56 protein-coding genes (1 of these 56 cut by a window edge) are annotated in these 57223 nt (G+C 70.2%); 36 read left to right on the top strand and 20 right to left on the bottom strand.

Annotation, left to right across the window (positions count from 1 at the left end; genetic code table 11):
• From ACWDUD_RS17820 to tpiA, 10 genes are all read left to right on the top strand, one after another.
• Nucleotides 1-297, top strand: partial view of a bifunctional 3,4-dihydroxy-2-butanone-4-phosphate synthase/GTP cyclohydrolase II gene (locus ACWDUD_RS17820; protein ID WP_197253120.1) — the 3' portion only. The gene continues 954 nt to the left of window position 1, outside the view; 297 of the gene's 1251 nt are visible here — the last part of the coding sequence; its start codon lies beyond the left edge, outside the window; it ends in the stop codon at nucleotides 295-297.
• Nucleotides 297-779 (top strand): 6,7-dimethyl-8-ribityllumazine synthase, encoded by a 483-nt coding sequence (gene ribH, locus ACWDUD_RS17815; RefSeq protein WP_197253121.1) that lies wholly within the window; start codon nucleotides 297-299, stop codon nucleotides 777-779. The genes ACWDUD_RS17820 and ribH overlap by 1 nt, the downstream gene beginning before the upstream one ends.
• On the top strand, nucleotides 776-1255 hold the full coding sequence (locus tag ACWDUD_RS17810) for a PH domain-containing protein (protein ID WP_197253122.1): 480 nt from the start codon (nucleotides 776-778) through the stop codon (nucleotides 1253-1255). Before ribH ends, ACWDUD_RS17810 begins: the two co-directional genes overlap by 4 nt.
• 9 nt (nucleotides 1256-1264) lie before the next feature.
• Nucleotides 1265-3424 (top strand): excinuclease ABC subunit UvrC, encoded by a 2160-nt coding sequence (uvrC, locus tag ACWDUD_RS17805; protein WP_450110140.1) that lies wholly within the window; start codon nucleotides 1265-1267, stop codon nucleotides 3422-3424.
• A gap of 14 nt (nucleotides 3425-3438) precedes the next feature.
• Nucleotides 3439-4353: an RNase adapter RapZ gene (gene rapZ / locus ACWDUD_RS17800; protein WP_420753628.1), complete on the top strand. Its 915-nt coding sequence runs from the start codon at nucleotides 3439-3441 to the stop codon at nucleotides 4351-4353.
• On the top strand, nucleotides 4350-5351 hold the full coding sequence (locus tag ACWDUD_RS17795; RefSeq protein WP_248673908.1) for a gluconeogenesis factor YvcK family protein: 1002 nt from the start codon (nucleotides 4350-4352) through the stop codon (nucleotides 5349-5351). Before rapZ ends, ACWDUD_RS17795 begins: the two co-directional genes overlap by 4 nt.
• Entirely contained in the window at nucleotides 5348-6325 is a 978-nt protein-coding gene (whiA, locus tag ACWDUD_RS17790; protein ID WP_197253185.1) for a DNA-binding protein WhiA, read from the top strand. Before ACWDUD_RS17795 ends, whiA begins: the two co-directional genes overlap by 4 nt.
• Before the next feature lie 132 nt (nucleotides 6326-6457).
• Entirely contained in the window at nucleotides 6458-7474 is a 1017-nt protein-coding gene (gene gap, locus ACWDUD_RS17785) for a type I glyceraldehyde-3-phosphate dehydrogenase (RefSeq protein ID WP_248673909.1), read from the top strand.
• A 70-nt stretch (nucleotides 7475-7544) separates the two neighbouring features.
• The gene (locus tag ACWDUD_RS17780; protein ID WP_197253126.1) at nucleotides 7545-8756 is read left to right on the top strand and encodes a phosphoglycerate kinase; all 1212 of its coding nucleotides are present in this window, start codon (nucleotides 7545-7547) and stop codon (nucleotides 8754-8756) included.
• Between the two features lie 4 nt (nucleotides 8757-8760).
• Nucleotides 8761-9546 carry a triose-phosphate isomerase gene (gene tpiA, locus ACWDUD_RS17775; protein ID WP_197253127.1) on the top strand — a complete coding sequence of 262 codons (786 nt, stop codon included), beginning with the start codon at nucleotides 8761-8763 and terminating at the stop codon, nucleotides 9544-9546.
• 260 nt (nucleotides 9547-9806) lie between these two features.
• Here the strand turns inward: tpiA and ACWDUD_RS17770 are convergent, their stop codons facing one another.
• Nucleotides 9807-10829, bottom strand: coding sequence for a YncE family protein (locus ACWDUD_RS17770; RefSeq protein WP_450110139.1), 1023 nt, complete (start codon nucleotides 10827-10829; stop codon nucleotides 9807-9809).
• 137 nt (nucleotides 10830-10966) lie between these two features.
• Between ACWDUD_RS17770 and ACWDUD_RS17765 the strand changes: the two genes are divergently transcribed.
• On the top strand, nucleotides 10967-12181 hold the full coding sequence (locus tag ACWDUD_RS17765) for a CynX/NimT family MFS transporter (protein ID WP_450110138.1): 1215 nt from the start codon (nucleotides 10967-10969) through the stop codon (nucleotides 12179-12181).
• 9 nt (nucleotides 12182-12190) lie between these two features.
• Here ACWDUD_RS17765 and ACWDUD_RS17760 read toward each other — a convergent pair whose 3' ends face one another.
• Nucleotides 12191-13105: an SDR family oxidoreductase gene (locus tag ACWDUD_RS17760; RefSeq protein WP_450110137.1), complete on the bottom strand. Its 915-nt coding sequence runs from the start codon at nucleotides 13103-13105 to the stop codon at nucleotides 12191-12193.
• A 134-nt stretch (nucleotides 13106-13239) separates the two neighbouring features.
• Nucleotides 13240-14160: a tyrosine-protein phosphatase gene (locus tag ACWDUD_RS17755; protein ID WP_450110136.1), complete on the bottom strand. Its 921-nt coding sequence runs from the start codon at nucleotides 14158-14160 to the stop codon at nucleotides 13240-13242.
• A gap of 179 nt (nucleotides 14161-14339) precedes the next feature.
• Between ACWDUD_RS17755 and secG the strand changes: the two genes are divergently transcribed.
• Together secG and ppc are read left to right on the top strand one after the other, a co-directional pair.
• On the top strand, nucleotides 14340-14573 hold the full coding sequence (gene secG / locus ACWDUD_RS17750; protein WP_197253130.1) for a preprotein translocase subunit SecG: 234 nt from the start codon (nucleotides 14340-14342) through the stop codon (nucleotides 14571-14573).
• A 46-nt stretch (nucleotides 14574-14619) separates the two neighbouring features.
• On the top strand, nucleotides 14620-17370 hold the full coding sequence (gene ppc, locus ACWDUD_RS17745; protein WP_450110135.1) for a phosphoenolpyruvate carboxylase: 2751 nt from the start codon (nucleotides 14620-14622) through the stop codon (nucleotides 17368-17370).
• A 109-nt stretch (nucleotides 17371-17479) separates the two neighbouring features.
• On the opposite strand, the gene ACWDUD_RS17740 is transcribed toward ppc, so the two are convergent.
• Entirely contained in the window at nucleotides 17480-17968 is a 489-nt protein-coding gene (locus tag ACWDUD_RS17740; protein WP_197253131.1) for an SRPBCC domain-containing protein, read from the bottom strand.
• Nucleotides 17969-18054: 86 nt separating this feature from the next.
• Between ACWDUD_RS17740 and ACWDUD_RS17735 the strand changes: the two genes are divergently transcribed.
• Together ACWDUD_RS17735 and ACWDUD_RS17730 are read left to right on the top strand one after the other, a co-directional pair.
• A complete protein-coding gene (locus tag ACWDUD_RS17735) occupies nucleotides 18055-18318 on the top strand; it encodes a sensor histidine kinase (RefSeq protein WP_282581913.1) in 264 nt (87 codons plus the stop codon).
• A gap of 194 nt (nucleotides 18319-18512) precedes the next feature.
• Nucleotides 18513-20813, top strand: a complete 2301-nt coding sequence (locus tag ACWDUD_RS17730; RefSeq protein ID WP_450110134.1) for a heavy metal translocating P-type ATPase — start codon at nucleotides 18513-18515, stop codon at nucleotides 20811-20813.
• A gap of 104 nt (nucleotides 20814-20917) precedes the next feature.
• Here ACWDUD_RS17730 and ACWDUD_RS17725 read toward each other — a convergent pair whose 3' ends face one another.
• A complete protein-coding gene (locus ACWDUD_RS17725) occupies nucleotides 20918-21340 on the bottom strand; it encodes an Hsp20/alpha crystallin family protein (protein WP_197253133.1) in 423 nt (140 codons plus the stop codon).
• Between the two features lie 177 nt (nucleotides 21341-21517).
• Between ACWDUD_RS17725 and ACWDUD_RS17720 the strand changes: the two genes are divergently transcribed.
• The 6 genes from ACWDUD_RS17720 to ACWDUD_RS17695 are packed head-to-tail and all read left to right on the top strand — an operon-like array spanning nucleotide 21518 to nucleotide 26502.
• Nucleotides 21518-22663 (top strand): 4Fe-4S dicluster domain-containing protein, encoded by a 1146-nt coding sequence (locus ACWDUD_RS17720; protein ID WP_450110133.1) that lies wholly within the window; start codon nucleotides 21518-21520, stop codon nucleotides 22661-22663.
• Complete coding sequence (locus ACWDUD_RS17715; protein WP_248673915.1) at nucleotides 22660-23121, top strand: Crp/Fnr family transcriptional regulator; 462 nt, start codon at nucleotides 22660-22662, stop codon at nucleotides 23119-23121. Before ACWDUD_RS17720 ends, ACWDUD_RS17715 begins: the two co-directional genes overlap by 4 nt.
• Nucleotides 23122-23125: 4 nt before the next feature.
• Complete coding sequence (locus ACWDUD_RS17710) at nucleotides 23126-23959, top strand: FAD/NAD(P)-binding protein (protein ID WP_248673916.1); 834 nt, start codon at nucleotides 23126-23128, stop codon at nucleotides 23957-23959.
• A complete protein-coding gene (locus ACWDUD_RS17705) occupies nucleotides 23960-24751 on the top strand; it encodes an NADH-quinone oxidoreductase subunit B family protein (protein ID WP_450110132.1) in 792 nt (263 codons plus the stop codon).
• The gene (locus ACWDUD_RS17700) at nucleotides 24735-26027 is read left to right on the top strand and encodes a Ni/Fe hydrogenase subunit alpha (protein WP_450110131.1); all 1293 of its coding nucleotides are present in this window, start codon (nucleotides 24735-24737) and stop codon (nucleotides 26025-26027) included. Before ACWDUD_RS17705 ends, ACWDUD_RS17700 begins: the two co-directional genes overlap by 17 nt.
• A 7-nt stretch (nucleotides 26028-26034) precedes the next feature.
• Nucleotides 26035-26502 (top strand): hydrogenase maturation protease, encoded by a 468-nt coding sequence (locus ACWDUD_RS17695; protein WP_450110130.1) that lies wholly within the window; start codon nucleotides 26035-26037, stop codon nucleotides 26500-26502.
• Here ACWDUD_RS17695 and ACWDUD_RS17690 read toward each other — a convergent pair.
• Entirely contained in the window at nucleotides 26499-27374 is an 876-nt protein-coding gene (locus tag ACWDUD_RS17690; RefSeq protein ID WP_197253138.1) for a universal stress protein, read from the bottom strand. The two genes, ACWDUD_RS17695 and ACWDUD_RS17690, sit on opposite strands and share 4 nt — an antisense overlap.
• A gap of 222 nt (nucleotides 27375-27596) precedes the next feature.
• Between ACWDUD_RS17690 and ACWDUD_RS17685 the strand changes: the two genes are divergently transcribed.
• The gene (locus ACWDUD_RS17685; RefSeq protein ID WP_450110129.1) at nucleotides 27597-27854 is read left to right on the top strand and encodes a hypothetical protein; all 258 of its coding nucleotides are present in this window, start codon (nucleotides 27597-27599) and stop codon (nucleotides 27852-27854) included.
• A 349-nt stretch (nucleotides 27855-28203) separates the two neighbouring features.
• Here ACWDUD_RS17685 and pgl read toward each other — a convergent pair whose 3' ends face one another.
• From pgl to tkt, 5 genes are read right to left on the bottom strand one after another with little or no spacing between them, the layout of a single operon-like run.
• Nucleotides 28204-28956, bottom strand: a complete 753-nt coding sequence (pgl, locus tag ACWDUD_RS17680) for a 6-phosphogluconolactonase (RefSeq protein ID WP_197253150.1) — start codon at nucleotides 28954-28956, stop codon at nucleotides 28204-28206.
• Nucleotides 28949-29857 carry a glucose-6-phosphate dehydrogenase assembly protein OpcA gene (opcA, locus tag ACWDUD_RS17675; RefSeq protein ID WP_368862560.1) on the bottom strand — a complete coding sequence of 303 codons (909 nt, stop codon included), beginning with the start codon at nucleotides 29855-29857 and terminating at the stop codon, nucleotides 28949-28951. The genes pgl and opcA overlap by 8 nt, the downstream gene beginning before the upstream one ends.
• Nucleotides 29854-31395, bottom strand: a complete 1542-nt coding sequence (gene zwf / locus ACWDUD_RS17670) for a glucose-6-phosphate dehydrogenase (RefSeq protein WP_248673918.1) — start codon at nucleotides 31393-31395, stop codon at nucleotides 29854-29856. The genes opcA and zwf overlap by 4 nt, the downstream gene beginning before the upstream one ends.
• 2 nt (nucleotides 31396-31397) lie before the next feature.
• Nucleotides 31398-32543 (bottom strand): transaldolase, encoded by a 1146-nt coding sequence (gene tal, locus ACWDUD_RS17665; RefSeq protein ID WP_197253152.1) that lies wholly within the window; start codon nucleotides 32541-32543, stop codon nucleotides 31398-31400.
• A 6-nt stretch (nucleotides 32544-32549) separates the two neighbouring features.
• Entirely contained in the window at nucleotides 32550-34652 is a 2103-nt protein-coding gene (gene tkt / locus ACWDUD_RS17660) for a transketolase (RefSeq protein WP_450110166.1), read from the bottom strand.
• A gap of 221 nt (nucleotides 34653-34873) precedes the next feature.
• On the opposite strand from tkt, the gene ACWDUD_RS17655 reads away from it, so the two are divergent.
• Nucleotides 34874-35851, top strand: coding sequence for a heme o synthase (locus ACWDUD_RS17655; RefSeq protein ID WP_197253153.1), 978 nt, complete (start codon nucleotides 34874-34876; stop codon nucleotides 35849-35851).
• A 107-nt stretch (nucleotides 35852-35958) separates the two neighbouring features.
• On the opposite strand, the gene ACWDUD_RS17650 is transcribed toward ACWDUD_RS17655, so the two are convergent.
• Nucleotides 35959-36924 (bottom strand): quinone oxidoreductase family protein, encoded by a 966-nt coding sequence (locus ACWDUD_RS17650; RefSeq protein ID WP_450110128.1) that lies wholly within the window; start codon nucleotides 36922-36924, stop codon nucleotides 35959-35961.
• A gap of 22 nt (nucleotides 36925-36946) precedes the next feature.
• Here ACWDUD_RS17650 and ACWDUD_RS17645 point away from each other — a divergent pair, with 22 nt between their 5' ends.
• A complete protein-coding gene (locus ACWDUD_RS17645; RefSeq protein ID WP_197253155.1) occupies nucleotides 36947-37294 on the top strand; it encodes a hypothetical protein in 348 nt (115 codons plus the stop codon).
• A gap of 71 nt (nucleotides 37295-37365) precedes the next feature.
• On the opposite strand, the gene ACWDUD_RS17640 is transcribed toward ACWDUD_RS17645, so the two are convergent.
• The 4 genes from ACWDUD_RS17640 to mptB are packed head-to-tail and all read right to left on the bottom strand — an operon-like array spanning nucleotide 37366 to nucleotide 41899.
• Nucleotides 37366-38334 carry a COX15/CtaA family protein gene (locus ACWDUD_RS17640; protein WP_197253156.1) on the bottom strand — a complete coding sequence of 323 codons (969 nt, stop codon included), beginning with the start codon at nucleotides 38332-38334 and terminating at the stop codon, nucleotides 37366-37368.
• 60 nt (nucleotides 38335-38394) lie between these two features.
• Complete coding sequence (locus ACWDUD_RS17635) at nucleotides 38395-39195, bottom strand: ABC transporter permease (RefSeq protein WP_450110127.1); 801 nt, start codon at nucleotides 39193-39195, stop codon at nucleotides 38395-38397.
• Nucleotides 39192-40136, bottom strand: coding sequence for an ABC transporter ATP-binding protein (locus ACWDUD_RS17630; RefSeq protein WP_197253158.1), 945 nt, complete (start codon nucleotides 40134-40136; stop codon nucleotides 39192-39194). The genes ACWDUD_RS17635 and ACWDUD_RS17630 overlap by 4 nt, the downstream gene beginning before the upstream one ends.
• A complete protein-coding gene (mptB, locus tag ACWDUD_RS17625; protein WP_420753318.1) occupies nucleotides 40133-41899 on the bottom strand; it encodes a polyprenol phosphomannose-dependent alpha 1,6 mannosyltransferase MptB in 1767 nt (588 codons plus the stop codon). Before mptB ends, ACWDUD_RS17630 begins: the two co-directional genes overlap by 4 nt.
• A gap of 71 nt (nucleotides 41900-41970) precedes the next feature.
• On the opposite strand from mptB, the gene ACWDUD_RS17620 reads away from it, so the two are divergent.
• The 10 genes from ACWDUD_RS17620 to ACWDUD_RS17575 all read left to right on the top strand — a co-directional run bounded on the left by ACWDUD_RS17620 (nucleotide 41971) and on the right by ACWDUD_RS17575 (nucleotide 51264).
• A complete protein-coding gene (locus ACWDUD_RS17620) occupies nucleotides 41971-42783 on the top strand; it encodes a helix-turn-helix transcriptional regulator (RefSeq protein WP_197253160.1) in 813 nt (270 codons plus the stop codon).
• Between the two features lie 86 nt (nucleotides 42784-42869).
• Nucleotides 42870-44318 carry a Fe-S cluster assembly protein SufB gene (gene sufB, locus ACWDUD_RS17615; protein WP_197253161.1) on the top strand — a complete coding sequence of 483 codons (1449 nt, stop codon included), beginning with the start codon at nucleotides 42870-42872 and terminating at the stop codon, nucleotides 44316-44318.
• Complete coding sequence (gene sufD / locus ACWDUD_RS17610; protein WP_197253162.1) at nucleotides 44319-45524, top strand: Fe-S cluster assembly protein SufD; 1206 nt, start codon at nucleotides 44319-44321, stop codon at nucleotides 45522-45524.
• Nucleotides 45525-45566: 42 nt separating this feature from the next.
• On the top strand, nucleotides 45567-46352 hold the full coding sequence (gene sufC, locus ACWDUD_RS17605; RefSeq protein WP_248673920.1) for a Fe-S cluster assembly ATPase SufC: 786 nt from the start codon (nucleotides 45567-45569) through the stop codon (nucleotides 46350-46352).
• Nucleotides 46353-46356: 4 nt separating this feature from the next.
• The gene (locus ACWDUD_RS17600; protein ID WP_197253164.1) at nucleotides 46357-47652 is read left to right on the top strand and encodes a cysteine desulfurase; all 1296 of its coding nucleotides are present in this window, start codon (nucleotides 46357-46359) and stop codon (nucleotides 47650-47652) included.
• A 1-nt stretch (nucleotide 47653) separates the two neighbouring features.
• A complete protein-coding gene (sufU, locus tag ACWDUD_RS17595) occupies nucleotides 47654-48121 on the top strand; it encodes a Fe-S cluster assembly sulfur transfer protein SufU (protein WP_197253165.1) in 468 nt (155 codons plus the stop codon).
• Entirely contained in the window at nucleotides 48121-48540 is a 420-nt protein-coding gene (locus ACWDUD_RS17590; protein WP_197253167.1) for a metal-sulfur cluster assembly factor, read from the top strand. The genes sufU and ACWDUD_RS17590 overlap by 1 nt, the downstream gene beginning before the upstream one ends.
• Nucleotides 48541-48568: 28 nt before the next feature.
• Nucleotides 48569-49024: a MarR family winged helix-turn-helix transcriptional regulator gene (locus ACWDUD_RS17585; RefSeq protein ID WP_197253169.1), complete on the top strand. Its 456-nt coding sequence runs from the start codon at nucleotides 48569-48571 to the stop codon at nucleotides 49022-49024.
• A gap of 118 nt (nucleotides 49025-49142) precedes the next feature.
• On the top strand, nucleotides 49143-49598 hold the full coding sequence (locus tag ACWDUD_RS17580) for a MarR family winged helix-turn-helix transcriptional regulator (RefSeq protein WP_197253171.1): 456 nt from the start codon (nucleotides 49143-49145) through the stop codon (nucleotides 49596-49598).
• A 115-nt stretch (nucleotides 49599-49713) separates the two neighbouring features.
• Nucleotides 49714-51264 carry an MFS transporter gene (locus ACWDUD_RS17575; RefSeq protein WP_450110165.1) on the top strand — a complete coding sequence of 517 codons (1551 nt, stop codon included), beginning with the start codon at nucleotides 49714-49716 and terminating at the stop codon, nucleotides 51262-51264.
• 18 nt (nucleotides 51265-51282) lie between these two features.
• Here ACWDUD_RS17575 and ku read toward each other — a convergent pair whose 3' ends face one another.
• The 3 genes from ku to ACWDUD_RS17560 form a co-directional block, all read right to left on the bottom strand.
• Nucleotides 51283-52275 (bottom strand): non-homologous end joining protein Ku, encoded by a 993-nt coding sequence (gene ku, locus ACWDUD_RS17570; RefSeq protein WP_450110126.1) that lies wholly within the window; start codon nucleotides 52273-52275, stop codon nucleotides 51283-51285.
• 62 nt (nucleotides 52276-52337) lie between these two features.
• On the bottom strand, nucleotides 52338-53444 hold the full coding sequence (locus tag ACWDUD_RS17565) for a lycopene cyclase family protein (protein WP_450110125.1): 1107 nt from the start codon (nucleotides 53442-53444) through the stop codon (nucleotides 52338-52340).
• A gap of 4 nt (nucleotides 53445-53448) precedes the next feature.
• Nucleotides 53449-54237: an SDR family oxidoreductase gene (locus ACWDUD_RS17560; protein WP_248673922.1), complete on the bottom strand. Its 789-nt coding sequence runs from the start codon at nucleotides 54235-54237 to the stop codon at nucleotides 53449-53451.
• Between the two features lie 123 nt (nucleotides 54238-54360).
• On the opposite strand from ACWDUD_RS17560, the gene ACWDUD_RS17555 reads away from it, so the two are divergent.
• Both ACWDUD_RS17555 and ACWDUD_RS17550 read left to right on the top strand, forming a co-directional pair.
• The gene (locus ACWDUD_RS17555) at nucleotides 54361-55992 is read left to right on the top strand and encodes an ABC-F family ATP-binding cassette domain-containing protein (RefSeq protein ID WP_248673923.1); all 1632 of its coding nucleotides are present in this window, start codon (nucleotides 54361-54363) and stop codon (nucleotides 55990-55992) included.
• A 113-nt stretch (nucleotides 55993-56105) separates the two neighbouring features.
• On the top strand, nucleotides 56106-56357 hold the full coding sequence (locus ACWDUD_RS17550; protein WP_197253179.1) for a helix-turn-helix domain-containing protein: 252 nt from the start codon (nucleotides 56106-56108) through the stop codon (nucleotides 56355-56357).
• Nucleotides 56358-56388: 31 nt separating this feature from the next.
• On the opposite strand, the gene ACWDUD_RS17545 is transcribed toward ACWDUD_RS17550, so the two are convergent.
• Nucleotides 56389-56955: a TetR/AcrR family transcriptional regulator gene (locus ACWDUD_RS17545; RefSeq protein WP_197253181.1), complete on the bottom strand. Its 567-nt coding sequence runs from the start codon at nucleotides 56953-56955 to the stop codon at nucleotides 56389-56391.
• Nucleotides 56956-57223 lie beyond the last annotated feature (268 nt).

Here is a 57223-nt window from a genome sequence, read left to right as displayed (position 1 = left end):
CAGGACTCCGGGTCGGACACCGTCGACGCGAACCTGCAGCTCGGCCTGCCCGCCGACGCCCGCGACTACGGCATCGGCGCGCAGATCCTCGTCGACCTCGGCATCACCTCCATGCGGCTGCTGACCAACAACCCCGCCAAGCGCGTGGGCCTGGACGGCTACGGCCTGCAGATCACCGAGCGTGTGCCGATGCCGTTGCGCGCGAACCGCGAGAACATCACCTACCTGCGCACCAAGCGCGACCGCATGGGCCACGACCTGATCGGGCTCGACGAGTTCGAGGCCGGTGACGCCTGATGAGCGGGGAAGGTCTGCCCGACCTGCAGCTCGCCGACGCGCGCGGACTGCGCCTGGCGATCGTCGCGGGTAGCTGGCACCAGAAGATCTCCGACGCCCTGATCGCCGGGGCGCAGCGCGTCGCCGACGAGGCCGGCATCACCGACGTCACCCTCGAGCGGGTCGCCGGTGCCATCGAGCTGCCGGTCGTGGCGCAGCAGCTGGCCCGCACCCACGACGCCGTCGTGGCGCTCGGCGTCGTCATCCGCGGCGGCACCCCGCACTTCGAGTACGTGTGCGATGCGGTCACCTACGGGCTGACCCGGGTCGCCCTGGACGAGGGCACCCCGGTCGGCAACGGTGTGCTCACCACCGACACCGAGCAGCAGGCCCTGGACCGGTCCGGGCTGCCCGGCTCCGCCGAGGACAAGGGCGGCCAGGCGTGCGCCGCCGCGCTCGACACCGCGGTGACCCTCCGGCGCCTCCGGGAGACGGATCGATGACCGCGCACACCACCAGCACGACGGAATGGGAGCTCGACGTCCAGAGCGTCAAGATGCGGCGCTGGATCATCATCGGTGCTTCGGTTCTGATGCTCGGTCACATCGGTGCCGCGCTGGTCCTGCGCGGTGGCGAGTACACCGGTGCGAATCTGCGCCTGGCCGATCAGATCGCGATGATCGCGATCGGGCTGGTGGTGTCGGGGTTCACCCTGCTGTACGCCCGGCCCCGGTTACGGGCCGGGGCGGCCGGGGTCGAGGTCCGCAAGGTGTTCGGAGAACGTCGCCTGAGCTGGGACGAGGTCGGTGACCTCAGCTTCGATCACGGTGGCCCGTGGGCCCGCCTCGAACTGCCCCACGACGAGTACGTGCCCGTCGCGGCGCTGCAGGTGCGGGACGGGCAGCACGCGGTCGACGCCGTCGATTCGTTCCGTGAGCTGCGCGCGCGGTACGGCGGACGCGTCGGTACCGGCGACTAGCCTGGACCCGTGCCCGACCCCTCCACCTACCGCCCCGCTCCCGGATCCATCCCCACAGAGCCGGGTGTCTACCGGTTCCGTGATCCGCACGGCCGCGTCATCTACGTGGGCAAGGCGAAGAGCCTCCGCTCGCGCCTGAACTCGTACTTCGCCGACGTCGCGTCGCTGCATCCGCGGACCCGGCAGATGGTCACCACGGCGGGCAGCGTCGAATGGACGGTGGTCAGCACCGAGGTCGAGGCGCTGCAGCTCGAATACAACTGGATCAAGGAATTCGATCCGCGATTCAACGTCCGCTACCGCGACGACAAGACCTATCCGATGCTCGCGGTCACCCTGAACGAGGAGTATCCGCGGCTGTTCGTCTACCGCGGTCCGCGGCGCAAGGGGGTGCGCTACTTCGGTCCGTACTCGCACGCGTGGGCGATCCGGGAAACACTGGATCTGCTGCTGCGGGTGTTTCCCGCCCGGACATGCTCGGCCGGGGTGTTCAAACGGCACACGCAGATCGGCCGGCCCTGCCTGCTCGGGTACATCGACAAGTGTTCGGCGCCGTGCGTCGGACGGGTCGACGCCGCCGAACACCGCCGCATCGTCGAGGACTTCTGCGACTTCCTCGCCGGCCGCACCGACAAGCTGGTCCGCGACGTCGAGGCACGCATGCAGGCCGCGGCGTCGGAACTGGACTTCGAGACCGCCGCTCGGCTCCGCGACGATCTGGGGGCGCTGCGCCGGGCACTCGAGAAGCAGGCGGTCGTGCTCGGTGACGGCACGGACGCCGACCTGGTGGCGTTCGCCGGTGACGACCTCGAGGTCTCGGTGCAGGTCTTCCACGTCCGCGGGGGCCGGGTCCGCGGGCAGCGTGGGTGGGTCGTGGAGAAGTCCGGGGACGTCGTCGACCGTCCCGACTCCGCCGACCGGATCGACACCGAGCACACCGGCGAACACACGGAGGAGTCGCTGCTCGTCGAGCAGTTCCTCACCCAGTTCTACGGCGAGGAAGCCGCGCTCACCGCGACAGCACCCACCGACAGCGGGGACACCGAACCGACCGGCAGTGCCGTGCCGCGCGAGGTCCTGGTGCCGGCACTGCCCCCGGACCCGGAGGAGATGAGCCGCTGGCTCGCCGGGCTGCGCGGTGGACCGGTCCGGTTGCGGGTGCCGCAGCGCGGCGACAAGAAGGCCCTGGCGGAGACGGTGCAGCGCAACGCGCAGGAGGCCCTCGCCCAGCACAAACTGCGCCGCGCCGGAGACTTCACCGCGCGGTCCGCGGCATTGCAGGGCATCCAGGACGCGCTCGACCTGGACTCGGCGCCGCTGCGCATCGAGTGCGTCGACATCAGCCACGTCCAGGGCACCGACGTCGTCGCCTCGCTGGTGGTGTTCGAGGACGGCCTGCCCCGCAAGTCGGACTATCGGCACTACGCGATCAAGGAAGCCGCCGGCGACGGCCGCTCCGACGACGTCGCGTCCATCGCGGAGGTCACCCGCCGCCGCTTCCTGCGGCACCGTCGCGACGTCGCGGGGACGGAGGGTGCCGAAGGTGGGGACGGGGGCGATTTCTCCACCGAGGCCGCGCTCGACCCGGCGACCGGCAAGCCGCGGCGCTTCGCGTACCCACCGAACCTGTTCGTCGTGGACGGCGGCGCCCCGCAGGTCGCCGCGGCCGCGGAGGTCCTCGACGAACTCGGGATCACCGACGTGTCGGTCATCGGCCTGGCCAAACGACTCGAGGAGGTGTGGGTCCCGGGCGAATCCGACCCGGTGATCCTGCCGCGCACGAGCGAGTCGCTGTACCTGCTGCAGCGGGTCCGCGACGAGGCGCACCGTTTCGCGATCACCTTCCACCGCAGCAAGCGGTCCCGGCGGATGACCGCGTCCGCCCTGGACGGGGTCCGCGGACTCGGGCAGACCCGGCGCACCGCGCTGGTCAAGCACTTCGGGTCGGTGGCGCGGCTGCGGGAAGCGAGCGTCGAGGAGATCACCGCCGTCCCGGGCATCGGAGCGGCCACCGCCCGCGCGGTGCTCGACGCGTTGCGCGCGGACGATCCGGGCGCCGCCGACACGCCGTCCGTCCTGCCCGTCGCCGATGAGGCTGCGCAGGACACGCCGGTACGTGATGATGACATCGTCGGCGTGTCGGGAACGGGAGCGGAGCCGCAACTGTGAACCAACAATCTGCGATCGAGACGGAGCCGGGCGGCGCCGAGGCCGTCCCGGGGGATCGACGTGCCGAGGTGACGCTGGTCACCGGGCTGTCCGGGGCCGGCATGAGCACCGCGGCCACCGCCCTCGAGGACCTCGGCTGGTACGTGTCCGACAACGTGCCGCCGCAGCTGGTCATCGCCATGGTCGATCTGGCGGTGCAGGCGGAACCGCCGCTCGAGCGGCTCGCCGTCGTGATGGACGTGCGCAGCCGGTTGTTCACCGGCGACCTCGGATGGGTCGTGACCGAACTCGCCGCCCGACCGGTGCGCACCCGGGTGCTGTTCCTCGAAGCCACCGATGCCGTGCTGATCCGGCGGTTCGAGCAGGTGCGCCGCAGTCATCCGCTGCAGGCCGACACCGCCGACCGCACCCTCGCCGACGGCATCGCCGCCGAACGCGCCCAGCTCGCCCCCGTCAAGGCCGCCGCGGACCTGGTGGTCGACACGTCCGCGCTGTCCGGACCGGAACTGCGCCGCAAGATCGAATCGGCGTTCGGTGACGCGGCCGCCGACACCATCCAGGTCACCGTCGAGTCCTTCGGATTCAAGTACGGTCTGCCGATGGACTCGGACCTGGTGTGCGACGTGCGCTTCCTGCCGAACCCACACTGGGTGCCGCAGTTGCGCGACCACACCGGGCAGGACGCCGACGTGCGCGACTACGTGCTGTCCCGAGACGGCGCGGACGAATACCTGCAGACCTATCATCGAGTGCTCCGATTGACCACGGCCGGCTACCGTCGGGAGGGAAAGCGCTACATGACGATCGCGGTGGGCTGCACCGGCGGCAAACACCGGAGCGTGGCGATGGCGGAAGCGCTCGCCGCGCGTCTCGAGCAGGACCCGGCGTTGACGGTGCACGTCGTGCACCGGGATCTGGGCCGCGAATGACCGGGCCCGCGATCGTTGCACTCGGCGGCGGTCACGGACTGTACGCGACCCTCAGCGCGGTCCGACGCCTCACCGACCGGGTCACCGCCGTCGTCACCGTCGCCGACGACGGCGGATCGTCGGGACGCCTGCGCGCCGAACTCGGCGTCATCCCACCCGGCGACCTGCGCATGGCGCTGGCGGCGCTGGCCGCCGAGACCCCGGAGATCCGGGTGTGGACCGAAACCGTGCAACACCGGTTCGGGGGCACCGGCGCGCTCGCCGGGCACTCGGTCGGCAATCTGATCCTTGCCGGGCTCACCGAGGTCCTCGGCGACCCGGTCGCCGCGCTGGACCGGCTCGCCGCCGTCCTCCACGTCCACGGCCGCGTGCTGCCGATGTCGCCGATCCCGCTGGACATCGAGGCGGACGTCTCCGGTCTCGAATCCGATCCCCGGGTCAGCCGCGGCATCCGCGGCCAGGTCGCGGTCGCGACCACCCCCGGCAAGGTGCGCCGGGTCCGGCTCATCCCGGCCGATCCGCCGGCGTGCCCGGACGCGCTCGACGCCGTCGACGCCGCCGACCTCGTGGTGCTCGGTCCGGGCTCGTGGTTCTCGAGCGTCATCCCGCACGTCCTCGTGCCCGATCTGCTCGACGCGCTCATCCGCACCCCGGCCCACAAGGTGCTGGTGCTGAACCTGGCGGCGGAACCGGGGGAGACCGCCGGGTTCTCCACCGAGCGTCACCTGCACGTGCTGGCGCAACACGCCCCGGGCTTCCGCGTCGACCACATCGTGGTCGACGCGACGACGGTGCCGCCCGGACGGGAACGCGAACACCTGTGCCGGGCCGCCGCCGGCTTCGGCGCCGAGGTCGTCTACGCGGACGTCGCGGAACCCGGTACCCATCGACACGACCCCGCCAAACTGGCGGAGGTTCTGGCAACACATCTGCCTGCCGCGTCCGGCACCGCCGGCGCACGCGACAGCAGCCGAAGGGAGAACGTCTCGTGGCAATGACAGCGGAGGTCAAGGACGAGCTGAGCAGGCTCGTGGTGACCCGCACCAGCAGCCGCAAGGCCGAGGTGTCCGCTCTCCTGCGTTTCGCCGGTGGCCTGCACATCGTGGGCGGCCGGGTGGTGGTCGAGGCCGAGGTGGACCTCGGTTCGATCGCCCGTCGACTGCGTCGCGAGATCTTCGAGCTGTTCGGCTACTCCGCGGAAGTGCACGTGCTCGGCGCCGGTGGTCTGCGCAAGAGTTCGCGGTACGTCGTCCGGGTCGCCAAGGACGGGGAAGCGCTCGCCCGCCAGACCGGTCTGCTCGACCTGCGCGGACGTCCGGTGCGCGGGCTGCCCGCCCAGGTCGTCGGCGGCAGCATCTCCGACGCCGAAGCCGCCTGGCGCGGCGCCTTCCTGGCGCACGGCTCCCTCACCGAACCGGGGCGGTCGTCGGCGCTCGAGATCAGCTGCCCGGGTCCGGAGGCGGCCCTCGCGCTCGTCGGCGCGGCGCGGCGCCTCGGCATCACTGCGAAGGCCCGCGAGGTGCGTGGCGCCGACCGCGTCGTGGTCCGCGACGGGGAGGCCATCGGCGCCCTGCTCACCCACATGGGCGCCCAGGACACGAGGCTGACGTGGGAGGAACGGCGCATGCGCCGCGAGGTGCGGGCCACCGCCAACCGGCTCGCGAACTTCGACGACGCCAACCTGCGGCGGTCGGCGCGGGCCGCGGTCGCGGCCGCCGCGCGGGTCGAGCGGGCCCTGACGATCCTCGGCTCCGACGTGCCCGACCACCTCGCCGCCGCCGGGTCGCTGCGCGTGCAGCACCGGCAGGCGTCCCTCGAGGAACTCGGGCAGCTCGCGGATCCGCCGATGACGAAGGACGCCGTCGCCGGCCGCATCCGGCGGCTGCTGTCGATGGCGGACCGCCGCGCCAAGGAACTCGGCATCCCCGACACCGAGTCCGCGGTGACGATGGAGCTGCTCGACGAGGCTTAGGACCCGGCGCGGGGTTCTTCGACGCCGGGTTCAAATCCCACCTTCCTCGACTCGGCGGATTAGGGTGAGGGCACAAGCTGCACCACCATCGAGACACAAGCTGCACCACCATCGAGGTAAAGGAGCTTCATCGTGACTGTGCGCGTAGGCATCAACGGCTTCGGTCGCATCGGGCGGAACCTCTTCCGTGCGGTGGAGGCGCAGAAGGCACTCGGCAGCACCGATATCGAGATCGTCGCTGTCAACGACCTCACCGACAACGACACCCTCGCGACGCTCCTGAAGTACGACTCGATCCTGGGGCGTCTCGACGAGGACGTCCGCGCCGAGGGTGACTACATCTACGTGGGCGACCGGAAGATCACCGCCCTCGAGATCAAGGAAGGCCCGGCGGCCCTGCCCTGGGGCGAGCTGGGGGTCGACGTCGTCGTCGAGTCCACCGGCATCTTCACCAACGCGGCCAAGGCCAGGGGTCACCTGGACGCCGGCGCCAAGAAGGTCGTCATCTCGGCGCCCGCCACCGACGAGGACATCACCATCGTCATGGGCGTCAACCACGACAAGTACGACGGCACGCAGAACATCATCTCGAACGCCTCGTGCACCACGAACTGCCTCGGCCCGCTCGCCAAGGTGCTGAACGACGCGTTCGGCATCGAGAAGGGGCTGATGACCACCATCCACGCGTACACCCAGGACCAGAACCTGCAGGACGGGCCGCACCGGGACCTGCGTCGCGCCCGCGCCGCGGCCCTGAACATCGTCCCGACCGGCACCGGTGCCGCCAAGGCCATCGGCCTCGTGCTGCCCGAGCTGCAGGGCAAGCTCGACGGCTACGCGCTGCGCGTTCCGGTCCCGACCGGCTCGGTGACCGACCTGACCGCGACCCTGACCAGGAAGGCCACCGTCGACGAGGTCAACGCCGCGGTCAAGGCCGCCGCGGAGGGCCCGCTCGAGGGCATCCTGAAGTACAACACCGATCCGATCGTCTCCTCGGACATCGTCACCGATCCGCACTCGTCGATCTTCGACGCGCCACTGACCAAGGTCATCGACGACCAGGTCAAGGTCGTGGCCTGGTACGACAACGAGTGGGGTTACTCCAACCGCTTGGCCGACCTCGTCGGCCTCATCGGGAAGTCCCTCTGACGACGTCGGCAAGTCCCTCTGACACCATCGGCAAGTCCCTCTGACAACGATTGAATAGGACACTCGAACAGTGGCAGTTCAGACCCTGAAGGATCTGCTGGACGCGGGGGTCGAAGGGCGCGGTGTGCTCGTGCGCTCGGACCTCAACGTCCCGCTGGACGGCGCGACGATCACCGACCCCGGTCGGATCCTCGCGTCGGCCCCGACGATCAAGGCGCTCGCCGATGCCGGCGCCAAGGTGGTCGTCACCGCGCACCTCGGCCGCCCCAAGGGCGAGGCCGACCCGAAGTTCTCGCTCGCGCCCGTCGCGGCGAAGCTCGGGGAGGTGCTGGGCCGCAACGTCCAGCTCGCCGGTGATGTCGTGGGGCAGGACGCCCTGGCCCGGTCCGAGGGCCTGACCGACGGCGACATCCTCCTGCTGGAGAACATCCGCTTCGATCCGCGCGAAACCAGCAAGGACGACGCGGACCGCCTGGCGCTGGCCCGCGACCTGGTCGAGCTGGTCGGCGACGACGGTGCGTTCGTGTCCGACGGCTTCGGTGTCGTGCACCGCAAGCAGGCGTCGGTGTACGACGTGGCGACGCTGCTGCCGCATTACGCGGGCACGCTCGTCGCCGCGGAGGTCGAGGTGCTGGCCCGTCTGACGGCCGATCCGGAACGTCCCTACGCGGTCGTGCTCGGCGGTTCGAAGGTCTCCGACAAGCTGGCCGTGATCGAGGCGCTCGCACCGAAGGTCGACACCCTCGTCATCGGTGGCGGCATGTGCTTCACCTTCCTTGCCGCGCAGGGCATCTCGGTGGGCAACTCGCTCCTCGAGGAATCGATGATCGAGACCTGCAAGGACCTGCTCGAGCGGTTCGGCGACGTCATCCACATCCCGCAGGACGTGGTGATCGCCGACAGCTTCTCCGCCGACGCCGAGGCGAAGACGGTGCCCGTCACCGAAATCGAGGACGGGTGGATGGGCCTGGACATCGGCCCCGAGTCGGTGGCCCGGTTCGCGCACCACCTGGCGGGCGCGAAGACCGTGTTCTGGAACGGCCCGATGGGTGTGTTCGAGTTCGCGAAGTTCGCCGACGGCACCAAGGGTGTCGCCGAGGCCATCATCGAGGCCACCGGCAAGGGCGCGTTCAGCGTCGTCGGCGGCGGCGACTCGGCCGCGGCCGTGCGTCTGCTGGGTCTGCCCGAGGACGGCTTCTCGCACATCTCCACGGGCGGCGGGGCCTCCCTCGAGTACCTCGAGGGCAAGGAACTCCCCGGCATCGCGGTTCTGGAGGGCTGATCGGATGGCACGCAAGCCGCTCATCGCCGGCAACTGGAAGATGAACCTCAACCATCTCGAGGCCATCGCCCTGGTGCAGAAGATCGCCTTCACCCTCCCGGAGAAGTACCTCGACAAGGTCGACGTGACGGTGCTCCCGCCGTTCACCGACATCCGTTCGGTGCAGACCCTGATCGAGGGCGACAAGATCAAGTTCACCTACGGTGCGCAGGACCTGTCCGTCCACGACTCCGGCGCCTACACCGGGGAGATCTCCGGCGCGATGCTCGCCAAACTCGGCTGCACGTTCGTCGTCGTCGGCCACTCGGAGCGGCGCACGCTGCACGGGGAGACCGACGAGATCGTGCGGGACAAGGCCAAGGCCGCGCTGCGGCACGGCCTGACGCCGATCGTGTGCATCGGCGAGGGTCTCGACATCCGCGAGGCCGGCAACCACGTCGAGTACAACGTCGAGCAGCTGAAGGGCTCGCTCAAGGGCCTGACCGCAGACGAAATCGCGAAGACCGTGATCGCGTACGAGCCGGTGTGGGCCATCGGCACCGGCAAGGTGGCCTCGGCCGCCGACGCGCAGGAGGTGTGCGCCGCGGTGCGCGCCACGCTCGGCGAGCTGGCCTCGCCCGAGGTGGCCGCGACCGTCCGCGTCCTCTACGGCGGCTCGGTGAACGCCAAGAACGTCGGCGAACTCATCGCGCAGACCGACGTCGACGGCGGCCTGGTCGGCGGTGCGTCGCTCAAGGCCGACGAGTTCGCGCAGCTCTCGGCGATCGCCGCGGGCGGTCCGCTGCTGTAGCGGACGACTGTTCCATTTCGTGGGGCGCAGGATCGGCACCGATCCTGCGCCCCACGGCATTCATCCGACCGGTGGGCGTCGGGGCTCGTCACCGGCACCCGCACGGGGCACAGCGTGATCTGCAGCTGCCACGACAACAGGTCGCGCTGCTGCTCGACGAGGCTGTGGACCACATCGAACACCTCCTACGCGGAATCGCCGACGTCCCGGCCACGACCGCTCGACCGGCCGTCTGCGGAAGCCGTCCCGAATACGTGGCTTCAGGTCGTGGGCTCGAACTCGTACAGCACCGGCCCGTCGCCGGCGCCCTTCGGGATCGGGAAATAGGTGTGATGTGTTGCGGGATCGAGTGCCAACGTATGGGCCCCGTCGGCCAGATGTGCGGCGCCGACCGTCACGGTGTTGTTGTCGCGGCGGTCGAACACGCTGACCACTCCGCTTTCGGCTGCAACGTAGACCCGGTGCGCGCCGGGGTCGTAGACCAGAACGTCAGGGGTGTCTCCGACGGGGTCCTGGCTGGTGACGGTTCGGGCGGCCACGTCGACGGTCGCCATGGCGGCGCCGGTCTCGCAACCGACGAACATCACCTGATCGGCGGCGTCGAGGGCTTCACCGTGCGGACCGTCGCATCCGGGCGTAGGTATGCGGTCGGTGACGGTGAACCCGGCCGGATCGATCACCGCGAGATGGCCGCGGCCCTGCACCGCCACCACCATGCGGTCGATGGCCGGGTCGTAGACGACGTTGCCGACCTCGCCACCGAGGTCCACGGTCGCTCGCACCGCCCCCGAATCCGCGTCCACCACGGTTTCCGTTCCGGCGGGCTCGTCGGTGGTCCACACCGCGTGGCGGACCGGATCGTAGGCCAACCCGTCGGGGTAGTCGCCGGTCGGCGCGGCAAACAGGACCTCGCCGGTGTCCTCGTCGAAGGCGACCAGCTGGTCGCGTCCGGTGACGGTGGCGTACACGCGTCGGATGTCCGGGACAACGAGCACTCCGTGTACGTCCGGAACGTCAGTGATGGTGCGGACGACCCGACGGCCGTGCACGTCGACGTCGATGATCTCTCCAGCACCCATATGGGCGATGAACATCAGTCCGAGTGCGGGATCGAGACTGGTGTAGTCGAACCGTGCCGGGCCACCGGTCAACTCCGTCTGCGCGACCTGCCGCAGCGGTAGATCGCCCGTCTGCGGGGACTCGGACGGCACCGTCGACGAGCATCCGAGTGCCAGGACGGCTATCAGGCCCAGTAGTGTCGCGACGTCTTGGTGCGGCCGCATCTCCACCTCCTGAGCCGATGCAACCGTGGTTGTAACACTACGCGCGGGTACATCAACGGGGAGTCCTCGGTCGTCGAGCCGCCCCAGTCCTGCCGACGGTCGTGCAAACCCGCGGCGGGTATCGTGACTCGACACCGATGACCACCGCAGGTTCCGTCCGACGCGGCCCCACCCGCCGAACCGTACTGTTCGGCCTGCTCGCCGTGCTGATCGTCGCGGCGTGCCTGCGTCCGCCGATCACCGCGGTCGGCCCGCTGCTGGGCTCGATCGGGGCCGACACCGGCCTGGGCAGCACCGGGCTCGGCATCCTCGGAGCGGTCCCGCTGCTGTGCTTCGCGGTGGTGTCCCCGTGGATCCACCGGCCCGCGGCCCGCTTCGGTTCGCAACTGCTGATCCTGCTCGCCATGGGGGTTCTTGCCGCGGGGATCCTCGTGCGGTCGCTGCCGGGTGCCCTCTGGCTGTGGTCGGGCACCGTGGCGATCGGCGCCGGGATCGCGGTCGCGAATGTGCTGCTGCCCGCCGTCGTCAAACGCGATCACGCGGGTCGGCTCGCGACCGTCACCGGTGTGTATTCGTCGGTCACCACCGGCGCAGCCGGGCTCGGTGCGGGTCTGGCGGTGCCGTTGGCGGACGCGACCGGTGACTGGCGGACCGCGTTGGCGGTGTGGGCGATCCTGCCGTGTGTCGCCGCCGCGGTGTGGTTCCTGCGCGGCCGCGCGCTGCGCGCGGTCGCGGCGACCGCGCCGCCGGCACCGGAATCCGGGCCGGCCCGGTCGATGTGGCGCTCGGGTGTCGCGTGGCAGGTCACCGCGTTCATGGGCCTGCAGTCGACCACCTTCTATCTGCTGGTGACCTGGCTGCCGTCGGTGGAGGCGAGTCTCGGTGTCGACGCGGCCACCGCCGGCTGGCATTCGTTCGCGTACCAGATCGTCGGGATCGTGGCCGGGCTCGGTGCGACCGTGCTGATGGGCCGGCGTGCCGACCAGCGCATGCTCGCGATCGTCGGTGGGGCGATCCTCGTGGTCGCGGTGGCCGGGTTGCTGCTCGTCCCGGATCTGGTGCTGCTGTGGGCGATCGTCGCCGGGATCAGTTCGGGTACGACGTTCGTGCTCGCCATGGCGTTGTTCGGGCTGCGCACCCGCACGGTCGCGCAGACGGCGCAGCTGTCCGGGATGGCGCAGTGCGTCGGCTACCTGCTGGCGATGTGTGGTCCGATCGCGGCGGGCGTGCTCTTCGACGTCACCGGGACCTGGACGCCCGTGCTGATCCTGATCGCGGTGTGCGCGGTCGGGCAGAGCCTGGTGGGTGGGTTCGCCGGGCGCGACCGCTACACCCACGCGGCGGCCGGGTAGCGCGGGCCGTCACGAGTCGGCCCAGGCGTCGGGCCGGGACCCGTCGACGTCGGTGACGCGATAGGCGCGCGCGAGATCGGCCGACGTCACCGACCGCTGATTCCAGCGGGCCCGCGCGGGGTCGGCGGCCAGCGCCGCAACGCCACGGCCCACATACCGCGGTGATTCCGAGTTCGCGAAACCCGGTGGTGCCGTGGGCAACCCGTCCGGCCTGCCGGGGTCGAGGGCGTCGCGCCAGTTGTCCTCGGTGACACCGTAGTTGTCGAGCATCATCTCCGAGCGCAGCCAGCCGGGCGTGACCGAGACGGCGGTGCCGCCGTGTGCGGCGAGTTCGTGCCCCTGCGAGAATGCCAGCCGGCTGACCGCGTTCTTCACCAGGTCGTAGAAGACGGAGATGCGGTAGTGGGTGGCGTTGTAGCTCGCCGTCCCGTCGGTGACCTCGACGAGCAGACCGCCGGGCTCGGACACGAGCAACGGCAGCAGGTGATGCGACGTGATCAGGTGGGTGTCGAGGCCGAGCCGGACGATCCGGAGCCCGGCGTCGAGATCGTGCTCCCAGATGGGGGTGTTCCACTGCGCCGGTGCGCCTTTGAGAATCTCCGCGCCCCAGATGTCATTGACGAGAACATCGATGTGCCCGAACTCGGCACGGAGACGCCCCGCAAGCGTGGCCACCCGGTCGGGATCGAGGTGGTCGACCTGGATCGCGACACCGGTTCCACCGAGTGCGGTGACGACCTCGGCGGTCTCCTCGATGGTCTCCGGCCGGTCGTAGTCGGACGTCTCGCGACCGTGCGTCCTGCTGCTCCGGCCGGTGCAGATCACGGTGGCGCCGGCCTCGCCGAGCCCGGCCGCGATGCCGCGGCCGGCGCCGCGGGTCGCTCCGGCCACCACCGCGATCTTCCCGTGCAGGGGTGAACTCATCGACTCCGATGATGCCCGGTGGCGACGGCAGTGCGGTGGAGATCGGCGGCACTGCCACCTGCGGTGGCCGACCCGCACCATCGATCACCCCTGCTCGGCCGGCCGGGCCGCTGCCCGGCCGGCCTGCGCGTCGGTCAGCCGACGAGCTTGGCGGACAGCGCCGCGACGGTCTGCGGGCTCAAACCCAGCCCGGTGATCAGGTAGTTGTGGACGGTGCCGAAGTCGTGTTCGAGTTGGGTGAATCCGGCCTCGAGGTAACTACGTTCGACGGTGAGGAGCGGCGCGTAGATCGCCGCCACCTCGGGACCCCGGGATTCGGCGAGCGCAGCAAGTGTCGCGCGGATGTGGTCACCGGAGTATTCGTTCGACAGCAGGTAGTCCGTGTACACGGTCTCGCGGTCCACGCCGGCGAGGGACAACAGTACGGCCGCGGTCCAGCCGGTGCGGTCCTTCCCGGCGGTGCAGTGGAACAGCTGCGGTCCTTCGGTGCGGGCGAACTCGGTGAACATCGCGCCGAGTTCCGCGCGGATCTCGGGATCGGCGACGAATGCGCGGTTGATGTCCTGCATGACCGCGCGCGCGTCCTCCGGTGTCCTCAGGCTCGCCAGGATCGAGGTCGAACTCAGGTTCCCGGACAGCAGCGGGTGCCGGATGTACTGGGCACCGGCCGGGATGCGGTCCGGGGCATCGGCGATCTCGCCGTCGGTGCGCAGGTCGTACACCGCCGCGATGCCGAGGGAGTCGAGCACCGCGGCGTCTTCGTCGTTGCTGGTGAGGGCGTTGGATCGGTAGAAGACGCCGGGCTGTACCCGCAGCCCGAACGCCGCCGGGTAGCCGCCGCCGGATCCGGCGAGATCGCGGAAGTTGTCGACCGACGACAGCCGGGGAGTCTCGACGACGGCCGGTGCACCGATGCCGGACGACCCGGTCGGGAGATCGAAGGGGGCGGCGCCGACCGTGGCGGAGCCGGTGAGCAGCAGTGCGGCGCTGAGGGTGACCGTTGCGGCGAGCCGGGCGCTGCGGCGCCCGGCGGGGAGGACAGTGCGAGACAACACAAACCTTCCTTCAGGGTATGGTTTTTCTTGCGTCTCATTTAGATCACATTCGTCCGAATTTTGCTCTCGTTTTCGAGAATCACGTTTCCGACCGGAAGGTACCGCCGGCACGGACGGCGGGGATCACCGGGTAAGCTGACGGCCGACGTCACCGACCATCGAAGGACACCGAGCGCCGCATGGAACTGTTCCTGGACATCCTGCTGATTGTCACCAGCCTGCTGCTGATCCTGCTGGTGCTGCTGCACCGCGGTAAGGGCGGCGGCCTGTCCAGCCTGTTCGGCGGTGGCGTCCAGTCCAGCCTCTCCGGATCGACGGTCGCGGAGAAGAACCTGGACCGCCTCACCGTCTTCACCGGCATCATCTGGCTGATCTCCATCCTCGGCATCGGGCTGCAGATCAAGTTCAGCTGACCGGCTTCCGGTCGCGCGACCAGCGCCTTCAGTCGATACTGACCGGATGAGCGTCCCGACCGGAACAGCCGCCACCGAGCCGCTGCGCGACGACATCCGCCTGCTCGGCAGCATCCTCGGACAGATCGTGCGCAGGCACGCCGGGGAAGCCGCCTACGAACTCGTCGAGAAGGCCCGGATCGAGAGCTTCCGGGTGCGCCGCTCCGAACTGGACCGCGCCGACCTCGCCGCCATGTTCCGCGAGGTCGCCACCGCCGACACGATTCCGGTCATCCGCGCCTTCAGTCACTTCGCGCTGCTCGCGAACCTCGCCGAGGACCTGCACCGCGAGCGGCGCCGCGCGCTGCACGTCGCCGCGGGCGAACCGCCGCAGGACAGCTCGCTGGCCGCCACCTACGCCAAACTCGACGCCGCCGACCTCGACCCGGAGGCGGTCGCGGCGGCGCTCGAGCACGCGCTGGTCTCGCCGGTCATCACCGCGCACCCCACCGAAACCCGCCGGCGCACCGTGTTCGTCGTGCAGTCACGGATCACCGATCTCATGCGCCGCCGCGGTCGCGCCGAGGACGCCACCGAGATCGCCGAGATCGACCGGCAACTGTGGCGGCACATCCTGACGCTGTGGCAGACCGCGCTGATTCGCCTGGCGCGCCTGCGGATCCAGGACGAGATCGAAACCGGTCTGCGCTACTACGAGGCCTCGCTGTTCGCGGTGGTGCCCGCCCTCGACGCCGAGGTCCGCCGCGAACTCCGGTCCCGCTGGCCCGGCACCGCCCTGCTCACCGAACCGATCGTGCGGACCGGCTCGTGGATCGGCGGCGACCGCGACGGCAACCCGAACGTCACCGCCGAGGTCGTCCACCGCGCCACCGACCGCGCCGCGACCACGGTCTTCGGCCACTACCGCACCGAACTCGCCGAACTCGAGCAGGAACTGTCGATGTCCGAGCGGCTCGTCCCGATCACCGCCGAACTGAAGGCGCTCGTCGAGGCCGCCGCCGACGACGTGCCCGCACGCGCCGACGAACCCTACCGGCGCGCGATCCACGGCATCCGCGGCCGCCTCGCCGCCACCGCGCAGCGTCTGCTCGACGACCCGCCGAACTTCGGTGTCCCCCTCCTCGAGCCCTACCCGGGCCCGGCCGAACTGCTCGCCGACCTGGACGTCCTCGACGCCTCGCTGCGGGCCGCCGGCGACGACGTCATCGCCGACGACCGCCTCGCCCACCTGCGCAGCGCCGTCGAGGTGTTCGGGTTCCACCTCAGCGCCCTCGATCTGCGGCAGAACTCCGAGGTCCACGGCCGGGTCGTCGCCGAACTGCTCGCCTGGGCCGGCGTCACCGACGACTACGAGGCGCTGCCCGAAGACCGCAAGGTCGAACTGCTCACCCGCGAGCTCGCCACCCGGCGCCCGCTCAGCGCCCCCGGCGCCCGGCTCGGGGAGCTCACCACCGCCGAACTCGGGGTGCTCCGCGCCGCTGCCGAGGCCATCCGGCTGCTCGGCGCCCACGCCGTGCCGCACTACATCATCAGCATGTGCGCGTCGGTCAGCGACCTCCTCGAAGCGGCGGTGCTGCTCAAGGAGGTCGGGCTCGTCGACCACACCGACACCGGCCCGCGCTGCCCGGTCGCGGTGATCCCGCTGTTCGAAACCATCGAAGACCTCCAGCGCGGCGCCGCCATTCTCGGTGCAGCCCTGTCGATCCCGGAGTTCCGCAGCCTCGTCGACTCGGCCGGGTCGGTGCAGGAGGTCATGCTGGGCTACTCGGATTCCAACAAGGACGGCGGCTACCTCGCCGCGAACTGGGCGCTGTACCGCGCCGAACTCGACCTCGTCGAATGCGCCCGCGAGCACGGTATCCGGCTGCGGCTGTTCCACGGCCGTGGCGGCACCGTGGGCCGCGGCGGCGGCCCCAGCTACGACGCGATTCTTGCGCAACCCCCGGGCGCGGTCACCGGGTCACTGCGGCTGACCGAGCAGGGCGAGGTGATCGCCGCGAAGTACGCCGAACCCCGCTCGGCGCGCCGCAACCTCGAAAGCCTCGTCGCCGCGACCCTCGAATCCACGCTGCTCGACGTCGAAGGCCTGGGCGCCGACGCGCCCGCCGCCTACGCGATCCTCGACGACCTGGCCGCCCGGGCCCGCGCGGCCTACGGCGAACTCGTGCACGAGACCCCCGGATTCGTCGAATACTTCCGCACCGCCACGCCCGTCGGCGAAATCGGGCAACTCAACATCGGCAGCCGTCCCACCTCACGCAAACCGACGTCGTCGATCGCGGATCTGCGGGCTATCCCGTGGGTGCTGGCCTGGACCCAGTCCCGCGTCATGCTCCCCGGCTGGTACGGCACCGGCACCGCCTTCGAATCGTGGATCGGCGACGACGACACCCGCCGGGCCACGCTCACCGACCTGTACGAGCGGTGGCCGTTCTTCCGCACCGTGTTGTCCAACATGGCGATGGTGCTCGCCAAATCCGACATGGGGCTGGCCGCCCGCTACGCCGAACTCGTCCCCGACACCGACCTGCGCGACCGCGTCTTCGGCAAGATCGTCGACGAACACGCGCGCACCGTCCGCACCTATCTGGCGATCACCGGACGACCGGACCTGATGGCGGACAACCCGGCGCTGGCGCGGTCGGTGCACAACCGGTTCCCGTACCTCGAACCGCTCAACCACCTGCAGGTGGAGTTACTGCGGCGACTGCGCGCGGGGGAGGACACCGACGAGGTACGGCGCGGCATCCAGCTCACCATGAACGGCCTGGCCACCGCACTGCGTAACAGCGGCTGACGCCGGAGGTAACAGCGGCTGACGCCGGAGGCGACAGTGGCTGACGCCCGAAACGACGGTCGGTGTACCGAAATATCGGTGCACCCACCGTCGTACAGGGCTCCTGTGTTCAGCGGTACGCCTCGCCGAGTTCCGGATAGTCCGCCCAGCGCGGCTCCCGCTGCCCGGCCAGCAGCGCGTCGAGCCGATCGAGGTAGTACTGCCAGCCCGGACCGATCTCGGCCGCCTCCGAACGGGGAACGTGCCGATGCGTGAACTCGAGGGTCGTGACCCGGCCGACCTGACGCAACCGCAGCTCGAGCCTCCACCCGTCCACGTCGACGACGAGCATCCGCGGACCCGCGCACTCGACGATCGTGACATCCGTTGTCGTCGAGTCGTGCTCGTCGGTCATCGTCAAACGCACCCGGCCCGACGACGAATCCCCGGTCCACCGTCCGTACCAGCGGGCGAGCACGTCCGGCTTGGTCAGCGCCGCCCACACCTCGCCGATCGGCAGCGCGAAACTGCGCTGATAGTGCAAGGTTACGAGGATCGAACCGTGCGGACAGTCGTGCTCGGGGCGGACCTCGCCGAGCACGGTGGACGGGGTGCTCATCGGAATGCTCCCTCCGGTCGTCGGATGCCGGACACCGACAATTCTTCCGTGCGAGACATCCACCGGTGCGGTTTCCGGCGCGATCCGTGACCGACGCGAGACCGGCCGCCGCGGATACGGGGGAGGGCGCCGCACCGGACCGGCTCGAGGCGATCTTCGAGCGATTCCACCGGGTCGATCCCGCACGCAGCACCGCCGGCACGGGTCTCGGACCGATCATCGCGCGCGGGCTCGCGACCGTGCACGGTGGCACTCTCACCGGCGACGGGCCGGGGATGCGGGGCTCGCTTCGAGCTGGACCTGCCGTGCCGTGGTCCGGCTGCACGGTACGGGTCGGACCACTACGGTGATATCGAGTCGTATCGGTCGCGCCCGCCCGATCACCGAGATTCCCGACGCCACCCGGCCGTCATCCGCAGTGATCTCCATCGGCGGATGGTGATTCCGATCGGCGGACGGTGATCGCGATCGGCGGACGAGGAGCACAGCAGTGGCGGGAGATCCGGTACCGCATCCGACCGGGCGGGAACGATGGCGGCGATTCGTGGAACCGGCTCTGCTGGTTCTCACCCTGACGTTTCTGACGGGCGGCGTTGTCGCCTGGCTCGCGGGCGCAGCCGCGGTCGCGAACAGGTTCTGGATCACCGGCACGGTGATCGCGATCGTGCCCGCGGTGTGGTGGGTGCTGACGGCATTGCGCCGCGGGAGGGTGGGGGTCGATCTGATCGCCGTGCTGTCGCTGCTCGGCACATTGCTGGTCGACGAGTACCTTGCCGGCGCCCTCATCGCCGTCATGCTGGCCACCGGCCAGAGTCTCGACGCCGCGGCGAACCGCCGCGCGTCCAAGGACCTGCGAAGCCTGCTCGACCGTGCGCCGCGCTCGTCCCGGCGCCGGCGCGGGGAGATCGTCGAGACCGTGGCCATCGACACCATCGCGGCAGGCGACGTCCTCGTCGTCGGATCGGGTGAAACGGTTCCGGTCGACGGCTGGATCATCGGTCCTGTCGCCGTCCTCGACGAATCGACGCTCACCGGTGAACCGATGAACGTCCGGCGCGGCGCCGGCGAGGCCGTGCGGTCCGGTGTCGTCAACGCTGGCGCCGTCTTCGAAATGGAGGCACGCGCGACCGCCGAGGAGAGCACCTACGCCGGAGTGGTCCGGCTCGCCCGCGATGCTGCTGCGGAATCCGCCCCGGTCGTGCGGCTGGCCGATCGGATCGCAGCGTGGTTCCTCCCGGTCGCACTGATCCTCGCTGCCGTCGCGTGGGTGGCGAGTGGTACTGCGGTGCGGGCGGTCGCTGTCCTCGTGGTGGCGACCCCGTGCCCACTGCTGCTCGCAGCCCCGGTCGCGATCGTGTCCGGGCTCTCTCGGGCTTCTCGCAGGGGAGTGGTGATCCGTAGTGGGGGCGCTCTCGAAAACCTGGGCCAGGCAACCACACTCGTCATGGACAAGACCGGGACTCTGACCACCGGCCGGCCCGCGGAGTCCGACATGGTCACGGCGCCCGGTTACGACGCTCCCGAGGTTCTGCGGTTGGCCGCGTCCGCCGACCAAGTTTCCGCACACGTCCTCGCCGACGCCCTCGTCGAAGATGCGAGAATCCGGGGTCTGACGCTGTCCTATCCCACCGAGGTCGTGGAGGAACCCGGCACGGGGATCGCGGCCACCGTGGACGGTCGCCGCGTGACCGTCGGCACGCTGGTCCTGCCGGCACACGCACCGTCGTGGGCCCGCGCGGTGGTGGCTCGAAGCGTTCTCGACGGCGCGGTCGTCGTGTGGGTGACCGTCGACGGCGAACTGGCCGGCGCGATCCTGCTGACCGACCCCCTGCGCCGGGACGCGCCGCGCACGCTCAGACGCCTACGGTCGGCGGGTCTGAACAGGCTGGTGATGCTGACCGGCGACCGGCGTGCGCCCGCCGCGGAGATCGGCGCGATTCTCGGCCTCGACCACGTCTATGCGGAACAGACGCCGGCGGACAAGGTGTCCCGGGTGCGAGCCGAGTGCGAGTCGGCGGTGACGGTCATGGTGGGCGACGGCGTCAACGACGCTCCTGCCCTGGCCGCCGCAACGGTCGGGGTCGCGATGGGTGCGCGCGGGTCGACGGCAACCTCCGAGGCTGCCGACATCGTCCTGACCACGGACCGGCTCGACCGCATCGCCGACGCGATGGAAATCGCGCGCCGATCCCGCCGCATCGCTCTCCAGAGCGCCGGCATCGGGATGACGTTGTCTGTGGTGGCGATGGGATGTGCGGCAGCCGGCTGGTTGGCTCCGGCAGTGGGCGCGTTGTTGCAGGAAGCCATCGACGTCGCCGTCATCCTCAATGCGCTCCGGGCGCTGCGCGGCGAACATACCCGCGACGCGGTGCTGCCCGAGGACACCGAGAAGATGCTGCAGCGATTCTCGTGTGAGCACGAGGAGATGAGGGACCGGCTCTCGATACTGCGCGACACCGCGCAGCTCCTGGCGGCCGGAGACCGGCAACGAGCGGTGGAATCGCTGCGGGACGTCGACGACTTCCTCACCGGAACTCTGCTTCCGCACGAGCAGGCCGAGGAGACCGAACTCTATCCGGCGCTGGCCGCGCCACTCGGCAGCGGTGAGGCCACCGCGACGATGAGCCGGATGCACGCCGAGATCGAGCGGCTCGCTCGCCGACTGCACACCCATCGCCGGCAGATCGACTCGCGCGGCGCTGTCGACCCGGACCGGTGCGACGACCTCCTCGCATGTCTGTACGGCCTGCACGCGCTGCTGCGCCTGCACTTCCTTCAGGAGGAGGAGAACTACTTCACCCTCGTCGAAACGGGCGAGCATCGCGATGACCCGCCCTCGCTGTGAGGCACCGCACCGAACCGGCTCGAGGCAATCCTCGAGCCGGGCAGTGCGTTGTTCCACTCAGCGAATCGGCGCTCTCGGACGGGCCCCGGGAGCGCTCGACGGCATCACTTCGTGGTCTTGATGTCGATCTTCTTGGCGGATTCGGTTCCCTCGGCAAGCCCGATCGAGACGGTGAGAATTCCCTTGTCGTAGGACGCCTCGACGTCCTCGTCGTCGGCGGTGGGCGGCAGGGTCACCGAGCGATGGAACGAACCGTAGGAGAACTCGGACCGGCCCTTCTCGGTCTTCTCCTCGGTGCGTTCCGCGTGGATGTCGAGGCGGCCGCGGTCGACCGTGACGGTGATGTCCTTGTCCGGGTCCACTCCGGGAATCTCGGCTCGGACGATGTAGCGACCGTTGTCGATGTGGTCTTCGACGCGAATGAGGTTGTTGCCGAAGACGGTACCGAAGGAAGGCCATCGGAGCGTGTCGAAGATTTCGGACAGCTCCGGGAAGACCGAACGGGGCTGGCGAGCGGGCACAGACATCGTGTTCCCCCTTCCGTGTGTGTAACTGTCGCACCGTCAATTTTCCCCTCTTGCGGTGCCGGTCGGCACCGATGAGCCGAGGAAGGGACGAAGGGCCCCTATCGCCGAGGGCATGTGACCTGGCTCAATGGAAGGTAAACTGTCGACGGCCGACGCGGCCGACGAAGGAGCAGGCGCATGGACGGCGCACGCATCCCGCGGGTGGACGAACGCATCCTGGACCGCCGGGGTCTCGATCTGCTGATCGACGTACTGCGAGAGCGGGGATATCGGGTCGTCGGCCCCACCGTGAGCGACACCGCGATCGTCCTCGGTGAGCTGAAATCGGGGGCCGACCTGCCGGCCGGATGGGGCGTCGAGACCGCTCCCGGCCGCTACCGGCTGCATCGATGCGACGACGCCGCCGTGTTCGCGCATTCGTCGGGTCCCCAATCCTGGAAGCAGTACCTGCATCCACCGCGACGGCAACTGTGGTCCACCACCCGTGACGGTCCGTGGGAACCGCCCGTCGTCGACGAGACGCCCTGTGCGTTCGTCGGTGTGCGCGGTTGCGATCTCGCGGCGATCGCGGTGCTGCGCCGTGTCCTGTGTCCGGACCCGGACGCCGATACACCGACCGCGCGCCGTTTCCGCAGCCTGTTCGTCGTCGCCGCGCACTGCACCGAACCCGGCGGTGTGTGCTTCTGCGCCTCCATGGGCACCGGGCCGGCGGCCGGGGCGGGATACGACCTGGCGCTGACCGAACTCCTCGACAACCACGGCCACCGATTCCTCGTCGACGTCGGAACCGAATCCGGTGCGGCAGTCCTCGGCGACGTCGAGTCCCGTGTCGCGGAAGCAGACGACGTCGAGGGTGCACGCCGCGCGGTCGCCGATGCGGCCCGGCACATGGGCCGCCACATGCCCGACACGGATCTGCGCGAGCTCCTCCGGCGTGCCCGGGACGCCGACGTCTGGGAAGACGTCGCCGACCGATGCTTGACCTGCGGGAACTGCACGATGGTATGCCCCACCTGCTTCTGCACCACCACCGAGGACACGACCGACCTGACCGGTGAGCACGCGCAGCGCTGGCAGCACTGGTCGTCCTGCTTCGAACTCGACTTCAGCCACCTGCACGGCGGCGATGTCCGCACTTCCGGCGAGAGCCGGTACCGCCAGTGGATGTCGCACAAACTCGGCACGTGGTTCGACCAGTTCGGCAGTTCCGGATGTGTGGGATGCGGACGCTGCATCGACTGGTGCCCGGTCGGCATCGACATCACCGAGGAAGCGGCACGACTGTCACAGCTGCTCCCGGCGTGGGGAGAGGACGACCGGTGAACGCTCCCGAGCCCGTTCTCCCGGCCGCGCTCGCCGGGCTCTCCGAGGAACACCGCACCCGGCTCGCGGACTTCGCAGTCGCCGTCGGGTTCGCCCCCGGCGAGCTCGTCTTCCGGGAGGACGAACCCGCCACCCGGTGCTGGCTGCTGCACACCGGCAGCGTCGTGCTGAGCACGGTGGTACCGGGGCGAGGCACCGTGGTCCTCGAAACCGTGCACGGCGGCGACATCCTCGGCTGTTCCTGGCTCGCTGCCCGTCCCCGCTGGCAGTTCACCGCGCACGCCGCGGCCGTCACCGAGGCCACCGAGCTGGACGTCGTCGCCCTGCAGGCGACGGCCGCCGACGATCCGGCGTTCACCTACGCGGTGACGCGCGCCCTGTCGGAGATGATCGTCGCCCGCCTGCATTCGACGCGGGCCCGGTTGCTCGACCTCTACGCCGGCCGTTCCTCGGAGTGACACCGTGACTCCGGACTCCGCGATTCCCCTCGGCTACCGGGTTGTCGCACGCGCGCGGGAAACACACGACACCGTCACGCTGACGCTGCAGCCCCTCATGGAACCCGCCGAAAGACGTTTTGCACCAGGACAGTTCATGATGCTGTACGCCCACGGCGTCGGGGAGGTGGCGGTGTCGGTCAGCGGTGACCCGACGCCCGACAGTGACACGCTCGTCCACACCATCCGCAGCGTGGGGGCCGTGAGCCGGGCGCTGCACGACGCACCGGTCGGCACGGTGATCGGTGTCCGGGGCCCGTTCGGGAACGGATGGCGGATGCACACCCGCCCCGGTGGTGATCTGGTCGTCGTCGCCGGAGGGGTGGGGCTGGCGCCCCTGCGGCCCGCCGTGCTCGCCGCGCTCGCCGCACGCGACCGGTTCCGGCGGCTCACCCTCGTCGTCGGGGCGCGGACCCCGGCGAACATCCTGTTCCCATCCGACCTGTCCGCCTGGGCGACCCGGGACGACCTCACCGTCGAGCTGACGATCGACCAACCGGTGTCCGGGTGGACGGGTGCGGTCGGATTCGTCACCGAAGCCCTACAGAGAATCGACGTCGACCCCGCCCGCACCACCGCACTGCTGTGCGGGCCCGAACCGATGATGCGGTTCTGCGCCCGCGCCCTGATGTCGCGGGGAGTTCCCGCCGAGGCCATCCAGTTGTCCCTCGAACGGAACATGCAGTGTGGCACCGGGCAGTGCGGCCACTGCCAACTCGGGGAGCTCCTGCTCTGCCGGGACGGGCCCGTCGTCGACTACACCGTCGCCGAACCGCTTCTGCGCGTACCGGAGCTGTAGATGAGTACACCCTCGAAACCGACACCGACCCTCGCGGTGTGGAAGTTCGCCTCCTGCGACGGCTGCCAGCTCACGCTTCTCGACTGCGAGGACGAGCTGCTGCCGCTGGCCGAGGAGGTGTCGATCGCCCATTTCCTCGAGCTGTCCGACGCCGTCGCGGGTGGACCGTACGACCTGTCGCTGGTCGAAGGATCGATCACCACCGCGGCCGACCGCGACCGCATCCGCAGGATCAGGGAACAATCCCGGTACCTGGTCACCATCGGGGCCTGCGCCACCGCGGGCGGGATCCAGGCGCTGCGCAACTTCGCCGACATCGACGAGTTCCTGTCGGTCGTCTACGCCGACCCCCACTACATCGACACGCTGGCCACCTCGACCCCCGTCTCGGCGCACGTGCCGGTCGACTTCGAACTGCGCGGATGTCCCATCGATCGCCGCCAGCTCCTCGAGGTGATCACCGCCTACCTGTCCGGACGGAAGCCGAACATCCCGAACACCACCGTGTGCACGGAGTGCAAACGACGCGGTCTGACCTGCGTGATGGTCGCCGAGGGCACACCCTGCCTCGGACCGGTGACGCACTCCGGCTGCGGCGCACTGTGTCCGGCCGTCTCCCGGGGATGCTACGGCTGTTTCGGTCCGGCGCCCGATCCCAACCTCGAGTCCATGACGGGGTGGCTGCGGACCTGCGGCATGAGCGAGGCGGACATCTCCCGGATCTTCGCGACGTTCAACGTCGCGGCGTTCGACACCGGCACGGCGGGAGCACGCGATGACCGACTCCCGTAGGGAAATGACCGTCCGGGCGCTCGCCCGCGTCGAAGGCGAAGGCCGGCTCGACGTCACCGTCCGCGACGGCCGCGCCGAGCGGGTGGATCTCGCGATCTACGAGCCGCCGAGATTCTTCGAATCGTTCCTGCGTGGCCGGCACTTCCTGGAGCCGCCCGACATCACCTCCCGGATCTGCGGGATCTGCCCCGTCGCGTATCAGGTGAGCGCCTGCAACGCGCTGGAGGACGCGTGCGGAGTGATCGTCGACGACGACATCACCGACCTTCGCCGGCTCCTGTACTGCGGGGAGTGGATCGCGAGCCACGTGCTGCACATCTACTTCCTTCACGCCCCAGACTTCCTCGGCGTCCCGGATTCGATCGAACTCGCGCGCAGGGATCGTGCCGCGGTCGAACGGGGACTGGCCTTGAAGAAGGCGGGAAACGCCGTCCTCGACGTCGTCGGTGGGCGCCCGATTCACCCCGTCAACGTGCGGGTCGGCGGATTCCACCACGCCCCGACCCGGGCCGAACTCGCCCCGCTCGCAACGCAACTCGACGCCGCCCTCGACGACGCGGTGGCAACGGTCGACTGGGTGTCCTCCTTCGACTGTCCCGACATCGACGTCGACCACGAGTTCCTCGCGTTGCAGCACCCGTCGCGCTACGCCATCGAGGACGGCGACGTCGTCTCCACTTCCGGGTTGCATTGCACAGCAAGCGAATTCCCGAAGCACGTGACCGAACACCAGGTGCCGCACTCGACCGCACTGCACGCTACGCTCGACGGGCGCCGCTACCTCACCGGCCCGCTCGCCCGGTATTCGCTCAACTCCGGGCAACTGACCGGGCAGGCCGCGGCGTCCGCGGCCGCGGCGGGACTCGGCCCCCGATGCCGCAATCCCTACCGCAGCATCGTCGTCCGCGCCGTCGAGGTCGTGTACGCGCTGGAGGAGGCGCTGCGGATCATCGACCGCTACCGACGGCCCGCTCCACCCACCACCGCTGTCTCGCCGGTGCGTCGCGTCGGGCACGGTGTCAGCGAAGCGCCTCGTGGCCTGCTCTATCACCGCTACGAACTGGACTCCGCCGGCCTCGTCACCGCGGCCGCGATCGTCCCGCCGACCTCCCAGAATCAGGTGGCGATCGAGCACGATCTGCGCCGCGCCGTCGAGGCGAATCTCGCCGCCTCGGACGAGGATCTGACGATGATGTGCGAGCACATCATCCGCAACTACGATCCGTGCATCTCGTGCGCCACGCACTTCCTGACCCTCACGGTGCAGCGCCGATGATGTGCCGATGAGAACCGTGGTGCTCGGGTTGGGAAACGACTACCGCAGGGACGACGGGGTCGGACCCGCGGTCGCGCGCGACGTCGCCGCCCGGGTGGCACCGGACGTCGGGGTGTACGCGGTGGACGGCGAACCGACGCGGATGCTCGACGCGTGGGACGGCGCGGATCTGGCGATTCTGATCGATTCCGCGGTAGGAGATTCCGCTCGTTCGGGAACGGTGACTCCGGGAACCGTGCACCGTTTCGACTCGCAGGACCTGACGCTGTCGCCGGGGGCGGCGACCAGTACCCACGGCTTCGGGTTGATCACCGCCCTCGAGCTGGGGCGTCTGCTCGATCGCATGCCCCGCCGATGGGTGCTGTACACCGTCGACGCCGCCGACGTCGGCTTCGGCTGCGGCCTGTCCCGCACCGCCGCCCGAGCAGCCGACTGGGTGGTCGCGGCGGTGCTGGAGGAAATTACCCGCGTCTAGCGCACCACCAGCATCGGGCAGGTCACGTGGTGCAGCAGCGCGCGGCTCGTCGAGCCCAGCAGCAGGCCCGTGAACCCGCCCCGTCCGCGACTTCCGACCACCAACAGCTGGGCGTGCTCGGACTCGTCACGCAGGGTCCGGACGGGCCGATCCAGGACCACCACCGTCCGGACCGGGACGTCGGGGAACTCCCCGGAGTATCCGGCCAGGCTCTCGGACAGCGTCGCCCGCTCGCGTTCCTCCACCTGGGCCCAGTCGAAGTCGCTGGGGAACGGGGCGTGCACATCGACGTCGGACCACGCGTGGACCGCGACGAGCTCGGCACCGCGCATGGCCGCCTCCTCGAACGCCATCGCGATCGCGGGCTCGCTGTGCTTCGACCCGTCGGCCCCGACGACGACCGGACCGGAAATATCGTTGACGTCGACATGCGGGAGACCCCGTACGACGGCCACCGGTGAACGGGCGTGGGTGACCACCGCGGAGCTGACCGAGCCGAGAATCGCACGTTCGATCAGGCCGCGCCGATTCGCACCGAGGACCACCATCCGGGCGGACTTGGATCGCTCGATCAGCTCGCGGGCCGGTGCATCCTGTGACACGGCCTTCTCGACCTCGACGGTGTGTCCCGCCGTCACCTGCGCGACCAGGCTCTCGGCCTCGGCGAGCCGCCGCTCCGCCTCGAGCTGCTCCTCCTCGTAGAAGGTGTCCGGCATTCCGATGGGGACGACGTAGCCGCCGGACACGATCGCCGTGGTGACAAGGGTGAGGGGAGCCCCCCGTCGTGCTGCTTCCTTCGCGGCCCACGCGACCGCTTGCAGAGACGAGGGTGAGCCGTCCACTCCGACGACTATCGGTTGAGGTGCGGTCACGTTGGCCTCCTGGGGTCGGCCGGCTGGAATCCGTCACTGCCTATCGTCGTTGCGGCAGCGCGCTCTGCCGTAGGGGAGAAGGTCCTCACCTTCGGGCGCCGGCATGCAGCACGCCCGCGTCGGAGCCGAGTTCGTTCGCCGGAACCTTTTGCTGGTCTCGCTCCTCCAAGTAGGTGGCGGGCAACAGGGTTCCGCCGTAACGAGAAGGATAGGACAAACCTCATGGGCACGAAGCTGATTCGCGGCGCGATTCTGGCGACGGCGACCGCCGGTGGGGCCTTGGCGGCGGCCGGGCCGGTCCACGTGGGCGGCGCCCCCGACGGCTGGAAGCCGGACCAACCCTCCGTCGAGCCGGGCTACAACCGGCCGCTCATCGACGAGGCCTGCATCCCGGTACAGCCCGGCGTGACCGTTCTCGGCCCCGCGGAGGTGCCCTACCTGACGCCCGGCGGAAGCCCCGGCGTCCTGCCGTCCCTGTAGCGCGGCGCCGGACCCCGTGGTGGGCACGACCGGAGTCGTGGTGGGGGCCGCGACTCCGGTCGCCGGCGACGCACTGGAACCGCGTGGAACCGGCGGGTGGGTCGACGCGTCGAACCGGGTAAGGACGAGCACTGTCGTCCCCGACGGGGGAGGAACACCGACCATGGACCCACGCTCGACGCACTGCGTACGCACACGATCGCGAATGGGCTTGCTGCGCACGGCATCCCGGCCGCGAAGCGCGATCAGGCTGGGATGCGGCACGCCGGCCGGGGACGGAACGCCGGGCTCGGACACCCGCCCGGACGACACCCGCAGCGACGGACGGGAACGATGACCGCCCGCGTGCTCAGGCGTCCGGCAGACCCGCCGCCGCCTCGGTGTCGACGAACCACACCGTCTGCTCGAGACCGCGCGCCCCGGCCGCCGGGATATCGACCGGATCGGCGCCGGCCACCGCAGCCGCGACCGCGTCGGCCTTCGCCGCGCCGGTCACCAGGAACCACACCTGCCGCGAGCGGCGAACCGCGGGCAACGTCAACGTGACCCGCGCCGGCGGCGGCTTCGGGGAATCGTCGACGCCGACGACGAACTTCTCGGACTCGCGCACCGCGGCGGTGTCCGGGAACAGCGAATTGATGTGGCCTTCCCCGCCCATCCCGAGCAGATGCACATCGAACGTGGGCACCGTGCCGTCGGGGGAGTGCGCGGCCAGCACCCGCGCGTACGCCTCGGCGGAAGTCGCTGGGGACGCGCCGCCCGGTTCCCCGAGCGCCGGCATCACGTGGATGCGCGCGGGATCGATCGGCACCCGATCGAGCAGCGCCGCCCGCGCCTGCACCTCGTTGCGGTCCGGGTCGCCCGGGGGCAGGAACCGCTCGTCGCCGAAGTACACGTCGATCGCGGACCAGTCGATGCCGCCCTGCTCCCGGCACACCTGCTCGAGCACCGCGATGCCGGTGCCGCCGCCGGTCAGCACCACCGACGCGCTCACCCGCTCACGCTGCGCGGTGACCACCGCGTCGACGAACGCGGACGCCGCCGCGCCGACCAGTGCCTCGCTCGAGGCGAAACGTTCGACGCGGACCGGTGCATCAGACATATTCCACCTTCGAGATGCCGTTGAGTGCAGAGTGGTAGACCTCGTCGGGGTCGAGCCGTCGCAGTTCCTCGGCGAGGCACTCCCACGAGTCCCGACGCGCCAGGGTGATCAGCGAATCCGGTTTCCCGGTGCGCTTGAGCGTGGCGACGCGCCCGTCCTGCGGACGCACCAGCTCGATCGTCTGCGACCGGGTGCGCAGCTCCACCTGCAGCTTGCCGATCGCACGCTGCACCGGCCCGTCGATCCGGCTGGCGAGCCAGCCCGCGAGCAGATCCAGCGCAGGCTCGTTCGCCAGCCCCGACACACGCGCCGACTCGATCGGCTCGTGCGGGGCCTGGTCGAGCGCCGACACCAGCAGCGCCCGCCAGTAGGTGATGCGGCCCCACGCCAGGTCGGTGTCGCCGGGGGTGTATCCGGCGCGCCGGGAAGCGATCGAGGCCATCGGATCGGCGTCGTTGGTGGCATCGGTCAACCGGCGCACCGCCAGGCGACCCACCGGGTCCTTCGCGGGAACCTCCGGCGGCGACGTCGGCCACCACACGACGATCGGGGTGTCCGGCAGCAGGAACGGCACGATCACCGACTCCTGATGGTCCGCGAGGGGTCCGTGCAACGCGAGGATCAGCACCTCGGACGCGCCGGCATCGCCACCGAGACGGATCTCGGCGTCCATGCGCGGGACGTCGCCGTCGTTGACCCGGCCGACGACGATGACGCGACACGGATGTTCGCGGGCCGCGGCGGTCGCGGCGGCGATCGCCGGTTCGAGACCGCGACCGCCGTCGGTGCACACCACGAGCGTGAGCACGCGGCCCTGCGTGACGACCCCACCGTTGCGGCGCAGCTCCACGAGCTTCTTGCCGATGTCGATCGCGGTCGCGTTGCGCAGCTGAACCCTCACGGTCGCCTCCATTCGCGGCCGGAGCGGCGCAGCATCTCGTCCGCCGACGGCGGGCCCCAGGTCCCGGCCTCGTACGGTTCCGGGACACCGTGGGCGGCCCAGTGCTCGAGCACCGGATCGAGGATCTTCCAGGACAACTCGACCTCTTCGTCGACCGGGAACAGCGACGGTTCGCCGAGCAGCACGTCGAGGATCAGCCGCTCGTACGCCTCCGGCGACGACTCGGTGAACGCCTGGCCGTAGCTGAAGTCCATGTTCACGTCCCGGACCTCCATCGAGGACCCGGGCACCTTCGACCCGAACCGGAGCGTGACGCCCTCGTCCGGCTGCACCCGGATCACCAGCGCGTTCTGGCCCAGCTCGGTGGTCATGGTGTCGTCGAACGGCAGGTGCGGCGCCCGCTTGAACACGATCGCGATCTCGGTGACGCGACGCCCCAGCCGCTTGCCGGTGCGCAGATAGAACGGCACGCCCGCCCAACGGCGGGTGTTGATCTCACAGGTGATCGCCGCGAACGTCTCCGTCGTCGAGTCCGGCGCGAAACCCTGCTCCTCGTGCAACCCGACGACCTCGCCGCCGTTCTGCCAGCCCGCGACGTACTGTCCGCGCGCGGTGGTCTCGTCGAGCGGTTCGGCGAGCCGCGTCGCCGAGAGCACCTTGATCTTCTCGGCCCGCAGTTCGGCCGGATCGAAGCTGATCGGTTCCTCCATCGCGATGAACGCGAGCAGCTGCAGCAGATGGTTCTGGATGACGTCGCGCGCGGCGCCGATGCCGTCGTAGTATCCGGCGCGGCCCCCGAGCCCGATGTCCTCGGCCATGGTGATCTGCACGTGGTCGACGTAGTGGGCGTTCCACAGCGGATCGAACAGCTGGTTCGCGAATCGCATCGCCAGGATGTTCTGCACCGTTTCCTTGCCGAGGTAGTGGTCGATGCGGAACACCGAATCCTCGGGAAACACCTCGCCGACAACGGCATTGAGCGCGCGGGCGCTGGCCAGGTCGTGCCCGAACGGCTTCTCGATCACGACGCGGCTCCAGCGCCCGTCCTCCGAGCCGGCCAGACCCGAACGCGACAGCTGCGAGCACACCACCGGGAACGAATCCGGCGGAATCGACAGGTAGAACGCGTGATTGCCGCCCGTGCCCCGGATCTTGTCGAGCTCGGCGAGGGTCGTCGCGAGCTGGGCGAACGCGTCCTCGTCGTCGAAGCTGCCCTGGACGAAGCGGATCCCCTCGGCGAGTCGCTGCCACACCTCCTCCCGGAAGGGGGTGCGCGAGTTCGCCCTGACCGCGTCGTGCACGATCCGGCCGAAATCCTCGTCCACCCAGTCCCTTCGGGCGAAGCCGATCAAAGCGAACCCGGGCGGCAGCAGGCCACGATTGGCGAGGTCGTAGACCGCCGGCATCAGCTTCCGGCGGGCCAGGTCGCCGGTGACCCCGAAGATCACCAGCGCACACGGGCCCGCGATGCGGGGAAGCCGCCGATCCCTCTCGTCACGAAGCGGATTGACCCACTCCGCCGCCGCGGGTTCGCTCACCGTCAGCCCTCCGCGCCGGCGGTGTGCGCCGCAAGCTGCTCGGCCGTGGCCGCGATCAGTTCGTTCCAGGACACCTCGAACTTCTCGACGCCCTCGTCCTCGAGCTTGCGGAACACGTCGTTCAGATCGATCCCGGCCTTCTTCAGCGCGGAGAACACGTGCTCGGCGGCGGTGTCGGTGCCCGTGACGGTGTCGCCGGTGATCTCACCGTGGTCGGCGACCGCCTCGAGGGTCTTCTCCGGCATGGTGTTGACGGTGTGCGGCGCCACCAGCTCGGTCACGTACAGCGTGTCCGGGTATGCGGGGTTCTTCACACCGGTCGACGCCCACAGCGCGCGCTGCGGCCGGGCCCCGGCGGCGGCGAGCTGCTCGAAACGCGCACCGGATTCGAAGGCCTTCCGGTAGGCCGCGTACGCCAGGCGAGCGTTGGCGACCCCGGCCTTGCCGCGCAGGGCCAGTGCCTCGTCCGTGCCGATCTCCTCGAGCCGCGCATCGATCTCGGTGTCCACGCGGGAGACGAAGAACGACGCCACCGAGTGGATCTTCGACAGGTCGTGCCCGGCGGCCTTCGCCGCGGTCAGACCGTCGAGGTAGGACTCGATGACCCGCTCGTACCGGTCCACCGAGAAGATCAGCGTCACGTTCACGCTGATGCCCTCGCCGATCACCCGGGCGATCGCGGGCAGGCCGGCGACCGTCGCAGGAATCTTGATGAACAGGTTCGGGCGGTCGACGATCTTCCACAGCTCGATCGCCTGCTTGACGGTGGCGTCCGTCTCGTGGGCGAGTCGCGGATCGACCTCGATCGAGACCCGGCCGTCGACACCGTCGGTCGCCTCGTACACCGGTGCCAGCACGTCGCACGCGGCGCGCACGTCGTCGGTCGTGACGGTGCGGATCGTGGTGTCGACGTCCGAGCCGGCGGCAGCCAGTTCGGTGATCTGCGCGTCGTAGGCGTGGCCCTTCGACAGCGCCGCCTGGAAGATCGACGGGTTGGTGGTGACCCCGACGACCGAACGGGTCGCGACGAGCTCGGCCAGGTTGCCGGACTCGATGCGCTCGCGGGACAGGTCGTCGAGCCACACGGACACGCCTGCGGCCGACAGTGCTGCCAGATTCGCGTTCTGCGTGGTGGTTTCCTGCGTCATGACGATCTATCCCTTCAGTCGCGTCAGCGAGCGGCGTGCAGCGTCGGCGACGGCCTCGGCGGTGATGCCGAACTCGCGGTACAGGGTCTTGTAGTCGGCGGAAGCGCCGTAGTGCTCGAGCGACACGGCCTCGCCGGCGTCGCCGATCAGGCGGTACCACGGCAGCGCCAGCCCCGCCTCGACGGACACGCGGGCCTTCACCGACGGCGGCAGCACCTCGTCGCGGTACGCCTGGTCCTGCTCGAGGAACCAGTCGAGAACCGGCACCGACACGACGCGGGTCGGGACGCCCTCGGCCTCGAGGACCTCACGCGCGGCGACGGCGAGCTGCACCTCGGAACCGGTGGCGAGCAAAAGCACCTCGGGGGTGCCGGTCGACGCCTCGGCGAGCACGTAGGCGCCGCGGGCCACACCCTCGGCGGCCTTCTCGCGGGTGCCCTCGAGCACCGGCACGTCCTGACGGGTCAGGGCGAGCGCGGTCGGGCCCGTCTTGTTCTCCAGCGCGGCCTTCCACGCGAACGACGTCTCGTTGCCGTCCGCGGGGCGGATCACCGCGAGGTTCGGGATCGCGCGCAGCGCGGTGAGGTGCTCGACCGGTTGGTGGGTCGGGCCGTCCTCGCCGAGACCGATCGAATCGTGCGTCCACACATAGATCGACGGGGTCTGCATGAGCGCGGCCAGGCGCACCGCGGGACGCATGTAGTCGGAGAACACGAGGAACGTGCCGCCGTACGGGCGGGTCGGCCCGTGCAGCGCGATGCCGTTGAGGATCGAGCCCATGGCGTGCTCGCGGACACCGAAGTGCAGGGTGCGGCCGTACGGGGTGGCCGTCCAGTCCTTGGTCGAGATCGACTCGGGACCGAACGACTCCGAACCGGGGATGGTGGTGTTGTTCGAACCCGCCAGGTCCGCGGACCCGCCCCACAGCTCCGGCAGGATCGGGCCGAGCGCGGCGAGCGCGTTGCCGGACGCCTTCCGGGTCGCCGGGCCCTTCTCGGCCGGCTCGTAGGTCGGCAGGGCGTCGGTCCAGCCTGCCGGGAACTCGCCGGCCTGCAGGCGGTCGAACAGTTCCTTGCGCTGCGGCTCCCGCTCGGCCCACGCGTCGAACGCGGCCTGCCAGTCGGCGCGGGCCTTCGCCCCGCGGTCGACGACGCGGCGGGTGTGCTCGATCACAGCGGGATCCACGTCGAAGTTCTTCTCGGGATCGAACCCGAGGAACTTCTTGACCGCGGCGACCTCGTCCGCGCCGAGCGCCGCGCCGTGCACGTCGCCGGTGTTCATCTTCGTCGGGGCCGGGTAGCCGATGACGGTGCGCAGTAGGATCAGCGACGGCTTGTCGGTGACGGCCTTCGCCGCCTCGACCGCCTCGAGGATCGCGGTGACGTTCTCGCCGCCCTCGACGGTCTGCACGTGCCAGCCGTACGCCTCGTAGCGCTTGGCGGTGTCCTCGCTGAGCGCGATCGCGGTGTCGTGCTCGATGGAGATCTTGTTGTCGTCGTAGAAGACGATCAGGTTGCCCAGTTCCTGCACCCCGGCGATCGACGACGCCTCGGAGGTGACGCCCTCCTCGATGTCACCGTCGGACGCGACGACGTAGATGTGGTGGTCGAACGGGCTGGTGCCCTCCGCCGCCTCCGGGTCGAACAGGCCGCGCTCCCGCCGAGCGGCCATCGCCATGCCCACCGCGGAGGCCAGACCCTGGCCGAGCGGGCCGGTAGTCATCTCGACACCCGCGGTGTGCCCGAACTCGGGGTGGCCGGGGGTCAGCGAACCCCACGTGCGCAGCGCCTCGAGGTCGGCCAGCTCCAAGCCGTAGCCGGACAGGTAGAGCTGGATGTAGAGGGTCAGGCTCGAGTGGCCGCAGGACAGGACGAACCGGTCGCGGCCGACCCACTGCGGGTCGGTGGGGTCGTGGCGCAGCACCCGCTGGTACAGCGTGTACGCCAGCGGCGCCAGGCTCATCGCGGTGCCGGGATGCCCGTTGCCGACCTTCTGCACGGCGTCCGCAGCAAGCACACGGGCGGTGTCGACGGCCTTGGTGTCCAGATCGGTCCAGTCGGCGGGGTGGACCGCCGCGGTGAGGGTGCGGATCTCGTCGGTGATCGACACGAGCTTCAAGTCTCCTGACATGGGTGTACGGGATGCCTGCGACCGCGAATGCGTCGCGCGCCCTCCCAGCCTAATGGCCGCGGCGGCCCCGTGCGGCCTACGGGTCGATTCGGCCGAGGCCTGTCCGCGGTCTACCATCGACCGTAGTAGTGCGCGTCCGTGATCGGGCGGCGGTCGGCGGGCGAGCGAAGGTGTGTATTCGCGTGGTGCAAGGAGACAGTGTGCGGGCAGGGCGACGGCCGGGAGGACACGGCTTCGGTGCCCCGGAAGCCCCCAGCGCCCCGCGGCCGGACACCCCGTGGGGCCGGATCTCGGGCACCGTGCTCGCCTACATCGCGCTGACCAAGCCGCGCGTCATCGAGTTGCTGCTGGTCGCGACCATCCCGGCGATGCTGCTCGCCGACCGCGGCAACGTCGATCTCGTTCTCATCCTCAGCACCCTGTTCGGCGGCTGGATGGGCGCGGCGAGCGCGAACTCGCTCAACTGCGTCGTCGACGCCGACATCGACAAGGTGATGAAGCGCACCGCGCGGCGTCCGCTGGCGCGGCAGGCCGTGCCCACGCGCAACGCGTTCGTGTTCGGCATGGTGCTCGGCATCGCGTCGTTCGCGTGGCTGTGGTGGCGCGCGAATCTGCTCGCCGGGGCGCTCGTCGTCGCGACCATCGCGTTCTATGTGCTCGTCTACACGATGGTGCTCAAGCGTCGTACCTGGCAGAACGTGGTGTGGGGCGGCGCTGCCGGCTGCATGCCGGTGATGGTGGGCTGGGCCGCGGTGACCGGGTCGCTGAGCTGGGAGCCGATCGTGCTGTTCCTGGTGATCTTCTTCTGGACTCCGCCGCACACCTGGGCGCTGGCGATGCGCTACAAGGAGGACTACAAGGCGGCCGGCGTGCCGATGCTCCCCGTGATCGCCACCGAGCAGCACGTCACCAAGCAGATCCTGATCTACACGTGGGCGACGGTGCTGGCCACGCTGGTGCTCGTCCCGGCGGCAGGCGTCGTGTACGCGGCGGTCGCGGTGCTCGCCGGTGCCTGGTTCGTGTTCATCGCCCACCAGCTGTACAACAGCGTGCGCGGGGGCGCGTCCGTCAAGCCGCTCAAGCTGTTCCTGCAGTCGAACAACTACCTCGCGGTGGTGTGCCTGGGCCTGGCCGTCGACTCCGTGCTGGACCTGCCCACCATCGCCTCGTACCTCTGATCTGCTGAACCGACAGCAACGGCGCCGCTCTTCCCGACGGAAGGGCGGCGTTCGTTGCGCGGTGTGCCTTTGTGGCGGCCAGGGCCGCCAATAAGGCACACGGGCGCCTACGGCGCCAGCACGATCGAACCGGTGGTTTTGCGGCCCTCGAGGTCGCGGTGGGCCTGCGCCGCCTCCGCGAGCGGATAGCGCGCCCCGACGCGGATCTTCAGATCACCGGCGGCGATGGCCGCGAAGACGTCACCGGAGCGCCACAGCAGCTCCTGGCGGTCCCGCGTGTAGTGCACCAGGGTGGGGCGGGTCAGGAACAGCGATCCGGCGGGGTTGAGCCGCTGCGGATCGAACGGGGGCACCGGGCCGCTCGCGGCACCGAACAGCGCGAGCGTGCCGCGGATCCGCAGCGACGCCAGCGACGCCTCGAAGGTGTCCTTGCCGACCCCGTCGTACACGGCGGCGACGCCCTCGCCGCCGGTCAGTTCCCGCACCCGCTCGGGAAGGTCGTCGCCGTAGCGGAGCACCTCCGCGGCGCCGGCCTCCCGCGACAGCGCCTCCTTCTCGTCCGAGGACACGGTGGTGATGACCCGTACCCCCTTCGCGGTCGCGAGCTGGGTCAGGATCAGGCCGACCCCGCCGGCGCCCGCGTGCATGAGCACCGTCTCCCCGGGCTGCGCCGGATACGTCGACTCGAGCAGGTAGTGCGCGGTCATGCCCTGCAGCAGCGCGGAAGCGGCCTGGTCCGCGGGTACCTCGTCCGGGACCGGCACCGCGACCGCTTCCGGCACGACGACCAGTTCCGCGTAGGAGCCGGGGGCCGCGGCCCAGCACACCCGGTCGCCGACCGCGAACTCGCTGGTTCCGGGCCCGACGGCTTCGACGCGGCCGGTGCCCTCGGACCCGGGTACGTAGGGCAGATCCGTCGCGTACAGGCCGGTGCGGAAGTAGGTGTCGATGTAGTTGACGCCGATGGCGTCCGTGCGGACCAGCAGCTCACCCGGCCCCGGAACGGGATCGGGGAGCTCGGTGGGAACGAGGACGTCGGGACCACCGAACCGTGTCACTTCGATTGCGCGCATGGGCCCACAGTATTCTGCAGGCATGAGCGCTGAAACTCAGGTCGCGGCCGCACCCGCACCCGCCGACGTCGTCTCCTCTCTCCGTTCCTTCGTCGCCGCGCACGGTGATACCGCCAAGGCGGTCCTGCAGCCGATCGGGGAAGCCGGGGTGCGCGTGACCGTCGTCGCCGCCGACGGCACCCTGGGCGATCGTGTCGTCGCCGACCTGGCGACCGCGCACGCGGTCGTCGAGGCGCTGCCGAACGTCACGGTCTCGGACTGGGATCGCGAGGTCACCAGCATCGCCACCCCGCAGCAGGGCCACTGGAAGAAGATGGCCGGCTGGGTCGCGAACCAGACCCGCTTCCCGAAGGCGCGCAACGAGCGCTGACGCCGCCGACACGCGAAACGCCGCGGGCCCACCTCCGTTCCAGGAGGTGGGCCCGCAGCGTCGGATCGTAGTCAGGCGGTGGTGACGGCCTCCGGGCGCGGGGCGGCGACGCGGACGCGGCCGGCGCACCATACCGCGGCGGTCGCGGCCGTGCACAGACCGGCACCGGCCACGTGCAGCACCACGAGCACCGCGGGCACATCCGTCCAGAACTGGACGAGGCCGATGAGCGACTGGGCCAGGACCAGGCCGATCAGCACCTTCAGCCGCAGCTTCACCGCGGCCGGGGCGGCGACGGCGTACAGCGCGAACGCCAGGCCCACCAGGAGCGCCAGGTAGCCGACGAGCAGTTCGGCGTGCAGGTGCACGAGCGTGGTGATGTCGACGTCGAGCCGCGGCACCGGGCGTTCGACACCCTTGTCGCCGGCGTGCGGGCCGGCGCCGGTGACCATCGTTCCGGCGATCAGGACGCCGGCCAGCACGGCCGCGGACAGCGCGGTCAGCCACCGCAGCGGCTGGGGGAGCACCTGCTCGACGACCCCGTCGTCGGGTTCGCCGACCTTGACGAACAGCACGACCGCGAGCCACACCATCAGCATCGAGGCGAGCATGTGGATCGCGACGGTCCACCACGCCAGCCCGGCGAGCACCGTGATGCCGCCGATCACGGCCTGCAGCACGGTGCCGGCGGGCATCAGCCACGCCCAGGCGACGACCTCGCGGCGGCGACGGGCGCGGGTCACGGCGAGCACGATCGCGGCGGAGACGGCGACGACGACGAACGTCAGCAGGCGGTTTCCGAACTCGACGATCTGGTGGATGGTGTGCACGTTGCTGGACACGCCGACCGGCACCAGGGAGCCGGGGAAGCACTGCGGCCAGGTGGGGCATCCGAGGCCCGACGCGGTGACCCGCACGACCGAGCCGGTGACGGCGATGCCGCCCTGCACGACGATGGTGAGGAAGGCGATGATCCGCTGGATCCGCAGCGACGGAAGCGGAAGTCGGTCGACGAGGTTCAGGTAGCCGCGATACAGCACGTTCACGATGGTACGGGTCCGTCCACTACGCGCTGTAGTTGGGCTGGTGGGATCCGGCCGTCACGTGAATCGGAAGAAGCGCCGGGCCAGCACCGCGCCGACGACGGCCCAGACGGCGAGGATCGTCATCGCGAGCCAGTCCATGCCGCCGAGCACGGCCTCCTCGAGGCCGAGGGCCAGCGCTCCGGACGGGGTCACCCGCGCCAGGTGCACGAGGGCGTCGGGCAGGCCGCCCCCGGCGAGCACGACGCTGCCGATGCCGAGCAGCACGAACCAGATGATGTTCGCCAGGGCGAGCACGATCTCGGCGCGCAGGGTGCCGCCGAGCAGCAGCCCGAGCGTCGCGAACATCACCGTGCCGAGCGCGATGACGACGGCGCCGAGCAGCATTCCCAGCGGGCTCGGACGCCATCCGAGGGCCACTCCGATAGCACCGAGCAGAATAGATTGCATCGCCACTACGATCGCCACCGCGGCGCTCTTACCTGCGATGATGCCCCACTTCGGCAGGGCGGTCGCGCCGATCCTTTTCAGTGCACCGTATCTGCGGTCGAATCCGACCGCGATTGCCTGACCGGTGAACGCGGTCGACATCACCGCGACCATCATCACCGCCGGCAGGACCCGTTCCACGCGGGGATCGCCGAGATCACCGATCGGCAGCAGGGTCAGGCCGATGAGCAGGGTGATCGGGATGAACATCGTCAGCAGCAACTGCTCGCCGTTGCGCAGCAGCAGCTTGAGCTCCATGCGCGTCTGCGCAGCGAGCATCGCCGCCGGCGTGTTCGGTCGCGGGGCGGGCGCGAAGGTCCCGGCCTCGAACCGGTTGCCCGCCAGTCGATCGTGATGCGTCACGCTCACCCTCTCAACTCCCGTCCGGTCAGGTCGAGGAAGACGTCCTCGAGGCTGCGCTGGTACACGCGGATCTCGCTCACCAGCGCCCCCTGGTCGGCGCACCACGACGCGGCCGCGGTGACCACCGCGGGATCGATCGCGCCCTCGACCAGGTAGCGGCCCGGTTGCGGCTCCCGCACGCGGAACCCGTCGGGCAGCACCGTCCGCAGCGGCGCGAGATCGAGCCCCGCGGAGGCGGACAGCCACAGCTGCTGCTCGGACCCGGTCCGGGCCACCTCCTCGGGCGTTCCGGCGGCGACGACCCGCCCGTGGTCGATGATCACGACCTCGTCGGCCAGTTCCTCGGCCTCGTCCATCAGATGCGTCGTCAGCAGCACCGAGACGCCGTCGCGGCGCAAGGCGTCGATCAGTTCCCACACCAGCAGCCGGGCCTGGGCGTCTAGACCCGCGGTCGGCTCGTCGAGAAACACCAGTTCCGGGCGTCCGACCAGCGCGCACGCCAGCGCCAGCCGCTGCTGCTGACCGCCGGAGAGCCGGCGGTAGGGGGTGCGGCGGGCCTCGTCGAGCCCGAGGCAGTTCAACAGCCACGCCGGGTCGATCGGATTCGCCGAGTACGAGGCGACCAGGTCGAGCATCTCGCCGGCCTTGGAACCGGGGTAGGCGCCGCCGCCCTGCAGCATGACCCCGATCCGGGGTCGCAGTGCCTCCGAATCGACGATCGGATCCAGGCCGAGCACGCGCACGGTGCCGGCGTCGGGGGTCACGAAACCCTCGCACATCTCCACGGTGGTGGTCTTGCCGGCGCCGTTGGGGCCGAGCAGGGCGAGCACCTGGGCGCGCTCGACGGTGAGGTCGAGCTCGTTCACGGCGGTTGTGTCGCCGAATTTCTTGACGACGCCGTTCAGGCGCACCGCAGGCGCCGTACCGGCAGGGGATCTCGAGGTCACGGGTTTCCAGCGTAGGCGTCGGGGGATTCGGCGGGGCGCGGTGGTGTGCGGTCCTCCTCGCGCCACGGCAACCGGTTCCGGGTGAACACGATGAGCAGCCCGACGACGACGACCGTCGCGATCGCGGCCTGCACGATGATGAACGGCTGGTACTCGCCGCCGTTGGGCATCAGAATCACGCTGACCAGCGACGAGAAGGCCACCGTGGGGATCCGGAAGATCGGCCGGGTGGCCCACGCGGCGAGCGGGATCACCGCCCACAGCAGGTACCAGGGCTGCACGACGGGGAACAGCAGAACGATCGCGCCGAGCGAGACCCCGAGCCCGCCGACGGGGTGGATCCGCCCGACGAGCACCGCCAGTAGCATCCGGATTGTGACGAATGCCGCAATCATGGCGGCGATCGGCCGGGTGATCGACAGGATCGCGGTGGTGTGATCGCCCAATCCGAGCAGCACCCCCGCCAGGCCGGTCCCGACCCCGAGCAGCGTGGGGATCGACATCCAGCTGCGCACCTCGGTCGCGGTGCCCAACGTGTTCGTCCAGCCGAGCCCGAGTCCGCTGCCCCAGCTCACCACGGTGATCACCGTCAGCGACACCGCCGCCAGCAGGGCCGCCGCCGCCAGCACCGCCCGCGCGGTGGCGCCCCAGCGTCGTGCCAGCGCCATGCCCACGAATCCGAGCGCGAGCAGCGACGGGACCTTGATCATCGACGACAGTGCGATCAGCGCGGCACCGGCGAGGAGCCACGCGAGGTAGCGGCCCCGCAACGGCGTCCCCGGACCGCCGGCGTGGATACCGCGCAACGCCAGTTCGAGCCCGGCGAGCATCAGCCCGAGCATGAGCGCCTCGTTGTGGATGCCGGCGACCAGGTGGAACAGCAGCAACGGATTGGCGGCGCCGAGCCACAGCGCGGTCACCGACGCGACACCGCAGCGCCGGGCCAGCCGCGGCAACGCCCACACGATCAGGGCGACACCGCCGAGCGCGAGCAGCCGGTGCAGGAAGATGCCGAACACGATGTTCTCGCCGGTCAGGAACGTGATGCGTTCCCCGATCCACAGGAACGCCGGCCCGTAGGGCGCGGAGGTCTCGCGCCAGATGTTCGGCACGGTCCGGGTGAGCACGTGGTCGACGCCGAGCGCACCGGCCGGCCCGATCGCATACGGATCCAGCCCGCGCGCGGCGATCTCACTCTGCGCCAGATAGGAGTAGACGTCCTTGCTGAACATCGGCGGCGCGACGGTCAGCGGCAGAATCCACAGCAGGAGGGTGCGGTCGAGCTGCGATCGGGACAGCCGGCGGGGCTGGCCGTCGGGATCGCGCCGGCCGACGGCGAAGCGGCCGAGCAGCAGCCAGGCCAGCACGACCAGGACGGTGCCGGTCATCGCCAGGGTCAGGGCCGCGCTCGGCATCCGCGCCGGCAACCCCAGCAGCCGCACGCCCTGAACCGGGTTCTGCAGCACCGGCTGGGCGCCCGCGCCGAGGGCGCCGACGCACATCAGGACCGCGCCGGTCGCACCGAACAACCGGATCCGGTGCAACTGGGTGGTCTCGGTGGCGTCGAGGCCGCGGCCTTCGCGTTCGTCGCCGTGCAGCACGGTCACCACGTCGGTGTGGTGACCGCGACCGTCGAGCCCGAGCGCGCGCTTGCCCAGCGTCACGGCCCGGATGCCGACGGTTTCGAAGGCACGGGCGGTCTCGGAGCGGCCCGTTTTCGGGGCCGGGCCGGCCGTGCTGGGTTCGTCGATGGTCGGCGGCACCCGAGCAGCCTATCGGGCCGGTCACGGGCCTATTCCCGGTCCGGCCCGGGGTGTGGGGAAGGGCACCCTTGGTGGACCGGGTTTCCGAATTCCGTCACACTGGTGTTGTGAAATCAGCGACCGAACACCCCGTCGACGAGAAATGCGCAGGTCACGTGCCTGACGCAGGCCTCGCCGCGTCGCGTTCGGGCCGCGATTCGTCGCCGCAGCACGCACAGCACGAGGGCCAGACCCGCGCGGCGGTCGTGCAGCTGCTGCTCGAGGAGGGCCCGATCACGGCCCCGGAGATCGGCAAGCGACTCGGACTCAGCGCCGCCGGTGTCCGCCGGCACCTCGACGCGCTCATCGACAGCGGTGAAGCCCAGGCAGCGGCCCCGCCGCGGCGGCAGGACCGCGGTCGCGGGCGTCCGGCCCGCCGGTTCCAGCTGACCGCAGTCGGCCGCGCCCGGCTCGGGCACACCTACGACGACCTCGCCGGCGCCGCGATGCGGCACCTGCGCGAACTCGGCGGCGACGCCGCCATCGAGGACTTCGCGCGCCGACGGGTGCGCTCGATCCTCGCCGGTGTCGAACCGGCCGCCGGACACGACGAGATCGAAGCGACCCTCGAGGACATCGCCGAGGCGTTCAGCGCCGCCGGATTCGCCGCGTCCACGCGGCGGGTCGGCACCGGCGTGCAGGTCTGCCAGCATCACTGCCCGGTCTCGCACGTCGCCGAACAGTTCCCGGAACTGTGCGAGGCGGAACAGGAAGCATTCGTCGAGATCCTCGGCACCCACGTCCAGCGGCTCGCGACCATCGCCAACGGCGACAGTTTCTGCACCACCCACGTGCCGCTGCTCCCGGATCCGGCGACCCACGCCCGGACCGACAGCGACCCCTGACCGCCGCGAGCGGTAACCCCCAGCAGCCCAGCCCGTCGGCATCCCAGTCCGTGCCGACAACGAACAAGACTCCGGAAGGAGCTCGCATGACCCTCACATCGGACCAGGCGTCCGGCGCAGGTGCGCCGCTGACGCAGGAGGAGACCATCGCGTCCCTCGGTCACTACGGCTACGGCTGGTCGGACCCGGACGCGGCCGGCGCTGCCGCGCAGCGCGGCCTGTCCGAGGCGGTCGTGCGCGACATCTCGGCGAAGAAGAACGAGCCGGAGTGGATGCTCGACATCCGCCTCAAGGCGCTGCGCACGTTCGACAAGAAGCCGATGCCGGTGTGGGGTTCGAATCTCGAGGGCATCGACTTCGACAACATCAAGTACTTCGTCCGTTCCACGGAGAAGCAGGCCACCTCCTGGGAGGAACTGCCCGAGGACATCAAGAACACCTACGACAAGCTGGGTATCCCGGAGGCGGAGAAGCAGCGCCTCGTCGCCGGTGTCGCCGCCCAGTACGAGTCCGAGGTGGTCTACCACCAGATCCGCGAGGACCTCGAGTCGCAGGGCGTGATCTTCCTGGACACCGACTCGGGCCTGCGTGAGCACCCGGAGATCTTCAAGGAGTACTTCGGCACGGTCATCCCCGCCGGCGACAACAAGTTCTCCGCGCTGAACACCGCCGTGTGGTCGGGTGGCTCGTTCATCTACGTGCCGCCGGGAGTGCACGTCGACATCCCGCTGCAGGCCTACTTCCGGATCAACACCGAGAACATGGGCCAGTTCGAGCGGACCCTGATCATCGTCGACGAGGGCGCGTCCGTGCACTACGTCGAGGGCTGCACCGCGCCGATCTACAAGTCGGATTCGCTGCACTCGGCGGTCGTCGAGATCATCGTCAAGAAGGGCGGCCACTGCCGCTACACGACCATCCAGAACTGGTCGAACAACGTCTACAACCTGGTCACCAAGCGCACCAAGGTCGAGGCCGGCGGCTCCATGGAATGGATCGACGGCAACATCGGTTCCAAGGTGACGATGAAGTACCCGGCCGTGTGGATGATGGGCGAGCACGCTCGCGGCGAGGTCCTGTCCATCGCCTTCGCAGGCGAGGGCCAGCACCAGGACACCGGCGCGAAGATGCTGCACCTGGCGCCGCACACCTCCTCGACGATCGTCTCCAAGTCGGTCGCGCGCGGCGGCGGTCGGGCCTCCTACCGCGGGCTGGTGCAGGTCAACAAGGGTGCCCACGGCTCGAAGTCGACGGTCAAGTGCGATGCGCTGCTGGTCGACCAGATCAGCCGCTCGGACACCTACCCGTACGTCGACATCCGCGAGGACGACGTGACGATGGGTCACGAGGCGACCGTGTCGAAGGTCAGCGATGACCAGCTGTTCTACCTGATGAGCCGCGGCCTGACCGAGGACGAGGCGATGGCGATGGTCGTGCGCGGCTTCGTCGAGCCGATCGCCAAGGAACTCCCCATGGAGTACGCCCTCGAGTTGAACCGACTGATCGAACTGCAGATGGAAGGGGCAGTCGGCTAAATGGCTGCGAATACCGCAAACACCCCCTCGGGGGTGCAGGACGCCGTGCGCGGCGAGAACACCCGTGTGCCGGCCGCCAACAAGGGTGAGCTGTTCACGTCCTTCGACGTGAATGCCTTCGAGATCCCCGGTGGCCGCGACGAGGCGTGGCGGTTCACCCCGCTGCGCCGCCTGCGCGGGCTGCACGACGGCAGCGCCGTCGCCTCCGGCACCGCGACCGTCGAGGTCTCCGAGGTCGAGGGCGTGCAGGTCGAGACCGTCGGCCGCGACGACGAGCGCCTCGGACAGGGCGGGGTCCCGTTCGACCGCATCGCCGCCCAGGCGTACTCGTCGTTCGAATCCGCCACGGTCGTCACCGTCGGCCGCGAGGTCGAGGTCGCCGATCCGGTCACCATCACGATCACCGGCCCGGGTGAAGGACAGGTCGCCTTCGGGCACCTGCAGCTGCGGCTCGAGCCGTTCGCGAAGGCCACCGTGATCCTCGATCAGCGGGGGAGCGGCACGTACGCGGAGAACGTCGAGTTCGTCGTCGGCGACAGCGCACACCTGAACGTCGTCGCCGTGCAGGACTGGGCCGACGACGCCGTGCACGTGGCCGCGCACCACGCGCGACTGCACCGCGACGCGACCCTGCGGCACTTCACCGTCGGTCTCGGCGGCGACCTGGTGCGCATCTCGCCGACCGTCAAGTTCGACGCGCCCGGCGGCGACGCGGAGCTGCTCGGCCTGTACTTCGCCGACGCCGGTCAGCACCTCGAGCAGCGTCTGCTCGTCGACCACTCGCAGCCGCACTGCAAGTCCAACGTGGTGTACAAGGGCGCGCTGCAGGGCGACCCCGAGTCCGGCAAGCCCGACGCCCACACCGTGTGGATCGGCGACGTGCTCATCCGCGCCGAGGCCGAGGGCACCGACACCTTCGAGCTCAACCGCAATCTGGTGCTCACCGACGGCGCCCGCGCCGACTCGGTGCCGAACCTCGAGATCGAGACCGGCGAGATCGTCGGCGCCGGCCACGCCTCGGCGACCGGCCGCTTCGACGACGAGCAGCTGTTCTACCTGCGCGCCCGCGGCATCCCCGAGGATCAGGCCCGCCGGCTCGTGGTGCGCGGCTTCTTCCACGAACTGATCGAGAAGATCACCGTCCCCGAGGTCCGGGAACGGCTCGAGGCCGCCGTCGAAGCCGAACTCGCCGCCGTCGGCGCCTGAGCGCGAACCGCCCACACACTTTCGTAAGGAACCGATTCACCGATGTCCACCCCCCAGAACGTCCTCGAGATCAAGGACCTGCACGTTCGCGTCGCCCAGACCGACGAGAACGCCGAGCCCATCAACATCCTCAAGGGCGTCAACCTGACGGTCCGCTCCGGCGAGACGCACGCCATCATGGGCCCCAACGGCTCCGGCAAGTCGACCCTGTCGTACGCGATCGCCGGCCACCCCAAGTACGAGGTGACCTCCGGCAGCATCACCCTCAACGGTGAGAACGTGCTCGAGATGAGCGTCGACGAGCGTGCCCGCGCCGGCCTGTTCCTGGCCATGCAGTACCCGGTCGAGGTGCCCGGCGTGTCGATGTCGAACTTCCTGCGCACCGCCGCCACCGCCGTCCGCGGCGAGGCCCCCAAGCTCCGGACCTGGGTCAAGGAGGTCAAGGAGGCGATGACCGAGCTGGACATCGATCCGGCGTTCGGTGAGCGCAGCGTCAACGAGGGATTCTCCGGCGGCGAGAAGAAGCGCCACGAGATCCTCCAGCTCGGCCTGCTCAAGCCGCAGATCGCCATCCTCGACGAGACCGACTCCGGTCTCGACGTCGACGCGCTGCGCGTGGTGTCCGAGGGGGTCAACCGCTACCAGGAGCGCGAGCACGGCGGCGTCCTCCTCATCACCCACTACACCCGCATCCTGCGCTACATCAAGCCGCAGTTCGTGCACGTGTTCGTCGGTGGCCGGATCGTCGAGTCCGGTGGACCGGAACTCGCCGATGAGCTCGAGACCAACGGTTACGTCCGTTTCACCCAGGCCGCGGCAGGAGCCTAGACACATGACCATCCCGGTGAGGGAACTCGATGTCACCAGGATCCGGAAGGACTTCCCGATCCTGGCCCGTACGGTGCGCGACGGAAAGCCGTTGGTGTACCTCGATTCGGGTGCGACCTCTCAGCGGCCGATCCAGGTGCTCGACGCCGAACGCGAGTTCCTCACCACGTGCAACGCGGCCGTGCACCGCGGCGCCCACCAGCTCGCGGAGGAAGCCACCGACGCGTACGAGGGGGCCCGTGCCGCGATCGCCGAGTTCGTCGGCGCCGACACCGACGAGCTGGTGTTCACGAAGAACGCCACCGAGTCGCTGAACCTGGTCACCCACGTGCTCGGCGACGAGCGGTTCACCCGCGCGGTCGGCCCCGGCGACGAGATCGTGATCACCGAACTCGAGCACCACGCGAATCTGGTGCCGTGGCAGGAACTGGCCCGGCGTACCGGCGCCACGCTGCGCTGGTACGGCGTCACCGACGACGGCCGCATCGACCTCGATTCGCTGGAGCTGTCCGACGCCGTCAAGGTCGTCTCGTTCACCCACCAGTCGAACGTGACCGGTGCGGTCGCGCCGGTCGAGGAACTGGTGCGCCGCGCCCGCGCGGTCGGTGCGCTGGTCGTGCTCGACGCGTGCCAGTCGGTGCCGCACATGCCGGTCGACTTCCACGCCCTGGACGTGGACTTCGCGGCGTTCTCCGGTCACAAGATGCTCGGTCCGTCCGGCGTCGGCGTGCTGTACGGCAAGCGGGCGCTGCTCAGCGCGATGCCGCCGTTCATCACCGGCGGTTCGATGATCGAGACCGTGACGATGGAGGCGACCACCTTCGCGGCGCCGCCGCAGCGGTTCGAGGCCGGGGTGCCGATGACCTCGCAGGTCGTCGGGCTCGGCGCCGCCGTGCGCTACCTCAACGAGATCGGGATGGACGCGGTCGCCGCGCACGAACACGAACTGACCGCCCTCGCGCTCGAACTGCTCGGCGCCATGGACGGGGTCCGCATCATCGGCCCCACCACCACCGAGCGTCGCGGGGGAGCGGTGTCCTTCGTCGTCGACGGCATCCACGCCCACGATCTCGGGCAGATCCTCGACGACGAGGGTGTCGCGATCCGCGTCGGGCACCACTGCGCGTGGCCTCTGCACCGGCGTTTCGGTGTCGCCGCGACCGCGCGGGCGTCGTTCGCGGTCTACAACACCACCGACGAGGTGCGTGCCCTGGCCGCGGCGATCCGGCGGGCCCAGGAGTTCTTCGGAACCCACCCGCCGCTGGACATTCACGAGACCACGATCGACGGGGCGTCCTGACATGCGGATGGAACAGATGTACCAGGAAGTGATCCTGGATCACTACAAGCACCCGCATCACCGCGGTCTGCGGGAACCGTTCGGCGCCGAGGTGCACCACGTGAACCCGACCTGCGGCGACGAGGTGACCCTGCGGGTGCATGTGACCGACGACGGGATCGTCGGCGACGTCTCCTACGACGGTCAGGGCTGCTCGATCAGCCAGGCCGCGACCTCGGTGCTGACCGATCAGGTGATCGGGCTGCCGGTCGAGCAGGCGCTCGCGACGGTCGACAGCTTCGCCGAGATGGTCGGCAGCCGCGGCACCGTCGAAGGCGACGAGGACGTGATCGGCGACGGCATCGCGTTCGCCGGCGTGTCGAAGTACCCGGCGCGCGTGAAGTGCGCGCTGCTGGGCTGGATGGCGTTCAAGGACGCCGTGGTGCAGATCGTGGACGGCGCACCCGTTCCGAGCGGAGGACAGAACTGATGACCCAACAGGCTTCCGAGACCGGCACCCCTGCCGCCGAGGCATCGGCCCCCGAAGCAGCGGCCCCCGAGGCGGCGACCACGACCACCGACGCACCGCCGATGGACCCGCAGCGCCTCGACGAACTCGAGGAGGCGATGCGCGACGTCGTCGACCCCGAACTGGGCATCAACGTCGTCGACCTGGGCCTCGTGTACGGCATCACCGAGGACGACGAAGCGGTCACCATCGACATGACCCTCACCTCGGCCGCCTGCCCGCTCACCGACGTGATCGAGGACCAGTCCCGCAACGCCCTGGTGAAGAGCGGACTGTGCGAGGAACTGCGCATCAACTGGGTGTGGATGCCGCCGTGGGGTCCCGACAAGATCACCGACGACGGACGCGAGCAGTTGCGGGCGCTCGGTTTCACCGTCTGACGACACGGTGACCACCTCCCGGGATCGCATGACGGATCCGCTCGGTGAGGCCGCGCCCGGAGTGGCGGCCGCAGCGCTCGAACAGGAGGTGTTCGCGCTGTGGCGCCGCGGCCGCTCGTACATGGCCGCGAGCGCCCGCGCGGTCGATCCCAAGCTGGATCCGGTGTGCTACCCGCTGCTGGTGCTGCTGCGCGACGCCGACGCGATCGCGATGTCCGAACTGATCGGTGCGCTGGGCATCGAGAAGTCGACGCTGACCCGGCGCATCGACAGCGCCGCACGGCTCGGCCTGGTCGAGCGCATCCCGGACCCGCACGATGCGCGGGCCCGGCTCGTCGCGTTGACCCCCGAGGGCCGGCGGCGCCTGGAGCAGCAGCGGGCGGAGACGTTCCGGCGGTGGCGTGAACGCCTGTCGGCGTGGGACCCGGACGATGTCCGTCAGCTGGCGACACTGATGCACCGTCTGGGCGGCATTCTGGACTGACGGTCCCTGCGAGCCGCGCGGTGAAGGCAAGGATACGGGGCCTTCGTCACCGGTCGTTAGTTGTATCGATCAACCAAATTTTCTATGGTGGCACAGGATCGATCGACAAGGGATGGACATGCTGGCTCCGGAAACCGCAGAAGACCTGATCGCGGCAGTGCGCGCGCTGGTCCGACGCAGCCGCAGCCTCAACGTCCGCGCCCAGCAGGCCGACCCCGAGGCCATGCCCAACTGGCTGGTCGCCCTGCTCGCCCACCTCGAGCACGGCGGCGGATGCCGGCTCGGCGACCTCGCGGACCGGTTGGGGGTGACCGCCTCGACGCTCAGCCGGCAGGTCGCCTACGCCGAATCTCTCGGATACGCGCGGCGGGGCGCCGATCCCGACGACCGCCGCGCCGCGTGCCTGACCCTCACCGAGGGCGGCGCCGAGGCGCTGCGCAGCCACCGCGCGCGGCTCGTGCGGTTGCTGCAGGAGGTCGTGCCCGACTGGACCGACGAGGAGGGCCGCGACCTGGTCGACCGGCTCAACCGGCTCGGTGCCGCCGTCGATCGCTTCCGCGACGCCCCCCTCTGACGGTCCCGTCCGTCCCCGACATCGACATCACTTCCGACGAGGAGCGACCATGACCGCATCCGTGCCCCCGGCTCCCGACACCGAGGCCACCCCGCCGGACGACACGCAGACGGGGATGACCCACCGTCAGCGCATCAACGCGCTCGTCGGCCTGCTGCTCGGCATGTTCGTGGCGTTCCTGTCCTCGACGATCGTGTCCAACGCGCTGCCGACGATCATCATGGATCTGCACGGCACCCAGGACCAGTACACCTGGGTCGTGACCGCGACCCTGCTCGCGTCCACCGCGACCACCCCGATCTGGGGCAAGTTCGCCGACCTGGTCAGCAAGAAACTGCTGGTTCAGTTGTCGCTGATCCTGTTCACGCTCGGCTCGATCCTCGCCGGGCTGTCCCAGTCCGTCGGCATGCTCATCGGCTGCCGCGTGATCCAGGGGCTGGGCCTCGGCGGGCTGCAGGCCCTCGTCGTGATCGTCATCGCCTCGATGTTCAGCCCCCGCGAACGCGGTCGCTACCAGGGCCCGATCGCGGCGGTCATGGCCGTCGCCACGGTGGCCGGGCCGCTGATCGGCGGTGTCATCGTCGACACGAGCTGGCTCGGCTGGCGCTGGACGTTCTTCATCGGTGTGCCCCTCGCCGTCGCCGCCTTCGTCGTCGTGCAGCGCACCCTGAACCTGCCGGTCGTGCGCAAGCAGGTGAGCATCGACTACCTCGGCGCCACCCTCATCGCGGCCGGCGTGAGCGTCCTGCTGATCTGGGTGACCCTGGCCGGCAAGAACTTTGCGTGGGGATCGGGCATGTCCTACGGCCTGGTCGCGCTCGGCGTCGTGTTGCTGGCCGTGGCGGTGTTCGTGGAGAGCCGCGCGACGGACCCGATCATCCCGCTGAAGCTGTTCCGGGACCGCACCACCACCCTGGCGACCCTGGCGAGCATCGCGGTCGGTGTCGCCCTGTTCGGCGGTGCCGTGTTCCTCGGGCAGTACTTCCAGATCGCCCGTGGCTACAGCCCCACCGCCGCGGGCCTGCTCACCGTGCCGATGGTGCTCGGTTCGACCGTGTCCGGGGCCCTGTCCGGCGCGCTCATCACCCGCTTCGGCCGTTGGAAGATCTATCTCGTCGTCGGTGCGGTCGCGATGACCGTCGGCTTCGGGCTGCTCGCGACGATCGACCACAGCACCGACATCGGGCTGATCCTGGTCTACCTGTTCGTCCTGGGCCTCGGCATGGGCATGACGATGCAGAACCTGGTGCTCGCCGTGCAGAACTCCGTCGCCCCGCACAATCTCGGCGCCGCCAGCTCCACGGTCACCTTCTTCCGGTCGCTCGGCGGCGCCGCGGGTGTGTCCGTGCTCGGCGCGGTCCTGTCGAACCACATCGTCGACCTGATCGCCAAGGGTCTCGCCGCCCTGGGCATCGAGGTTCCCGCCGGCTCCGGCGGGGCCGGACTGTCCAACCTGCAGGAACTCCCGGCGCCGATCGCGGCGGTCGTGCGCGGAGCCTACGGCGACGCGACCGCCCGGATCTTCCTGATCGCCGCGGTCCTCGGCGCGCTGGCCCTCGTCGCGATCCTGTTCATCAAGGAGGTCGCGCTCAACACCCGCACCGGCCTCGAACAACTCGACGACGCCCGCAAGGCCGCCGCCGACACGGCGACGGTCGGCGACTAGATCGGGGACCGGTCGGGCTCAGGCGCGCTTGCGCGCGGCGGATTTCTTCGCCGCGGGCTTGTCCGCCTGGCTCTTCCGCGAGGACGCCGACTTCGACGCGCTCTTCTTCGCCGGAGTCTTTTTCGCGGCGGTCTTTTCGGCCGGGGTCTTCTTCGCGGGGGCCTTGCGGTCGGACGCCTTCTTCGCGGGCGTGCGGCGCTTCGACGACTCGTCCTCGTCGGCGCTCTTGCCTCCGGCCGCATCCACGCTGCGCTGCAGCGCCGCGACGAGGTCGAGCACCTCGGCGTCCTCGCCCTCGGTCGTGGTCTCGGGCACCTGGAACACCTTCTCGCCGCCCCGCGCCAGCGCGTCGTCGATCAACGCACGCAGCTCGACCTGGTACTCGTCGGTGAACTCGTCCGGATCGAAATCGTCGGACATCGATTCGACGAGGGTCTCGGCCATCGCCAGTTCCTTCGACGACGGCTTCTGCACGTCGTCGAGCACCGGGAACTCCGCGGCCCGAACCTCGTCCGGCCACAACAGCGTCTGCAGCACCAGCAGCCCGTCCCGGTTGCGCAGCGCCGCCAGCCGGGTGCGCTGCCGCAACGTGAAATGCACGAGGGCGGTGCGGTCGCTCTGCTCGAGCGTCGCCGCCAGCAGCGCGTATGCCTTCGGCGACGACGAATCCGGCTCGAGATAGTAGGACTTCTCGAACAGGATCGGATCGATCTGCTCGGTCGGCACGAACTGCAGCACCGGGATCTCGTGCTTCTCCGCCGCCGGCAGCTTCTCGAAGTCCTCGTCGGTGAGCACCACCCGCGTACCGTCGTCCGAGTCGTACGCCTTGTCGATCTCCGGGTACGGAACCGACTCGCCGCACTCGGTGCAGATCCGGTCGTACTTGATCCGCCCGCCGTCCTTCGCGTGCACCTGATGGAACCGGATGTCGTGGCTCTCCGTCGCGGAATACACCTTCACCGGCACATTCACCAGGCCGAACGCGAGGGAACCCTTCCAGATCGACCGCATGGCTCCATCATGCGGGACAACACGCGACTGTGCAGTCGACCGACCGAATTCGATCTTCGTCCTCAGATCATCGACCGCAGGATCGTCCGCCGCAGTGCGGGAGGGACGGACCCGAACAACGACCACATCGCCGCCGCGACACCGGCCGGATCGTCGCGCCCGGACAGGTAGGCGCGCTGCCGGTCGACGGGCAGTTCGAAGAAGGCAGCGAAGAACTCGGCCGCATTCTCGCCGCCGAGGCCCAGCAGCACCGCCAGTCCGCGGGCGCGCAGGGCCGCGACCGTCCGGGCCGTCGGGGTCCACAGCACCCGATCCGGGTCGCGTCCCGCACGCACCGCGGCCACCACCGGGTCCGCGGCCGACAGCGCGGTGGCCACCGCGTATCCGGTGGCCGGATGCATCAGCCCCCCGCGCGCCCCGAACCCGACCGGGCCACCGCGCCGCCGTCGGGCGCCCTCCACGGCGAACCGGACGTGTTCGGCCGGTTCGGCACCGGACAACTCCACACCGCGCGCCGCGAGCCGGGCCCGCAGGCGCCCTTCCAGTTCCGGAAGCACCAGCGCCGGCCGCCCCACCAGGCAGGTCTCCTCGAGCAGCACCCGGCCCGGACCGACCGGCACCGCGTACAGGAACGACGGGGCATCCCCCCGGTCGGTGCCGTTGTCCCGCCGCCAATCCATGAACCAGGCCTCCTGGCCGTCGAGCGCGGCCGCCGCCGACCGGGCGTCCACGACCAGCCCGAACGCGGTCTGCTGCGCCCGCCCGGGGGCCGGGGGAAGCCCGCGCGCATCGACGACGCAGCGCCCACGCAACGTCTCGCCGTCGGCGAGCGTGACACCGGTGCGATCCACGTCGACCGCGCGTCCGGTCACGACCCGCACCCGGTCGAGCGGCAGCGCCCGCTGCAGCGCCGCGGTGTCCAGCACCCGGTACGGGCGCGCGATGCGGTGCTCGCGCACCGTCCACGCCGATGGCGTCTCCACCCGCGCGGCGACCGCGGTCGCGGGCAACCAGCCGGGCAACTCGTCCGCCCACGCCGCGTACGTCGCCCTCCACGCCCGCTCGGGGCGCGGGTCCACGGCCGTCACCTCCAGACCGGCGGCCGCCGCCCGGAACGCGAGCGCACGACCGGCCGGCCCGAGTCCGGCGATCACCAGATCGGCGGTCACGCGATCACATGGACCCGGTCGCGAGCAGCCCGCCGTCCACCCGCACGGTCTCGCCGGTGATCCACTGCGCCGCGTCCGAGGCGAGGAACGCGACCAGCTGCGCGACGTCCTCCGGGGTGCCGAGCCGCTTCAGCGGGTATCGCGCCGCCGCCGCATCCTCACCGGCCGTGACCAGTGCCGCGGCGAACTTCGTCTTCACGATGCCCGGCGCGATCGCATTGACGCGGATCGACGGGCCGAGTTCCCACGCAAGTTCCTCGGTCAACCGGATCAGCGCCGCCTTGGACGCGCCGTACGCGCCGATCACCCCGGTCGAGCGCAGCCCGGCCACACTCGCGACGTTGACGACCGCCCCGCCGTGCTCGGCCATCCACGCCCGATGCGCCTGCTGCACATACCCGAGGGCCGCAACCACGTTGACGTCGAAGATCTTCCGCACCGCGTCGAGATCGGCGTCCATCAGCGACCCGAACGTCGGGTTGATCCCGGTGTTGTTGACCAGCACGTGCAACCCGCCCAGTTCGTCGACGGCGCGCCGCACCGCCCCGGCGCGCGCGTCCGGATCACCGGCGTTGCCGGGCAGTTCGAGCACCGTGCCGCCGTGACGGAGCGCACGCAGGCTCGCGGCGGCCTCGGCGAGCGGTTCCGGTTTCCGCGCGGTGATCGCGACGTGGGCACCGCGGGCGAGCAGTTCGGCGGCGACGGCAAAACCGATACCGCGGCTCGCGCCGGTGATCAGCGCGACGCGCCCGGCGAAATCGCGGGTGACGGGGGATGCGGGGGTACTCGTCATGGCCGGAACGTAGCGCATCTCACCCCGGGGCAGGGCCGGAGCCACGGTAAAATCAATGGTTCGTGTGCCCGCTCGCCCGGCATCACGACCCCCGTCCCGCTCGTCCCCCGAGGAGTCCCACGCGTGATCACTGCCACCGACCTGGAAGTCCGCGCCGGCGTGCGGACGCTGCTCACCGCACCGGGGTCGGCGCTGCGGGTACAGGCGGGCGACCGGATCGGCCTGGTCGGCCGCAACGGCGCCGGTAAGACCACCACCCTGCGCATCCTCGCGGGGGAGGGCGAACCCTATGCGGGCACCGTCGTGCGCTCGGGCGAGCTGGGATACCTCCCGCAGGACCCGAAGGAAGGCAACCTCGACGTCCTCGCGAAGGACCGGGTGCTTTCCGCACGCGGCCTCGACGAGATCCTGCGCGGCATGGAGAAACAGCAGGCGTTGATGGCCGAAGCCGTCGACGAGAAGATCCGCGACCGCGCCGTCCGCAAGTACGGCTCGCTCGAGGAGCGGTTCTCGACCCTCGGCGGGTACGTCGCCGAGTCCGAGGCCTCGCGCATCTGCCACAGCCTCGGCCTGCCCGACCGGATCCTCGGTCAGCCGCTGCACACCCTGTCCGGTGGTCAGCGCCGCCGCGTCGAACTCGCCCGCATCCTGTTCGCGGCATCGGACGGGTCCGGCGGCAAGTCCGACACCACGCTGCTGCTCGACGAGCCGACCAACCACCTCGACGCGGACTCCATCACGTGGCTGCGCGGCTTCCTGCAGAACCACGAGGGCGGGCTCATCGTCATCAGCCACGACGTCGACCTGCTCGCCGACGTCGTCAACAAGGTGTGGTTCCTCGACGCGGTCCGCGGCGAGGCCGACATCTACAACATGGGCTGGAAGAAGTACCTCGACGCCCGCGCCACCGACGAGCAGCGTCGCCGCCGCGAGCGCGCCAACGCCGAGAAGAAGGCCGCGGCGCTGCAGAAGCAGGCCGCGAAGCTCGGCGCGAAGGCCACCAAGGCCACCGCCGCGCAGAACATGGCCAAGCGCGCCGAGAAACTGCTCAACGACCTCGACGACGTGCGCGTCGCCGACAAGGTCGCCAAGATCCGGTTCCCGACGCCCGCCGCGTGCGGCAAGACCCCGCTCATGGCGAAGGAACTGACCAAGGTCTACGGGTCGCTCGAGATCTTCACCGGCGTGGACCTGGCGATCGACCGCGGCAGCCGCGTCGTGATCCTCGGTCTCAACGGTGCCGGCAAGACCACGCTGCTGCGGCTGCTCGCCGGCGTCGAGAAGCCGGACCTCGGGGAACTCGTCGCCGGCCACGGGCTGAAGATCGGGTACTTCGCGCAGGAGCACGACACGATCGACGACGACGACACCGTGTGGGAGAACATCCGGCACGCCGCGCCGGACGCGGGGGAGCAGGATCTGCGAGGGCTCCTGGGCGCGTTCATGTTCAGCGGGCCGCAGCTCGACCAGCCCGCCGGCACGCTGTCCGGCGGTGAGAAGACCCGCCTGGCGCTGGCCGGGCTGGTGTCGTCGGCGGCGAACGTGCTGCTGCTCGACGAGCCCACCAACAACCTCGACCCGGTCTCGCGGGAACAGGTGCTCGACGCGCTGCGCAGCTACGAGGGAGCGGTGGTGCTGGTCACCCACGACCCGGGTGCGGCCGAGGCGCTGAACCCCGAACGGGTGATCCTGCTGCCCGACGGCACCGAGGACCATTGGTCGCAGGAGTACCTCGAGCTGATCCAGCTGGCGTAACTCCGGTGACGGATGGGGCGGAATCGTTGCGGTGCGCAGCGATCTGCCTCGGGTTTCGTCTACGTGAACTAGCCTGGTAAGCGGAGCCTTGTCGAGCCGACGGGAGGGATCCGATGGCACGCAGATCCGAAGACGGGCAGTCCACATTCAGCAAGGGAACACGCGTCACCGGGGAGTCCCGGGACCGCCTCCAACAGGAACTCAAGCGCCGCTACGAGGCCGGGGCCAGCATCCGCACGCTCGCGCAGGAGACGGGCCGGTCCTACGGATTTGTGCACAACGTGCTCGTCGAATCCCACGTCGCGCTCCGCGGCCGCGGCGGCCCCAACCGTCGGCGCGCAGCGGCCTCGGGCAGCACCGCCTGACCGGCACCGCCGGACCCGGGGCCCGCCGCGCTCAGTCGCGGCGGCGCACCGACTCCTCGACCAGGTCCAGGACCTGGGTGAGTTCCTTCTCCGCGTGCCCGGACGCGAGCCGTGCGACGAGACCGTCGAGCACCAGATCCAGATAGCCCAGCAGCACACCGGTGGGCACGTCGTCGCGCAACCGGCCGGCTTCCCGCTGCCGCTCGAGCCGGCGTTCGGTCGCCTCGGTCAGCTGCGCCGAATGCTCGGTCCACGCCCGCGCGAACTCGGGATCGGTCCGCAGCCTGCGGGTGATCTCGAGCCGGGTGCCGAGCCAGTCGAACTGTTCGGGCGAGGCGAGCATGTCCCGCATCACCTGGACGAGACCTTCGTCGGCCGCGACCTCCGCCATCCGCCGGGCGTCCTCCTGGGCGAGCGCCAGGAAGAGTCCGTCCTTGTCCTTGAAATGATGGAAGATCGCGCCGCGCGACAGTCCGGTGGCGTCCTCGAGACGCCGAACCGTCGCGCCTTCGTAGCCGTGTTCGGCGAAGCAGCGCCGCGCGCCGTCGAGAATCTGGCTCCGCCGCGCGGCGAGATGGTCCTCACTGACCTTGGGCACCGGCACCTCCTTCGTCGTGTGCGGTGTGAGCACTCCGGCATCCGTGGCAAGGGCCCTGGGGCCGTGGAAGGCCCGCGTGGAGCAAAGCGCTCACGACCACGGCCGATTCGACGGTGTAGCACCGCGAAACGTGGTCGTGAGCGCTTGGCGCCTGTTCGGGCCGAGAGTGCTCACCGTCGCGGGGGGGGGGGGGGGGGGGGGGCGCGGGGGGGGGGGGGGGGGCCCCCCCCCGCCCCCGGGCCGCGCCCCCCCCCGGGGGGTCGCCCCG

Source organism: Rhodococcus sp. NPDC003382 (genome assembly GCF_053589135.1).
Note: the sequence above shows the minus strand (reverse complement) of the source record. Positions and strands in the feature narration are given on the sequence as shown.

Coding starts and splice junctions, on each gene's coding strand:
- ribH (WP_197253121.1), top strand. CDS start 297: ATGAGCGGGGAAGGTCTGCCCGACCTGCAGCTCGCCGACGCGCGCGGA.
- ACWDUD_RS17810 (WP_197253122.1), top strand. CDS start 776: ATGACCGCGCACACCACCAGCACGACGGAATGGGAGCTCGACGTCCAG.
- ACWDUD_RS17795 (WP_248673908.1), top strand. CDS start 4,350: ATGACCGGGCCCGCGATCGTTGCACTCGGCGGCGGTCACGGACTGTAC.
- whiA (WP_197253185.1), top strand. CDS start 5,348: ATGACAGCGGAGGTCAAGGACGAGCTGAGCAGGCTCGTGGTGACCCGC.
- tpiA (WP_197253127.1), top strand. CDS start 8,761: ATGGCACGCAAGCCGCTCATCGCCGGCAACTGGAAGATGAACCTCAAC.
- ACWDUD_RS17770 (WP_450110139.1), bottom strand. CDS start 10,829: ATGCGGCCGCACCAAGACGTCGCGACACTACTGGGCCTGATAGCCGTC.
- ACWDUD_RS17765 (WP_450110138.1), top strand. CDS start 10,967: ATGACCACCGCAGGTTCCGTCCGACGCGGCCCCACCCGCCGAACCGTA.
- ACWDUD_RS17760 (WP_450110137.1), bottom strand. CDS start 13,105: ATGAGTTCACCCCTGCACGGGAAGATCGCGGTGGTGGCCGGAGCGACC.
- secG (WP_197253130.1), top strand. CDS start 14,340: ATGGAACTGTTCCTGGACATCCTGCTGATTGTCACCAGCCTGCTGCTG.
- ppc (WP_450110135.1), top strand. CDS start 14,620: ATGAGCGTCCCGACCGGAACAGCCGCCACCGAGCCGCTGCGCGACGAC.
- ACWDUD_RS17740 (WP_197253131.1), bottom strand. CDS start 17,968: ATGAGCACCCCGTCCACCGTGCTCGGCGAGGTCCGCCCCGAGCACGAC.
- ACWDUD_RS17725 (WP_197253133.1), bottom strand. CDS start 21,340: ATGTCTGTGCCCGCTCGCCAGCCCCGTTCGGTCTTCCCGGAGCTGTCC.
- ACWDUD_RS17720 (WP_450110133.1), top strand. CDS start 21,518: ATGGACGGCGCACGCATCCCGCGGGTGGACGAACGCATCCTGGACCGC.
- ACWDUD_RS17705 (WP_450110132.1), top strand. CDS start 23,960: ATGAGTACACCCTCGAAACCGACACCGACCCTCGCGGTGTGGAAGTTC.
- ACWDUD_RS17700 (WP_450110131.1), top strand. CDS start 24,735: ATGACCGACTCCCGTAGGGAAATGACCGTCCGGGCGCTCGCCCGCGTC.
- ACWDUD_RS17695 (WP_450110130.1), top strand. CDS start 26,035: ATGAGAACCGTGGTGCTCGGGTTGGGAAACGACTACCGCAGGGACGAC.
- ACWDUD_RS17685 (WP_450110129.1), top strand. CDS start 27,597: ATGGGCACGAAGCTGATTCGCGGCGCGATTCTGGCGACGGCGACCGCC.
- pgl (WP_197253150.1), bottom strand. CDS start 28,956: ATGTCTGATGCACCGGTCCGCGTCGAACGTTTCGCCTCGAGCGAGGCA.
- tal (WP_197253152.1), bottom strand. CDS start 32,543: ATGACGCAGGAAACCACCACGCAGAACGCGAATCTGGCAGCACTGTCG.
- ACWDUD_RS17650 (WP_450110128.1), bottom strand. CDS start 36,924: ATGCGCGCAATCGAAGTGACACGGTTCGGTGGTCCCGACGTCCTCGTT.
- ACWDUD_RS17645 (WP_197253155.1), top strand. CDS start 36,947: ATGAGCGCTGAAACTCAGGTCGCGGCCGCACCCGCACCCGCCGACGTC.
- sufB (WP_197253161.1), top strand. CDS start 42,870: ATGACCCTCACATCGGACCAGGCGTCCGGCGCAGGTGCGCCGCTGACG.
- sufD (WP_197253162.1), top strand. CDS start 44,319: ATGGCTGCGAATACCGCAAACACCCCCTCGGGGGTGCAGGACGCCGTG.
- sufC (WP_248673920.1), top strand. CDS start 45,567: ATGTCCACCCCCCAGAACGTCCTCGAGATCAAGGACCTGCACGTTCGC.
- ACWDUD_RS17600 (WP_197253164.1), top strand. CDS start 46,357: ATGACCATCCCGGTGAGGGAACTCGATGTCACCAGGATCCGGAAGGAC.
- sufU (WP_197253165.1), top strand. CDS start 47,654: ATGCGGATGGAACAGATGTACCAGGAAGTGATCCTGGATCACTACAAG.
- ACWDUD_RS17590 (WP_197253167.1), top strand. CDS start 48,121: ATGACCCAACAGGCTTCCGAGACCGGCACCCCTGCCGCCGAGGCATCG.
- ACWDUD_RS17585 (WP_197253169.1), top strand. CDS start 48,569: ATGACGGATCCGCTCGGTGAGGCCGCGCCCGGAGTGGCGGCCGCAGCG.
- ACWDUD_RS17580 (WP_197253171.1), top strand. CDS start 49,143: ATGCTGGCTCCGGAAACCGCAGAAGACCTGATCGCGGCAGTGCGCGCG.
- ACWDUD_RS17575 (WP_450110165.1), top strand. CDS start 49,714: ATGACCCACCGTCAGCGCATCAACGCGCTCGTCGGCCTGCTGCTCGGC.
- ku (WP_450110126.1), bottom strand. CDS start 52,275: ATGCGGTCGATCTGGAAGGGTTCCCTCGCGTTCGGCCTGGTGAATGTG.
- ACWDUD_RS17560 (WP_248673922.1), bottom strand. CDS start 54,237: ATGACGAGTACCCCCGCATCCCCCGTCACCCGCGATTTCGCCGGGCGC.
- ACWDUD_RS17550 (WP_197253179.1), top strand. CDS start 56,106: ATGGCACGCAGATCCGAAGACGGGCAGTCCACATTCAGCAAGGGAACA.